The organism is Marinobacter sp. SS13-12 (assembly GCF_030227115.1).
Taxonomy (GTDB): Bacteria; Pseudomonadota; Gammaproteobacteria; order Pseudomonadales; family Oleiphilaceae; genus Marinobacter.
This window is the reverse complement of the sequence record NZ_JASSUA010000001.1, coordinates 1,554,096-1,611,766: the sequence shown is the minus strand read 5'-3', so window position 1 is coordinate 1,611,766 and position 57,671 is coordinate 1,554,096. Positions and strand designations below refer to the sequence as shown.

Annotated in this window: 52 protein-coding genes (2 of these 52 cut by a window edge); 19 read left to right on the top strand and 33 right to left on the bottom strand. The window is 56.3% G+C overall.

Going from position 1 to position 57,671, the window contains the following annotated elements:
- From QPL94_RS07380 to QPL94_RS07370, 3 genes are all read left to right on the top strand, one after another.
- Nucleotides 1–578, top strand: the 3' portion of a protein-coding gene (locus QPL94_RS07380) for an amino acid ABC transporter ATP-binding protein (protein WP_285356525.1). It extends 169 nt beyond the left edge of the window; 578 of the gene's 747 nt are visible here — the last part of the coding sequence; its start codon lies off the left edge, out of view; its stop codon occupies nucleotides 576–578.
- A gap of 141 nt (nucleotides 579–719) precedes the next feature.
- Nucleotides 720–2,291 (top strand): class I SAM-dependent DNA methyltransferase, encoded by a 1,572-nt coding sequence (locus QPL94_RS07375; RefSeq protein WP_285356523.1) that lies wholly within the window; start codon nucleotides 720–722, stop codon nucleotides 2,289–2,291.
- Entirely contained in the window at nucleotides 2,281–3,645 is a 1,365-nt protein-coding gene (locus tag QPL94_RS07370) for a restriction endonuclease subunit S (protein ID WP_285356522.1), read from the top strand. Before QPL94_RS07375 ends, QPL94_RS07370 begins: the two co-directional genes overlap by 11 nt.
- Before the next feature lie 135 nt (nucleotides 3,646–3,780).
- Here the strand turns inward: QPL94_RS07370 and QPL94_RS07365 are convergent, their stop codons facing one another.
- Complete coding sequence (locus QPL94_RS07365; RefSeq protein ID WP_285356521.1) at nucleotides 3,781–4,635, bottom strand: DUF3037 domain-containing protein; 855 nt, start codon at nucleotides 4,633–4,635, stop codon at nucleotides 3,781–3,783.
- On the bottom strand, nucleotides 4,632–5,345 hold the full coding sequence (locus tag QPL94_RS07360; protein ID WP_350310630.1) for a HipA family kinase: 714 nt from the start codon (nucleotides 5,343–5,345) through the stop codon (nucleotides 4,632–4,634). The genes QPL94_RS07365 and QPL94_RS07360 overlap by 4 nt, the downstream gene beginning before the upstream one ends.
- A 290-nt stretch (nucleotides 5,346–5,635) precedes the next feature.
- On the opposite strand from QPL94_RS07360, the gene QPL94_RS07355 reads away from it, so the two are divergent.
- On the top strand, nucleotides 5,636–6,187 hold the full coding sequence (locus QPL94_RS07355; RefSeq protein WP_502881513.1) for a DUF6933 domain-containing protein: 552 nt from the start codon (nucleotides 5,636–5,638) through the stop codon (nucleotides 6,185–6,187).
- A 152-nt stretch (nucleotides 6,188–6,339) separates the two neighbouring features.
- On the opposite strand, the gene QPL94_RS07350 is transcribed toward QPL94_RS07355, so the two are convergent.
- The 6 genes from QPL94_RS07350 to QPL94_RS07325 all read right to left on the bottom strand — a co-directional run bounded on the left by QPL94_RS07350 (nucleotide 6,340) and on the right by QPL94_RS07325 (nucleotide 10,924).
- Complete coding sequence (locus QPL94_RS07350) at nucleotides 6,340–6,654, bottom strand: hypothetical protein (RefSeq protein ID WP_285356518.1); 315 nt, start codon at nucleotides 6,652–6,654, stop codon at nucleotides 6,340–6,342.
- On the bottom strand, nucleotides 6,651–7,283 hold the full coding sequence (locus tag QPL94_RS07345; protein ID WP_285357864.1) for an AzlC family ABC transporter permease: 633 nt from the start codon (nucleotides 7,281–7,283) through the stop codon (nucleotides 6,651–6,653). The genes QPL94_RS07350 and QPL94_RS07345 overlap by 4 nt, the downstream gene beginning before the upstream one ends.
- Before the next feature lie 105 nt (nucleotides 7,284–7,388).
- Entirely contained in the window at nucleotides 7,389–8,126 is a 738-nt protein-coding gene (locus tag QPL94_RS07340; protein ID WP_285356516.1) for a 2OG-Fe dioxygenase family protein, read from the bottom strand.
- A gap of 2 nt (nucleotides 8,127–8,128) precedes the next feature.
- Complete coding sequence (locus QPL94_RS07335) at nucleotides 8,129–9,634, bottom strand: radical SAM/SPASM domain-containing protein (RefSeq protein WP_285356515.1); 1,506 nt, start codon at nucleotides 9,632–9,634, stop codon at nucleotides 8,129–8,131.
- Between the two features lie 78 nt (nucleotides 9,635–9,712).
- Nucleotides 9,713–9,880 (bottom strand): hypothetical protein, encoded by a 168-nt coding sequence (locus QPL94_RS07330; protein ID WP_197025691.1) that lies wholly within the window; start codon nucleotides 9,878–9,880, stop codon nucleotides 9,713–9,715.
- A gap of 237 nt (nucleotides 9,881–10,117) precedes the next feature.
- The gene (locus QPL94_RS07325) at nucleotides 10,118–10,924 is read right to left on the bottom strand and encodes an AraC family transcriptional regulator (protein WP_285356514.1); all 807 of its coding nucleotides are present in this window, start codon (nucleotides 10,922–10,924) and stop codon (nucleotides 10,118–10,120) included.
- A gap of 245 nt (nucleotides 10,925–11,169) precedes the next feature.
- On the opposite strand from QPL94_RS07325, the gene QPL94_RS07320 reads away from it, so the two are divergent.
- Nucleotides 11,170–14,409 carry a type I restriction endonuclease subunit R gene (locus tag QPL94_RS07320; RefSeq protein WP_285356513.1) on the top strand — a complete coding sequence of 1,080 codons (3,240 nt, stop codon included), beginning with the start codon at nucleotides 11,170–11,172 and terminating at the stop codon, nucleotides 14,407–14,409.
- Here QPL94_RS07320 and QPL94_RS07315 read toward each other — a convergent pair.
- The gene (locus QPL94_RS07315) at nucleotides 14,404–14,892 is read right to left on the bottom strand and encodes a DUF2505 domain-containing protein (RefSeq protein ID WP_285356512.1); all 489 of its coding nucleotides are present in this window, start codon (nucleotides 14,890–14,892) and stop codon (nucleotides 14,404–14,406) included. The two genes, QPL94_RS07320 and QPL94_RS07315, sit on opposite strands and share 6 nt — an antisense overlap.
- A 169-nt stretch (nucleotides 14,893–15,061) precedes the next feature.
- On the opposite strand from QPL94_RS07315, the gene QPL94_RS07310 reads away from it, so the two are divergent.
- From QPL94_RS07310 to QPL94_RS07295, 4 genes are all read left to right on the top strand, one after another.
- Entirely contained in the window at nucleotides 15,062–16,414 is a 1,353-nt protein-coding gene (locus QPL94_RS07310; RefSeq protein ID WP_285356511.1) for an adenosylmethionine--8-amino-7-oxononanoate transaminase, read from the top strand.
- Between the two features lie 10 nt (nucleotides 16,415–16,424).
- A complete protein-coding gene (locus tag QPL94_RS07305) occupies nucleotides 16,425–17,159 on the top strand; it encodes a 16S rRNA (uracil(1498)-N(3))-methyltransferase (RefSeq protein ID WP_285356510.1) in 735 nt (244 codons plus the stop codon).
- 282 nt (nucleotides 17,160–17,441) lie between these two features.
- A complete protein-coding gene (locus QPL94_RS07300; protein ID WP_285356509.1) occupies nucleotides 17,442–18,671 on the top strand; it encodes a DUF445 domain-containing protein in 1,230 nt (409 codons plus the stop codon).
- Nucleotides 18,672–18,794: 123 nt separating this feature from the next.
- A complete protein-coding gene (locus QPL94_RS07295; RefSeq protein WP_285356508.1) occupies nucleotides 18,795–19,835 on the top strand; it encodes an HDOD domain-containing protein in 1,041 nt (346 codons plus the stop codon).
- Here QPL94_RS07295 and QPL94_RS07290 read toward each other — a convergent pair.
- Both QPL94_RS07290 and QPL94_RS07285 read right to left on the bottom strand, forming a co-directional pair.
- Entirely contained in the window at nucleotides 19,832–21,154 is a 1,323-nt protein-coding gene (locus QPL94_RS07290; protein WP_285356506.1) for a YihY/virulence factor BrkB family protein, read from the bottom strand. The two genes, QPL94_RS07295 and QPL94_RS07290, sit on opposite strands and share 4 nt — an antisense overlap.
- A gap of 59 nt (nucleotides 21,155–21,213) precedes the next feature.
- Nucleotides 21,214–22,146 carry a D-2-hydroxyacid dehydrogenase gene (locus QPL94_RS07285; RefSeq protein ID WP_285356505.1) on the bottom strand — a complete coding sequence of 311 codons (933 nt, stop codon included), beginning with the start codon at nucleotides 22,144–22,146 and terminating at the stop codon, nucleotides 21,214–21,216.
- Between the two features lie 98 nt (nucleotides 22,147–22,244).
- Here QPL94_RS07285 and tmpT point away from each other — a divergent pair, with 98 nt between their 5' ends.
- The 4 genes from tmpT (at nucleotide 22,245) to QPL94_RS07265 (ending at nucleotide 27,940) form a co-directional block, all read left to right on the top strand.
- Nucleotides 22,245–22,898 carry a thiopurine S-methyltransferase gene (gene tmpT / locus QPL94_RS07280; RefSeq protein WP_285356504.1) on the top strand — a complete coding sequence of 218 codons (654 nt, stop codon included), beginning with the start codon at nucleotides 22,245–22,247 and terminating at the stop codon, nucleotides 22,896–22,898.
- 234 nt (nucleotides 22,899–23,132) lie between these two features.
- Nucleotides 23,133–25,055: a PrkA family serine protein kinase gene (locus QPL94_RS07275; protein ID WP_285356501.1), complete on the top strand. Its 1,923-nt coding sequence runs from the start codon at nucleotides 23,133–23,135 to the stop codon at nucleotides 25,053–25,055.
- A gap of 48 nt (nucleotides 25,056–25,103) precedes the next feature.
- Complete coding sequence (locus QPL94_RS07270) at nucleotides 25,104–26,399, top strand: YeaH/YhbH family protein (RefSeq protein ID WP_137435528.1); 1,296 nt, start codon at nucleotides 25,104–25,106, stop codon at nucleotides 26,397–26,399.
- Nucleotides 26,396–27,940 carry a SpoVR family protein gene (locus QPL94_RS07265; RefSeq protein ID WP_285356499.1) on the top strand — a complete coding sequence of 515 codons (1,545 nt, stop codon included), beginning with the start codon at nucleotides 26,396–26,398 and terminating at the stop codon, nucleotides 27,938–27,940. The genes QPL94_RS07270 and QPL94_RS07265 overlap by 4 nt, the downstream gene beginning before the upstream one ends.
- Before the next feature lie 29 nt (nucleotides 27,941–27,969).
- On the opposite strand, the gene QPL94_RS07260 is transcribed toward QPL94_RS07265, so the two are convergent.
- From QPL94_RS07260 to QPL94_RS07240, 5 genes are read right to left on the bottom strand one after another with little or no spacing between them, the layout of a single operon-like run.
- Entirely contained in the window at nucleotides 27,970–29,328 is a 1,359-nt protein-coding gene (locus tag QPL94_RS07260; RefSeq protein WP_285356496.1) for a TrpB-like pyridoxal phosphate-dependent enzyme, read from the bottom strand.
- 38 nt (nucleotides 29,329–29,366) lie between these two features.
- Nucleotides 29,367–31,427: a TonB-dependent receptor family protein gene (locus QPL94_RS07255; RefSeq protein WP_502881540.1), complete on the bottom strand. Its 2,061-nt coding sequence runs from the start codon at nucleotides 31,425–31,427 to the stop codon at nucleotides 29,367–29,369.
- Between the two features lie 44 nt (nucleotides 31,428–31,471).
- Nucleotides 31,472–32,197, bottom strand: a complete 726-nt coding sequence (locus QPL94_RS07250; RefSeq protein ID WP_285356494.1) for an LrgB family protein — start codon at nucleotides 32,195–32,197, stop codon at nucleotides 31,472–31,474.
- Complete coding sequence (locus tag QPL94_RS07245; RefSeq protein ID WP_285356493.1) at nucleotides 32,190–32,570, bottom strand: CidA/LrgA family protein; 381 nt, start codon at nucleotides 32,568–32,570, stop codon at nucleotides 32,190–32,192. The genes QPL94_RS07250 and QPL94_RS07245 overlap by 8 nt, the downstream gene beginning before the upstream one ends.
- Nucleotides 32,567–33,454, bottom strand: coding sequence for a bile acid:sodium symporter family protein (locus QPL94_RS07240; RefSeq protein ID WP_285356491.1), 888 nt, complete (start codon nucleotides 33,452–33,454; stop codon nucleotides 32,567–32,569). The genes QPL94_RS07245 and QPL94_RS07240 overlap by 4 nt, the downstream gene beginning before the upstream one ends.
- Nucleotides 33,455–33,653: 199 nt before the next feature.
- On the opposite strand from QPL94_RS07240, the gene QPL94_RS07235 reads away from it, so the two are divergent.
- A complete protein-coding gene (locus QPL94_RS07235; RefSeq protein ID WP_285356490.1) occupies nucleotides 33,654–35,135 on the top strand; it encodes a WS/DGAT/MGAT family O-acyltransferase in 1,482 nt (493 codons plus the stop codon).
- Nucleotides 35,136–35,171: 36 nt separating this feature from the next.
- Here the strand turns inward: QPL94_RS07235 and QPL94_RS07230 are convergent, their stop codons facing one another.
- Nucleotides 35,172–35,801 carry a TetR family transcriptional regulator gene (locus QPL94_RS07230; protein WP_285356488.1) on the bottom strand — a complete coding sequence of 210 codons (630 nt, stop codon included), beginning with the start codon at nucleotides 35,799–35,801 and terminating at the stop codon, nucleotides 35,172–35,174.
- Between the two features lie 182 nt (nucleotides 35,802–35,983).
- Here QPL94_RS07230 and QPL94_RS07225 point away from each other — a divergent pair, with 182 nt between their 5' ends.
- Together QPL94_RS07225 and QPL94_RS07220 are read left to right on the top strand one after the other, a co-directional pair.
- Nucleotides 35,984–37,087 carry a ferredoxin reductase gene (locus QPL94_RS07225; RefSeq protein ID WP_285356487.1) on the top strand — a complete coding sequence of 368 codons (1,104 nt, stop codon included), beginning with the start codon at nucleotides 35,984–35,986 and terminating at the stop codon, nucleotides 37,085–37,087.
- A gap of 69 nt (nucleotides 37,088–37,156) precedes the next feature.
- A complete protein-coding gene (locus QPL94_RS07220) occupies nucleotides 37,157–38,254 on the top strand; it encodes a fatty acid desaturase family protein (RefSeq protein WP_285356486.1) in 1,098 nt (365 codons plus the stop codon).
- On the opposite strand, the gene QPL94_RS07215 is transcribed toward QPL94_RS07220, so the two are convergent.
- The 4 genes from QPL94_RS07215 to QPL94_RS07200 all read right to left on the bottom strand — a co-directional run bounded on the left by QPL94_RS07215 (nucleotide 38,245) and on the right by QPL94_RS07200 (nucleotide 41,319).
- A complete protein-coding gene (locus QPL94_RS07215) occupies nucleotides 38,245–40,089 on the bottom strand; it encodes a sensor domain-containing diguanylate cyclase (protein WP_285356484.1) in 1,845 nt (614 codons plus the stop codon). The two genes, QPL94_RS07220 and QPL94_RS07215, sit on opposite strands and share 10 nt — an antisense overlap.
- Before the next feature lie 126 nt (nucleotides 40,090–40,215).
- Nucleotides 40,216–40,653, bottom strand: a complete 438-nt coding sequence (locus tag QPL94_RS07210; protein ID WP_285356482.1) for an RrF2 family transcriptional regulator — start codon at nucleotides 40,651–40,653, stop codon at nucleotides 40,216–40,218.
- Between the two features lie 29 nt (nucleotides 40,654–40,682).
- Nucleotides 40,683–41,057, bottom strand: a complete 375-nt coding sequence (locus tag QPL94_RS07205; RefSeq protein ID WP_350310609.1) for a YbaN family protein — start codon at nucleotides 41,055–41,057, stop codon at nucleotides 40,683–40,685.
- Nucleotides 41,058–41,103: 46 nt separating this feature from the next.
- On the bottom strand, nucleotides 41,104–41,319 hold the full coding sequence (locus QPL94_RS07200; protein WP_285356480.1) for a hypothetical protein: 216 nt from the start codon (nucleotides 41,317–41,319) through the stop codon (nucleotides 41,104–41,106).
- A 216-nt stretch (nucleotides 41,320–41,535) separates the two neighbouring features.
- Here QPL94_RS07200 and QPL94_RS07195 point away from each other — a divergent pair, with 216 nt between their 5' ends.
- The 3 genes from QPL94_RS07195 to moaA all read left to right on the top strand — a co-directional run bounded on the left by QPL94_RS07195 (nucleotide 41,536) and on the right by moaA (nucleotide 45,469).
- Nucleotides 41,536–43,827: a nitric-oxide reductase large subunit gene (locus QPL94_RS07195; protein WP_285356479.1), complete on the top strand. Its 2,292-nt coding sequence runs from the start codon at nucleotides 41,536–41,538 to the stop codon at nucleotides 43,825–43,827.
- 60 nt (nucleotides 43,828–43,887) lie between these two features.
- Nucleotides 43,888–44,370 carry a hemerythrin domain-containing protein gene (locus tag QPL94_RS07190; protein WP_285356478.1) on the top strand — a complete coding sequence of 161 codons (483 nt, stop codon included), beginning with the start codon at nucleotides 43,888–43,890 and terminating at the stop codon, nucleotides 44,368–44,370.
- Between the two features lie 106 nt (nucleotides 44,371–44,476).
- Complete coding sequence (moaA, locus tag QPL94_RS07185) at nucleotides 44,477–45,469, top strand: GTP 3',8-cyclase MoaA (RefSeq protein ID WP_285356477.1); 993 nt, start codon at nucleotides 44,477–44,479, stop codon at nucleotides 45,467–45,469.
- Nucleotides 45,470–45,634: 165 nt separating this feature from the next.
- Here moaA and QPL94_RS07180 read toward each other — a convergent pair whose 3' ends face one another.
- From QPL94_RS07180 to narH, 12 genes are all read right to left on the bottom strand, one after another.
- Entirely contained in the window at nucleotides 45,635–46,198 is a 564-nt protein-coding gene (locus QPL94_RS07180; RefSeq protein ID WP_285356476.1) for a nitrous oxide reductase accessory protein NosL, read from the bottom strand.
- Nucleotides 46,199–46,211: 13 nt separating this feature from the next.
- Nucleotides 46,212–47,042 (bottom strand): ABC transporter permease, encoded by an 831-nt coding sequence (locus QPL94_RS07175; RefSeq protein WP_285356475.1) that lies wholly within the window; start codon nucleotides 47,040–47,042, stop codon nucleotides 46,212–46,214.
- Nucleotides 47,039–47,971 carry an ABC transporter ATP-binding protein gene (locus QPL94_RS07170; RefSeq protein WP_285356474.1) on the bottom strand — a complete coding sequence of 311 codons (933 nt, stop codon included), beginning with the start codon at nucleotides 47,969–47,971 and terminating at the stop codon, nucleotides 47,039–47,041. Before QPL94_RS07170 ends, QPL94_RS07175 begins: the two co-directional genes overlap by 4 nt.
- Entirely contained in the window at nucleotides 47,971–49,236 is a 1,266-nt protein-coding gene (locus QPL94_RS07165; RefSeq protein WP_285356473.1) for a nitrous oxide reductase family maturation protein NosD, read from the bottom strand. Before QPL94_RS07165 ends, QPL94_RS07170 begins: the two co-directional genes overlap by 1 nt.
- A gap of 225 nt (nucleotides 49,237–49,461) precedes the next feature.
- Nucleotides 49,462–51,351 carry a TAT-dependent nitrous-oxide reductase gene (gene nosZ / locus QPL94_RS07160; RefSeq protein ID WP_285356472.1) on the bottom strand — a complete coding sequence of 630 codons (1,890 nt, stop codon included), beginning with the start codon at nucleotides 51,349–51,351 and terminating at the stop codon, nucleotides 49,462–49,464.
- Between the two features lie 56 nt (nucleotides 51,352–51,407).
- The gene (nosR, locus tag QPL94_RS07155) at nucleotides 51,408–53,525 is read right to left on the bottom strand and encodes a transcriptional regulator NosR (protein ID WP_285356471.1); all 2,118 of its coding nucleotides are present in this window, start codon (nucleotides 53,523–53,525) and stop codon (nucleotides 51,408–51,410) included.
- A 125-nt stretch (nucleotides 53,526–53,650) separates the two neighbouring features.
- Complete coding sequence (locus tag QPL94_RS07150; RefSeq protein ID WP_285356470.1) at nucleotides 53,651–54,052, bottom strand: ribonucleotide reductase subunit alpha; 402 nt, start codon at nucleotides 54,050–54,052, stop codon at nucleotides 53,651–53,653.
- A gap of 23 nt (nucleotides 54,053–54,075) precedes the next feature.
- Nucleotides 54,076–54,825, bottom strand: a complete 750-nt coding sequence (locus tag QPL94_RS07145; protein ID WP_285356469.1) for a Crp/Fnr family transcriptional regulator — start codon at nucleotides 54,823–54,825, stop codon at nucleotides 54,076–54,078.
- Between the two features lie 308 nt (nucleotides 54,826–55,133).
- Nucleotides 55,134–55,940, bottom strand: a complete 807-nt coding sequence (locus QPL94_RS07140) for a peptidylprolyl isomerase (RefSeq protein WP_285356468.1) — start codon at nucleotides 55,938–55,940, stop codon at nucleotides 55,134–55,136.
- A 142-nt stretch (nucleotides 55,941–56,082) separates the two neighbouring features.
- Entirely contained in the window at nucleotides 56,083–56,760 is a 678-nt protein-coding gene (gene narI / locus QPL94_RS07135; RefSeq protein ID WP_285357861.1) for a respiratory nitrate reductase subunit gamma, read from the bottom strand.
- A gap of 23 nt (nucleotides 56,761–56,783) precedes the next feature.
- A complete protein-coding gene (narJ, locus tag QPL94_RS07130) occupies nucleotides 56,784–57,524 on the bottom strand; it encodes a nitrate reductase molybdenum cofactor assembly chaperone (RefSeq protein WP_285356467.1) in 741 nt (246 codons plus the stop codon).
- Nucleotides 57,525–57,534: 10 nt separating this feature from the next.
- A protein-coding gene (gene narH, locus QPL94_RS07125) for a nitrate reductase subunit beta (RefSeq protein WP_137435554.1) crosses the window boundary here: on the bottom strand, nucleotides 57,535–57,671 show its 3' portion. 1,432 nt of this gene lie beyond the right edge of the window; 137 of the gene's 1,569 nt are visible here — the last part of the coding sequence; the start codon falls outside the window, past its right edge — the gene reads right to left on this strand; its stop codon occupies nucleotides 57,535–57,537.

Here is a 57,671-nt window from a genome sequence, read left to right as displayed (position 1 = left end):
AATCCGGCAAGCTGATCGTGGACGGCAATGAGCTTGCGCCGAAAAGCGGCAATCCGAAAGCCCTGGCGGAAATCCGCAAGGAAGTGGGCATGGTATTCCAGCAGTTCAATCTCTTCCCGCACCTTACCGTGAAGAAAAACATCATGCTGGCACCCATGAAGGTCAAGGACACTCCCCAGACCATCGCCAACGCGACCGCAGAGCGGTTGCTGAACCGCGTGGACATTGCCAGCCAGGCAGACAAGTACCCCACCCATCTGTCCGGCGGCCAGCAACAACGGGTAGCCATTGCCCGTGCGCTGGCCATGGAACCCAGACTGATGCTGTTCGACGAACCCACCTCGGCGCTGGACCCGGAAATGATCGGCGAAGTGCTGGATGTTATACGGGAACTGGCCAGGGAAGGCATGACCATGATGGTGGTGACCCACGAAATGGGCTTCGCCCGGGAAGTCGCCGACCGCGTGATCTACATCCACGAAGGCCAGATTGTCGAGGAAGGCAAGCCGGCGGATGTGTTCGACAACCCGCAGAATGAACGTACACAATCGTTCCTGAGCCGGGTGCTGTCGCACTGATCTGAGCCTGCCCAACAGAGCCCCCAATCCCGGGGGCTTTTTTCTTGAATGCCTGCCGCCAAACGGCAACAATGCCCTCCAAACAGACCAACCATCCGGCAGCCTTCAATTTCACAGCCGGCACAGGATGCAGTAATTTCGATGGCCAAAACCCAAAGCAAAAAAACCACCAAAAGCTTCGAACAGACCCTCTGGGACACCGCCGACAAACTGCGCGGCACGGTGGAATCCTCCGAGTACAAGCACGTGGTACTCAGCCTGATCTTCCTGAAATTTGTCAGCGACAAGTTCGAGGAACGCAAACAGGCGCTGGTTGATGAAGGCCAGGGCGATTACGTGGACATGGTGGAGTTCTACGCCATGAAAAACGTGTTCTACCTGCCACCGGAAGCCCGCTGGAGCTTTATCCGCAAGCATGCCAAGCAGGACGACATCGCCCTGAAGATCGATACCGCACTGTCGACCATCGAAAAAACCAACAAATCCCTGCGCGGCGCCCTGCCGGACAACTACTTCTCCCGCCTGGGCATCGACGTAAGCAAACTGGCCGCGCTGATCGACTCCATCGACAACATCGACACCGTTGAAGACCGCGAGCAAGACGTGGTCGGCCGGGTGTACGAATACTTCCTCGGCAAGTTCGCCGCCACCGAAGGCAAGGGCGGCGGCGAGTTCTACACGCCCAAATGCGTGGTTAACCTGCTGGCCGAGATGATCGAGCCGTTCCAGGGCAAGATCTACGACCCCTGTTGCGGCTCCGGCGGTATGTTCGTGCAGTCCATCAAGTTTGTGGAAAGCCACCAGGGCAACCAGAAAGACATCTCCATCTACGGCCAGGAATACACCGCCACCACCTACAAACTGGCCAAGATGAACCTGGCCATTCGCGGCATTGCCGGCAACCTGGGGGATGTACCGGCCGACAGCTTCTTCAAGGACCAGCACCCGGACCTGAAGGCGGACTTCATCATGGCCAACCCGCCGTTCAATATGGATCAGTGGCGTGCGTCCGACGAACTCACCGATGACCCCCGCTGGGCCGGCTACGAGGTGCCGCCCACCGGCAACGCCAACTACGCCTGGATACTGCACATGATTGCCAAGCTGTCCGAACACGGTACTGCCGGATTCGTGATGGCCAACGGTTCCATGTCCACCAACACCAAGGGCGAGGGTGCCATCCGCCAGAAAATGGTCGAGAACGACCTGGTGGACTGCATGATCGCCCTGCCCGGCCAGTTGTTCTATACCACCCAGATCCCCGTGTGCCTGTGGTTCCTCACCAAAAACAAAAAGGCCCAGACCATCCCCGGTCACAGCGACAGCAACCACCGCAACCGCGAAGGCGAAACCCTGTTCATCGACGCTCGCAACATGGGCAGTATGATCAGCCGTGTACACAAGGAACTCACCCCCGACGACATCAACCACATCGCCCGCACTTACCACGCCTGGCGGGGTGAGGCGAAGGATGGTGAGTACGAAGACGTACCCGGCTTCTGCAAAGCGGTCACCCTCGACGACATCAAGGCCAATGATTATGTGCTCACCCCCGGCCGTTACGTGGGTGCGGCTGAGATTGAAGACGATGGTGTGCCGTTTGAGGTGAAGATGGCGGAGCTGAGCAAGATGCTGTATCGGCAGATGGATGAGGGGGAGAAGCTGGATGCGGTGATTCGAGGGAGTTTAGAGGGGTTGGGTTATGGGGAGTGAGTGGACAACAATTGGCAAAGTTGCTCAAGTATTTGACGGTCCCCACGCAACGCCCAAAAAAATTACAGAGGGACCTTACTTTCTAAGCATATCTAGCCTTATTGGAGGCCAACTAGACCTTTCTAAATCAGCCCGCATAAGTGAAGAGCAATTTGAAAAATGGACCCGAAGAGTAACTCCTCAGCAAGGAGATATTCTGTTTTCCTACGAGACGAGACTTGGAGACGCCGCCCTGATGCCCTCTGGCATCAAAGCCTGTCTCGGAAGAAGAATGGGGCTACTCAGACCAGATACAAACAAAGTCGATCCCTCATACCTTCTCTTTGCATACCTCGGTCCAGAGTTTCAACGGGAGATTAAAACCAGAACGATTTCAGGGGCGACAGTAGATAGGATCGCCCTGAAAGAACTGCCTTTTTTTCCAATACGAATACCGCCTCTTAAAGAGCAAAAACGAATTTCAGGAGTCCTCAGGGCCCTTGACAAAAAAATTACCCTCAACCAAGAAATCAACATCACCCTCGAATCCATGGCCCAGGCCCTGTTCAAAAGCTGGTTCGTGGACTTCGACCCGGTGATCGACAACGCCCTGGCCGCCGGCAACCCCATCCCCGAAGCCCTGCAAAGCCGCGCCGACGCCAGAGCCGCCCTCGGCGACCGGCGCAAGCCCCTGCCCGACCATATCCGCCAGCAGTTCCCGGATCGGTTTGTGCTGACGGACGAAATGGGATGGGTGCCGGAGGGGTGGCAAGTGACTCCCCTGAGCGAAGCAATCGAGATCAACCCCAAAGTCACGATAAAGAAGGGACAAAAAGCGAAACACGTAGACATGAAAGCCTTGCCAACATCAGGCTACTGTGTCGGCGAAATTTCAGAAAAAGAATATGCGGGTGGTGCAAAGTTTGAACGCGGGGATGTGCTGCTCGCCCGGATCACGCCATGTTTGGAAAATGGGAAGACTGGAGTAGTCGACTTCCTATCATTCGGTGACCCGGGCTTCGGCTCGACAGAATTTATTGTAATGCGACCGAAAAACGCAATTGGCACCCCTTTCGTAGCCGCGCTAGCGAGACAAGAAGCATTTCGCCAGCACTGTATATCCAACATGGTAGGTTCTTCAGGGCGACAGCGAGTCCAAAATTCTTGTTTTGACAATTACTTCATCTGCACCCCGAAAATGCCCGACATTCTCGATCTGTATCGAAATAACTGCGAAGCCTGGTTCGAGAAAATGACGGCTCTGGCGAACGAGTCGCGGTCTCTTGGATTGCTCCGAGACACCCTCCTCCCCAAACTCCTCTCCGGCGAACTCCGAATTCCTGAGGTGGAGAAACAAGTGGAGGAGGCCATCTAGCCTGTCTGCACGCTTATGTTCTGAAGCACCGACAAGGGCGACTCCGGTCGGGGTGCAACCTGTAAGAATTACTTACAAGTTCATCAGGAGGGAAGCCGGCAGGTGCTATCAGACCCGGCGAAGAGCCTGAGATCACTACTGGCCATGCAATCCGGCAAACTCGAGAATTCTGTTTTTATCGGTGTGCAGGGTTATTTCGATACCATCGCCAGCCAGGTTGGCAAGGGTTTCCTCAAACGCCTCTACACGAACGTCGTTAATCTGGCCACGCTCGGGGCCTTTAACCGGAAATAACACGGGGCCTTTCAGCAGATGGCGTTTGCGGAGCTGATCCACTTTCAGCTTCCACTTGCCGCCATGCTCAATGATAGCCGTGGAGTCGGTCTGCCCCAAGAACAGGGGTTTAATCACCCGGATGGCATCATCGCCCTTTTGCTCAACAAAGGGCAAGGTGACTCCGTAAAGCTGATCTTCGATCCGGCGTTTGGTAAAACGGCGGGCCAGATCCCGCTGTTCCAGGAGTTTCTTGATGCCTCTCTCGAGAACCGTCTCCTGATATTCTCTGGTGACGAAGTTCCTGCCAACGTAATACTCGTAGAGCCCAGTCAGTGTTTGCTCTGGATTCTCCGCCAGCACTGCCCGCTGCTCGCTGAACCGCACAATGGTTTCACGGGGTCGGATGAGCTCCTGAAACAGGCCTTTATGAAATCCATACTCCCGGTCGTTGTCACCAAACTCGCCGATCTGGTCTTTCAGCATGCCCTGCACTCTGCACAACTCAGCATCCAGATTCGCCATGGTTTTGAGGTACAACCCCCGGTCCAGTTCTTCAAAAAACTGCGTGATACGGGCATGTTTTTTCCGAAGCAGTTTGAAGCCCAGGTAGCGGGTTCTCGGCGCCCACAGCAAAATACCAACATTGGCAAACTCGCCCGTCTCGATATAAGGCATAAACCGCACGATGGCGTATTGGCACGCTATCCTGGTCATTTTCGGTTCCAAAAGTTGTCGCTACGAAAACGCTGCAAGTGTTTCAGAAATGAATCCGGATCAAAGTCCAGTTTCATCGTCATCTCGGGGTCTATATAAGACCACTCCTCGGGAATGGCCTGGATTATGTTGTCCCACTCCCTCAAAGCCTGTTCCATCCGATCAGTATAGTGCTGACGCTCAATCAAGTCATCGAACGCGACCGGCACGCTGTCCTTGAAGGCGTGGTACCGGAAAAAATGATCTGGATCGAAATCCGGGTCGAAGGCTTGGTTGTGGTCGATGACCACAAGGCGCTGAGTTTCCGCATCCCAGAATAAATTTGCGTTTCCGCCGTTTTTCGTCAATTGACGGTCGACGTTGGATATCCACCAATCGAAAACAAGGAGAGAGCCACGCATTTCAGATGGGACATCAGGAATCTGGGAGAAAGCCAACTCCGTTATCCTCTGTTCCACCGATCCAAAAGCCGGGCCGCAACCCAACGCAAGCGCATCCTCCGCTGACAACACATCGACTAACTCGTCGGGAACATCGACAAGTCTGAATGGGGCTACGGGAATTCCCATGGCCAGAGCGAGGTTGCCAGATATCCATTCGTTAATCTGACTCTGCCTGCCCGCACCGCTGCCTTTGACGAAATAAATCTCTCCATCATTGCCTCTGCAGATGAACGGCAGAGTCATACCGTGTTCCGAGCGGCGCAACACCTCGACGATCTCGACTTCATGGGGAGGCAAACTCGGCACAGGTATGAAATTCCCTTTTACTCAACGATTACTCGGGTACATCTTACTGAAGGTCACGGTGGAACGATTCAACCGTATCCCATATTCTCTTCTTGTAACAGCGCAGGTATTCAGGCAAGTGTATTTCATCACTAATCGTATAGCGACACCCCGAGACACTTAACCGCATGAAACGTTAGATCTTTTACCATTTCATCACAAATCGAAGTTGACGGTGGTGAGACGTCAGCCGAGTGCGAAGCCAGAAACCTATGATCCAACTCCACTGCACAAAGAAACTTTTGGCAAAGCTGCCGCTGGATTCGTCCGGTCGGATAAAGAGGAAGGCATTGCTCCCGCAAGCAGTTAATGATGAAGCTGAGAGCCCTATGAGCGGCTGGCACGCCAACCTGCTCACCATCCAGCGCCGCAACTGTGTGTTGTTCGTTCATGACACCACTCGTTTTCCGGTGCTGGCAACTTGCCTCACGAAACCGGACTTTGCGGAGCTGGACTGGTGGTTTCAGGACGCTCTGATGAACACTCTCATTAAATCCGGTGCTAATGAGACGCAAATGAACACTGCCGGAAATATACTCTCGCAACTGGTTTGCGACTCGGAATGCGACCGCTCAGTGCAGGCCACCATGAACCAGATGAAGCAGGATCTGGAGCATCAGATCTGGTATGACAACCTCTCGATCATCGATCTGGCGCCGTACAGAACAGGCGCCTTTTTAGCCGAACGGCCTTGTTCTGCGAAGGGAGTCAAGGGTTGTATCTGGCCAAAACGGGCGATGCTGGAGTTGTTGGAACAATGCTAGACCACAGATTTTCCTTTCGTGAAAAACTTTCTGTCGACATAGTTCTTGAACAGTTCAAGCAGCTTCTCTTCCAGGCCCTCTGACATTGACCGAATCGGCGGGGTATTACACCAGAGCCTTTGCCTATTTAGTTTAAGCAAGGCTCGTCGTCCTCAAAATGGCATGAAATAGACAAGCGAGTAGTAACTGCCAGCAGCAACCAACGCCGAAATCAACAGTCCCATTGACGTCAGCAAGGCAACAGTAGCTACCAGGGCCAGAGAAATTGTCGCGGCAAGAGGCTCCCGGGCCAATTCGCTGTAGAAAATATAAACAATAAAATTAATGAAAACCGCTGACGGAACCGCCTGCTCCACATAGACCTTCCACGGTGCGGCAAGTTCGAACCGGAGCAGCACAGGTAAAACTCTAACGATCAAACTGGCCGCAAACAGCGCGAGAACGGCCAGCATTGCAGCGCTATTCATAACCTGGCCTTGGCGAGCAGGATTGATGTCACGATAATGCCAGGCACCCAAAAATAGACCGGCCCCAGCGAGTATATCAGCACTAAAGCAACGGTCAGGCCGAGGACGACGGCACCTACCCGGGATACGGTAAACCCATCATCGACAAAAACCCGTAACCTGAGCTGGCTCACCGAAAGGAATACCAGCACTGCGCTGGCTGAAAACCCCAGATTGACATTATCCCCAAGCCAAGGGAGCTGAAGTGACTGCCCCAGGGCCGCACCCACCAACGCTGACAGAACCCATGTAATAAAAATGACGCTCCGGATCAGAAAAATAGTCTGGGGGCCATCCGATGGACTTTCGGTTGCATAGGCTTCGTCTCCCAGCATATGAGCCGTTAGGTATCGGCTCACCTTCCTTTGCGGTAACCGACCAGAGGACACGTAAGCAATTGGGAAGTACCGGCTGTTTATGGAAGCGGTAACAAAGAGCATGGTTAGAAACCCCGAGCCGGACTGGGAGAGCGGAAGAACCGCAAACTGCCCACTCCCCGAGAAACCCAGCACGCTTACAAGAAACACATCCAAAATAGTCCAGTCAGCCTGACAGGCTATAAAACCGAACAGCATGCTAACGGGGGCCACTGCAAGCGCTGGTGGCACTACCCGGGATAGAGCACTGGGAGATGTCAGTGCTCCTTTCGCATCCTCAAAGCTAGCACTCACGCTTTCCACCCAACCTATACTTCCTTAGCATAACTCTAGGCCCCTTGCCCTTTTCTCATGAACCGGTCCATAAGCTCGATTTTCCCATTTATTGATTTCGATAACCCAGATATCCCGATAGCCGGTGCTTCCCTCTTCAGGCTCAATATTTGTCGCGTAATGAACATACCGCTCATCATCAATAATGATGGCTTCGTTCTCCTTTAACTCATACCTGAATACAATATTTCCCGTATTGGGATCGATTACCTGCGTCTCACCCCCTACCACGTTCTCTCTCGCGGCAACACCAATAACGCTAAACTGATGACCATCTCTATGCGGCCCTTCCGGCACCGTGATTCCGCGATACTCCTCATTGGCAATGACGCGAATCTGATTTACATTCAGATGGAAGATATCCCCCGTATCGATGGGTAGCTCCTGCATAATGCAAGACATCAGTGGAAAAGGATCGATAGTTAATTGCTCTCTGTATCTCAGAACCCCACCAGCTTCTTTTAACTTTATATATTCGGGTGACTGAATATACCGCCTTTTTGGGAGCAGCCCGAATATCCACTCGTTATCTTCAAAATATCCGAAATATTGAGACAACCTTATTTTCCTTAACCTGCCCTTGCTGTGACAGTCTCTGGGAAGCTCATCAAAGGAAGCAATAATTTCATGAGACAGCGCAGGCGTTTCTACAACACAAAATCCATTTTCAATATACTGCTCATTAGTAGGCTTCAAGTCAGTCGTGGTTAATGACATATTCATACTTAGGCCTCCTCTGCCCTTTCTTCAAGATCAAAAGTCGCAATCTCATGCGGCTTCAATGACTCGATGTGCTTTCTGGTGATTCCTCTATAAAACTCACAGGCAGCAGGTTCAACCACATCGACCGCGTCGTACTTCTTTTCCAGAGGCCCCAAGCAAAGCCCACCGCAGAACCCTTCAATTTCACAGCCTTTACAAAACTCGGGATTGTTACGCCGCAACCGTGCGTGGCTAAGATACTCTTCCGAATCCAGAATTCGCTCTTCATCAGATATATTACCTAGAAGAGTGGAACCCGCCTTACATGAAAAAACTGATCCATTTGGCTCAATGCTAAATTGAGCACCCTTTGCTGAGCAGTTTTTGAATCCTCTGTCGGCAACCACGTCAAAGCCCAGCATCACCTGGAAGATCTGGTGCCAATATCCTGTAAGAACGACGCCACGAGTTCTTCCGTACTCAACTACCCGCCAAAGGCGGTCTACAATATTTTGCGTACCGAACTCGGAATAGAATGTGGGATCAAAGTCTACAACGACTCCAATTTCACGTGCCCCAACGTCAACCGCCAGATCCACGATTGATTCGTCGAAGTCATTCCACGTGTCTGAAGTCAAGGCCGAATTGATAGCTACACGGTTGTTGTATTTTCTCAACATTTTGAACCCGTCCATTACAACAGGGGTACTGTCGTCTCCGTTTTTTAGAGGACGGTTTGGGCTTGTTGGGGAATCGAAACTCACGCAAACAGCGACATTATATTTCGAGAATGTCTCCGAAACTTCTTTTGTTATTAGAGAGCCATTAGTAACCGTAGAATAATTTATTATTATGTCGTGATTTTCGCCATTACCAAAGTGCTCAAGGACTGCCTTGACAGTTCTCCAGTTCAACAGCGGCTCGCCACCAAAAAACTGAACCATCACCTCTTTTACGCCAGCAGATCTCGCTACTGCCAGTGAAGACTCCACATAGGAAACACCATCTTCAGGCTTCATTGCTCGATTCTTAGGATCATACTGGTGTTCAAAGCGCTCTTTAGAGGCATAAATTGAATCTTCAATATTAACCTTTATGCCTTCCCTCGCAATTATCCTCGATTCGTCGACTCTATTGAAATCGTCCTCTGCGGAGAGTTCTTTTCCCTGGACACCTTCAAAACAATAGGTGCAACCAAAATTGCACGCATTAGCGAGTATTAACTGGATCACGTTTATTTTCTTTTCAACGGCAGGCCACACATCTTCTTTAGATTCAGCCTCTTCCTCTTTATTCACAATCAACCGCCGTGCAATCAATTGCTGTATCAACTCCTCAGAACGGTCACTTGCTTCCACTTCCATCACATCATTCGATAAAAATCTTGGAGTCGAGAAGCTTTCAAGTAGGCTCTTACTATTGCCATCCAAAAAGCATAACCCACCGAGCTGTCTGTGATAGGCAGCAAAGCGATCACCTACCTGGTTTAAGATCAGATCACTTGAAAGCACGTAGCGACTATCAGCCATATCAACACCTAACCAATTTCTAACTTTTAAATGACGAGGTAGCGCACTCGCACACGCCACCTCGAATATCAATGGGGATTACTTGGTCAATTTTGTTTTCAACTTGGTTGAGCCAAGGGAAGCCCCAACTGTTCCGCCAACAGTTCCACCAACGGTACCTCCTACCGTTCCGCCAACCGTGCCACCCACTGTTCCTCCAACAGTGCCGCCGACAGTTCCACCGATAGTTGAAATATTCTGGTTCATAGTTACTTTCCTTTTCATTATGGATTTGCACTAAGCACAGAGTTATCTCCGTGCTCTTATTTGCGCTCTGATCGAGCACAAATCCTTGTGCCAGGCCAAAAATATGCATTTTTAGACAGTTAAAGGCATCCGGCTATTTGAATAGCAGCATAGAGGTGAGTGGGCATCGTGATCTTGAAAGATCGTGCAGGAAAAGGACTTTTAAACGAGAAGGGGGTCACAGAATTGCGCCTAGGTTCAGCGAAGCATTCTGAGCCATCGGGCCGGGGTTATACCGTAGGCCCGTGTGAAGTGGTTGGTAAGATGACTCTGATCACTGAAGCCGACCATCACGGCAACCTCTGCAAGCGATGAACCACACTGCATCAGTTCGCGGGCTCTATCGAGCCTGCGCATCGTTAGGTAGCGATAGGGACTTGTGCCAAAAAGGCTGCGGAAATCCCTGGAAAGCCCCCATCGATCTCGGCCAGTAACAGCCTCGAGTTCATCCATTGTGATCATTGCGTCTAATGAGGCGTGCATAAACTCTCGAGCCCGTTGAGCAGCGAGAACGTCCAGCTTCTTGCGTTTCGTTGGATTACCGGCGGCTGCAGCCAACGCTTGCGCCAGGTCGTATATTGAGTCTGCCTCCTCCAGGTGATCCAAGGGCTGATCCATATCCTGAAGAAGCGCTCTGGATGCGGCCATTAAACGGGGGTCCTGAGAAAGCCCACCAGGGATATAAGGTAATGGCCTGCCGCCCAGAACCTCGTGAAGCAAGGCCGGTTCAACGTACATTATTCTGTATCGGAAGCCTTCATCCGTACCCGCCTCTCCGTCGTGCAACTCGTCGGGATAGATGGCAATCGTTCCGCCCGGAAGACTATTACGCAGACTTCCGCGATAACGGAAATTGTGAACGCCGGAGAGTGTATGGCCGATGGCATAAGTGTCGTGGCGATGGGGGGTATAACCATTGCCAGTGAAATAGGCTTCGAGGCGATCCAGCGAGGCTGATTTCCTACCGCGTTTTACCCAATCGCCGCTTCGGGTTTGTGATGACATATCTGACGTCCTTGTCTATAACTGCGCTATTCGCGCTAAACCATTTGCAATGCACTATCAGAAGCATCCCAACTCCTAAAAGGCTTGAACGTATCTTATACGCAAGCTATTCGTTGGCCAAATTACCCGATTTCACAATGTGACACCGTCAGGTGGGCAAAAAATGGCTACAATCAGGTAACATGCTAATAAACCCTACGGATAAACCACTCCCCGGACACCAGATCGCGCAGTAAGGATAGGGAATGCCCAAGTTCACCGAGGACAAACTGGAACAGGCGATCATCGCCCTGCTGGGTGAGCAGGGATTTCCTCACACCCCCGGCCCCTCCCTTTCCAGGTCGCCAGACGACGTTCTGATCCGGGATGATCTAAAGACGTTCCTGGCGCGGCGGTATGCCAATGACAACATTACCGCTCATGAAGTTGACACGATCATCAATCGACTGGACACCCTTTCCGCCTCCGATCTATACGCCTCCAACAAGACCGTCCACAAATGGGTAGCTGATGGTTTTCTTCTGAAACGAGAGGACCACTCCCAAAAGGACCTTTACATCCAACTGTTGGACTATTCCGGGCTTCCAGAGCTACGGGAGCCCGAATCGGGAGAAGTGGATACCGTCATCGCCGATGATGGAGAGGACTACCATACTGGCGGCAATATCTACCGGGTGGTCAATCAGTTGGAGATCGAGGGACTCGAAAAGCGGATTCCCGATTCGATTCTCTACATCAATGGCCTGCCGTTGGTGGTTTTCGAGTTCAAAAGCGCCACTCGTGAGAACGCCACCATTTACGATGCCTGGAAGCAACTCACCATTCGCTACGCTCGTGATATTCCAGAACTGATGAAGTACAACGCCCTGTGCGTGATTAGTGATGGTGTGAATTCCCGTTTGGGCTCACTGTTTGCGCCTTACGAATACTTTTATACCTGGCGCAAGGTCACCGGTGACGAGACCATCGAACAGGATGGCATCAACGCCCTGCACACGATGATTCAGGGGTTGTTCGACCACAACCGACTGCGGGAAGTCATCCGACATTTCATCTATTTCCCCGACAAGTCCCATCGGGAAGAGAAAATTGTTTGCCGATACCCACAGTTCTACGCCGCCGGCAAGCTGTTCAAAAACATTCTGAAACACCGAAGGCCCAAAGGCGACGGTAAAGGTGGCACCTACTTCGGGGCGACCGGCTGCGGCAAGAGTTTCACCATGCTGTTTCTCACCCGCCTGCTCATGAAAAGCGTGGATTTTGAAAGCCCCACGATTGTTTTGATTACGGACAGAACAGATCTTGACGACCAGCTCTCCGGCCAGTTCACCAATGCCAAGGAGTACATTGGCGACCAAACGGTAATCAGCGTGGAGAGCCGTAGTCATTTGCGTGAACTACTAAAGGGGCGAACCAGCGGCGGGGTCTTTTTAACCACCATCCACAAGTTCACCGAAGACACCGAACTCCTGACGGATCGCTCCAACGTGATCTGCATCTCTGATGAAGCACATCGAAGCCAGGTGAACCTGGACCAGAAAATCCGGGTTACTGAAAGCGGCGTGAAGCGCAGCTTCGGTTTTGCGAAATACCTACACGATTCACTGCCCAATGCCACGTATGTCGGTTTCACAGGTACCCCCATAGACGCCACCTTGGATGTTTTCGGTAAGGTGGTGGACAGCTACACCATGACAGAATCGGTGAAGGACGAGATTACTGTACCTATCGTTTACGAAGGCCGGGCCGCCAAGGTGATCCTGGACAACGAAAAGCTCCAGGAAATAGAGGCTTACTACGAGCAGTGCGCTGAGGACGGAGCCAGCGAGTACCAGATTGAGGAGAGCAAAAAAGCCAGCGCCAACATGAGCGTGATCCTGGGCGATCCGGATCGGCTACGTACGCTGGCAAAGGACTTTGTTCATCACTACGAACAGCGGGTAGAGGAAGGGGCTACCGTCAAAGGTAAAGCAATGTTCGTGTGCAGCAATCGTAATATAGCTTACAACTTATGGCAGGAACTGATCGCGCTTCGACCACAGTGGAACGAAGTTCTGGTCTGCGAACCCGGTGCCGATCTGTCAGACAAGGACCGGAAAGAAATCAAGCCCATGGAAAGGGTCAAATTGATCATGACCCGGGGCAAAGATGATCCCAAGACACTCTGGAACTTGCTAGGCACTCAGGACGATCGCAAGGAGCTGGACCGCCAGTTCAAAAGTTCAAAATCCAACTTCAAGATCGCTATTGTGGTGGATATGTGGCTCACCGGCTTTGATGTGCCTTTTCTGGACACCCTCTACATTGATAAACCCATTCAGCGCCATAACCTGATTCAGACCATCTCCCGGGTCAACCGAAAATTTGAAGGCAAGCGCAAAGGCCTGGTGGTGGACTACATCGGCATCAAGAAGCAGATGAACCTGGCACTGGCCCACTACAACAAAGCCGACCAGCAAAACATCGAGGAAATCGAGCAGTCGATCATTGTAGTCAAAGACCACCTGGATCTACTCGGCAAACTGTTTCACAAGTTTGATGACCGCCTTTATTTCCAGGGCAGCCCGGTACACCAGCTGAATTGTCTGAACCGGGCCGCCGAGTACGCCCAACTCACGGACAAGATCGAGAAACGGTTTATGGCGTTGGTAAAACGCCTGAAAGCGGCTTATGACATTTGCAGTGGTTCAGAGGGTGTGACCCAGATCGAGCGGGACCAGATTCACTTTTATCTGGCCGTTCGCTCCATCGTTTTCAAACTGACTCGCGGCCATGCCCCGGACACCGCCCAGATGAACGCTCGGGTGCGGGAGATGATGACGGAGGCCCTGAACGCCGACGGCGTGGAGGAAATTTTCAAGCTTGGCGAAGATGGTGCCGAAGCACGAAACATTTTCGACGATGACTATCTGGCCAAAATCGAGAAAATCAAACTTCCCAATACCAAGATCAAACTTCTCCAACAGCTTCTCGCCAAAGCGATCGAGGACTTCAAAAGGGTCAACAAAGCCCGTGGTGTAGACTTCTCGAAGCAGCTTCAGGCGCTGGTAGAAAAATACAATGAACGAAAGGAAGCGGATGTTCTGCGAGGCGAAGTAGTTGAAGATTTCACCGACGAGATTATCGACCGCTACATGGGAATGATCCAGTCACTGAAACATGAAGTTGGCTCCTTTGAGGAGCTGGGAATCGATCTGGAAGTCAAAGCCTTTTACGACATCCTGAAAGACCTGGCGACCAAGTATGACTTCACTTATCCCGAAAAGAAGCTCCTCCCGCTTTCCGAGGCAGTGAAAGCCGTGGTGGATGATAAGGTGAAGTATACCGACTGGAACCGACGCGAGGATATCAAGGCAGAACTGAAGGTGGACCTCATCCTGCTGTTGGGGAAGCATGGCTACCCACCCATTGACCGGGATGAGGTCTACAAAGAAATTTTCGAACAGGCAGAAAATTTCAAGAAGTACCGGCCCACCGCCTCATAACAACTGGCGGGTAATCCTGTATTCCTTCTCGATCTTGGTATGGGAATCATCCGCCAGAAACCGGGCAATCTTTTTGCCCAGCAGTGGCACTTCGCACAAGACATTCAGCGTGACGTAGTTGATGCAGGCCTGGTCTGTGCCCTGAAGTCGCATGTTGCCCTTGATTTTTGCCGGCACGCCCTCGATCCGTACCCGGAATTCGCAATGCCATTCGCCGTCGTCCTTGCGGAACCAGTGCTCTTCCTGTCGCACCCGGTTCCACTCCCGGTGAAAGCTGGAGAGAATACCGGGCACCTCGGTTGAGGCCATCATTTCCCGTTCCACCACAACCTTTGCCGATAGCTCATCGCGGCTCAGTTCCGGTACCCGCACGTTACGGGAACCCAGTCGCTGGTTTTTCTCGTGGATGTGGGCTTCGTCGAAGAAGGCGCCCAGCACCCGCTCCAGGCCAGCATCGTATGAATGTCTCAGTTCCAGTTCCATAACGGCCTCCGTGAATGAATGACCCGATTGTGGGCAAGGCGTGCTGCAGGCACATTGGCCCGCCGGTCATTGGTGGTTGGCACAGTGGTCAGCGGCCGCTGTTAACTGTAATATCCGCACAGGTTAACCGCCGAGAATTCATAACCTGAGCGTCTGACGGAGATTTATCATGCGTAATGCTGACCTCGTCGCCCGCGGCCTTAAATCCGTATGGCATCCCTGCACCCAGATGAAAGATCACGAAGGAACCCTGCCACTGGTCCCCATCAAACGGGGAGAAGGCGTCTGGCTTGAGGATTTCGAGCACAACCGGTACATCGACGCTGTGAGCTCCTGGTGGGTTAACCTCTTCGGCCATGCCAATCCGCGAATCAACGCCGCGATTCAGGAACAGATCGGCCAGCTGGAGCATGTGATCCTGGCCGGATTTACCCACGAGCCTGTGGTAAACCTGTCAGAACGGCTTATTGAAGCGACCCCGGAAGGCCTCAACAAGTGCTTTTACGCGGACAACGGCTCTTCCGCAATTGAAGCGGCGCTCAAGATGAGCTTCCATTACTGGAAAAACCACGGCAAGCCGGGCAAGAAAAACTTCGTGAATCTGAGCAACAGTTATCACGGAGAAACCCTGGGCGCCTTGGCCCTGGGCGATGTTTCCCTCTACAAGGACACCTATCAGCCGTTATTGATGGAAGTGCTGACGGCGCCCTCCCCGGACGCCTTCAACAAGGAGCCGGGTGAAACTGACGAGGAATACGCCCTGCGGCAGTTCGAGGCCATGGAAGCGCTGCTGGCAGAAAAGCACGACGAAATCTGCGCCGTGGTGGTGGAGCCCCTGATCCAGTGCGCCGGTGGCATGCGCATGCACCACCCCATTTACCACACCAGATTGCGTGAAGCCTGTGACAGGTATGACGTGCACCTGATCGCCGACGAGATTGCCGTGGGATTCGGCCGCACCGGCACCCTGTTTGCGTGCGAGCAGTCCGGCATTACTCCGGACTTCATGTGCCTGTCCAAAGGCCTGACTGCCGGCTACCTGCCATTGTCCGTGGTGCTCACCACCGATAAGGTCTATAACGCTTTCTACGACGACTACGAAACCCTGAAGGCGTTCCTGCACAGCCACAGCTACACCGGCAACCCCATCGGCTGCGCCGTTGCCCTGGCGACCCTGGACATCTTCCGCGACGACAATGTGATCGAGAACAACAAGCGCCTGAGCACCTGCATGGCCGACTCCGTGGCCCACCTGGCGGACCATCCCAACGTTGGCGACATCCGCCAGCACGGCATGACCCTGGCGGTGGAAATGGTCAAGAACAAGGCCACCAAGGAGCCTTTCCCCTGGCAGGAGCGCCGCGGCATCCGCGTCTACCAGCACGCCCTCACCCGACAATCACTGTTGCGGCCGCTGGGCAATGTGGTCTACTTTATGCCCCCTTATGTGATCACCGAAGAACAGATCCGCCACCTGGCCCAGGTGGCCACTGAAGGCATCGAAATCGCAGTACGGGACTGACCAACACACCATGCGCATCCCTCGTATCTACACCGACTCTCCTCTGAACGAGGGAGCCACGGCTGAGCTGGACGACAACGCGGCACAGCATGTTGGCCGCGTGCTGCGCATGCAGCCGGGCCAGGAATTGCTGCTGTTCAACGGCGACGGCAACGACTACCCTGCCACCATCACCGAGTCGGGCAAAAAACGGGTGGAAGTCCGGGTTGCCAGCCCGATGGAAAACGCCACCGACTCTCCCCTGGAGATCGTCCTCGGACAGACACTCTCCAAGGGTGACCGGATGGATTACGCCGTTCAGAAAGCCGTGGAAATGGGCGTCACCCGCATCGTGCCCCTGACCACCGAACGCTGCGACGTGAAACTCAAGGGCGACCGCGAAGACAAACGCCTGCGCCACTGGCAATCCGTCGCCACCAGCGCCGCCGAACAATGCGGCCGCGCCCGGGTACCCGAGATATTACCCGTGATGACCCTGGCGGACTGGTTCGAACACACCAGTGACTGCGACCTGCGCCTGGTCCTCCACCACCGCACCGAACAGTCCCTGAACACCATGACCAAACCCGCCCGGGTCGCCCTGATGATCGGCCCCGAAGGCGGCCTCAGCGCGGACGAAATCACCGCCGCCGAAACCGCCGGCTTCCTCCCCGTCGCCCTCGGCCCGCGTGTCCTCAGAACCGAAACCGCTCCGGTCGCCGCCATGGCCCTGTGCCAGTGGCTGTGGGGAGACATCGGAAGCTGACACTTTCCGACCGTGCCGCCGTCGCATGCTGGCAGGCAAGTCATTGACAGAAGCGGCGACTGACAACATGATCCCTTTCGAGTCGAAAAAGGCTCAAAACTGTTGAAGACATCTCCGTGGTTTGGGCTGGCTTACGGGGAGGGTTCTCCAAAACTGTGCGGAGCCATGGATGGCGGAGCCCAAGCGTCACATGGATGTGCCGCAGGAGCGTGTTTTGGAGAACCCTCCCCGTAAGCCAGTAGGCACCAGACCACCAATAACCAGCAAAAAAGCGAACACCGGATGACAAGCCTGCTAAGCAACCCAGAATTCTGGCAATACCTCAGTATCCCGGTCATTGCCGCCCTGATTGGCTGGACCACCAACTGGCTCGCCATCAAGATGACCTTCTACCCGCTGGAATTCGTCGGCAAACCCCCGTTGCTGGGCTGGCAGGGCATCATCCCCTCCAAGGCGCGAAAAATGGCCGCCATCAGCGTCGACGCCACCATCTCCAAAATTGGCACAGTGCGGGAAATCTTCCAGCAGATCGACCCCCAGGTACTCGCCGCCCACATCATCTATACCGTCGAACCCCGCACCGAAGAATACGTCGACGAACTGATGCTCAAGGAATACCCCACCTTCTGGGAAAACCTGCCTGCCTCCGCCAGAAACATGGTCTACGACCGGGTGCGGAAATCCACGCCGCAACTGGTGGACAACCTGGTGGGCGACGTATCCGACAACATCGAAGACCTGCTGGACATCAAAAGTATGGTCATCGAACGGCTGGCTAAAGACAAACGCCTGCTGAACCGGATATTCATCGAATGCGGCGAAGCGGAATTCCGCTTTATCATCAACTCCGGCTTCTACTTCGGCTTCCTGTTCGGACTGGTCCAGATGACCGTCTGGTACTTCTACCAGAGCTGGTGGGTACTGCCTTTCTTCGGCTTGCTGGTGGGCTGGGCCACCAACTGGATCGCGCTGAACGTAATCTTTCGCCCACTGCACGAGAAAAGGATCGGGTTTCTGCGGCTGCAGGGCCTGTTCCTCAAGCGTCAGCAGGAAGTGGCCGAGTCGTTTTGCCACATCGTGACCCATGAAATCCTCACCGTCGGTAATATCATCAACGCCATACTCGAAGGCCCGAAAGGCGACCGTGCACGCAACATGGTCAAGAAGCACATCAAGCCACTGGTGGATGAAACTGCGGGCATGGGCAAGGCCCTGACCCAGGTGGCCTTTGGGCCAACAGGGTTCGCGACCCTGAAGAACCAGGTAGGACAGAAAGCCATCGATATTTCCCGAAGCTCGTTCAACAACCCGGTGTTCGAAACGGACCGGGCCAGAGCCGTGGAAACCATCATGGTTGAACGCATGATTGCCCTGTCCTCGGAAGAATTCCAGGACCTGCTGCGCCCCTGCTTCCAGGAAGACGAGATCAAACTGATTCTGGTGGGAGCCTTCCTGGGCTTTGCAGCCGGTATCTGCCAACTGGTCTTTGTGTTCGGCGGCTCGATTCTCTGATTTTTAGCGCCGGAAAACGGACAGTTATGTCGGTTTATGCTGGGCATAACGGCTGCCGGGATCTATACTCCGGGAGTACGGGTATGTATTTCCCGGCGACTATTCTTTTCCCGGAGGCATCGGATGCCAGGCTTTTTTTCCTGGATTTCAGGACTATTCAATTCCGACGAGCCAGTCATCGCATCAGCCCCTGAATCCCGCCTGCTTAATCCATCTGCGCCGGTGGATGACAATTCGGCCGCAGATCCCGCGCTGATTGACCATCTGGAAGAAAATCTGTTCTGTTGGCTGCTGGATTCGCCCCCCGCGACGTTGCGCTCAGAGCCCGGGCAATGGGAGCACATTCTGGACAATCTGCGCGGGCGAATTGCCAATCAGGAACTGGACGAATTACCACGCCAACCAATGACCCTGCCCATGTTGATGCGGGCGCTCTCCGATGAGAAATCGGACCGCCATCAACTGACCGAGATCATCCTCAACGATCCGGCACTGACCGACCAGTTGTTACAGGTTGCCAACAGCCCCTATTTCCGGCCCGGCGACCAGTCCATAGACTCCGTGGATCAGGCCGTTTTCTTGCTGGGACTGGACGGTATTCGCAACGTGATTTCGGCCGCTATCATGCGCCCGATGATGGCGGCCCGAAACAGCCGCGAAGCCCTTTTTGCCCAGAGGGTCTGGCGCTGGGGGCTTACCTGCGCCCGAAGTGCGGAACTGATTGCCAGGATTCAGGGCCAGGATACCAGCGTCTTTTTTGTGACGGGGTTGCTGCCGGCGCTCTCCTATATCACCTTGCGGAGAGAGCTGCAGCGAATCTGCCGTGCGGAACCGGGGATGACCGAGGCGCCGCCCTCACTGATACACAGCGCCCTCTCCCGCTATCAGTGGGCCACGTCACAGTTGCTGGCCAACGAGTGGAATCTTCCACCCAAGTACCATGCGCAACTGCTGGCGGCAGAGCGCCCTGCTCCGAATCAGAAGCAATCCCCGCTTAATGACGGCATCATTGTCGGAACCCGGGAGGTGCTGCGGCATGCACACCAGCGCAACATGCCTGAGGGAGACGTGCTGCGTATCATCCATATCTCCGGTGAGCAGTTTACCCGGGTGCGCAAAACCATCCTCGATGTTCTTGAGGCAGGCGCCAAAACCCGCGCCTAGGCTTCTTTCCGGCCTTCCACTTCCTGTCTCAGCAATTCGGCGAAAGTGACTGATTCGTCCTCTGGAGCCCTGGCCCTGAGTCTTTCGGGTATCCGGTAAGGCAGACGGTCAACCACACGATCCTCATCGTGGCGAATAGCTTCAAGAACGCCTCCGATGGTAATCCGGTCCAGCGACTGGCCCGGAACCAGGCAGTCACCATTACGACCCGCCAGCGCCAGCAGTCGTGCACGAATGAGCTTGTCGCTGATTCCGCGGGTTACCTCACCGGGCACTCGCAGGGTATGTTCAAGATCTTCCTGCTGGGGGGCCGGCCGGCCTTCACTGAATGGTTTTGCCACCAGCCACATCAGTGCCAGGCCAGTATTCTCCTGCAGTTCCGGGGATAACCTTACCTGGCTGCGCTTGGCGACTGCGCCGGGATTCTGCAGATAAAATGCGATGCTGGAGCCCAGCAAAAGGATGATCCAGTTCAGGTAGAGCCAGATAAGCAGGATGATACCGATGGCGAAGCTGGAATAGATGGCGGCGTATTTCGCCGAGCCTGCCACAAATGAGGCAAACAGCATGCCTGCAGCCTGCCAGGAAATGCCTGCAATCAGACCACCGATAAAAGCGTAACGCAGCTTCACTCTGGTATTGGGAATAAACACATATACAAAGGTGAATGCCCCGACCACCAGCAGGAACGGGGTAAAGCGGGTGGCAAAGATAATTACTGAACCCAGGGGTTCCACCGCCATCAACGCCTGGACAAACGCCGACGAGAAGATGGTGGCACTGATGCCGATGGCCGACACCATCAACAACGGGCCGATCATGATCACGCTGAGGTAGTTGCTGAAGCGCTGGGCCATGGAACGCATATCCGGCACCCGCCAGATCATATTGAAGGAACGCTCGATTTTCTGCACCAGCGAAATCACGGTATAGACCAGCAGAGCCAGGCCCACGGAGCCCAGCACACCTACCTTCATATTATCCACGAACCCCAGAATCTGTTCGGCAATCTCGATGCCCTGTGGGCCCATGGGCTCAAAGAACTGGTAAAGGAAGGGCTCCATACGCTGGTGCACGCCCAGCGCCTTGAGTACCGAAAAGCTCAGCGCCAGCAGAGGCACGATACTCAACAGGGTGGTATAGACCAGACTCATGGCGTGCAGGGTCAGGTTGCCGGCAATGATATCCCGCACCAGGGCATAGGCCGTGCGCCCGGTTTTATACAACCAGGTCCACGGCCATCTGTGCGGTGGATTGGGATTGGCCAGAATCCAGGTTTCAGCTTCCTGGAGCCGGTCTTTAAATTGGATAGAAGCCACACGACGTCCCGTTTAACAGTGTATTGTGCGAATTATAGGCTAGGAGAGTAACCGTAAAATCAGACAGATAACAGATTACGCGCGGTAATCTCCACAATCCTCTGCCTCGCCTCCCGGCTCGCCCAGGCCGAATGGGGTGTCACTATCAGGTTGGGAATATCGTCCGCCAGCAGCGGGTTGCCATTGCGGGGGGGCTCTTCCGTCAAGACGTCAAAGCCTGCACCGCCAATAGTTCCGGCGCGCAGGGCATCGGCCAGTGCCTGCTCATCCACCAGGCCACCGCGGCTGGTGTTGATCACCAGCGCCTCCGGTTTCATCATCTTCAGCTCGCGGGCACCGATCATGTTCCGGGTTTCGTCCGTCAACAGGCAATGCAGGGATAGCACGTCTACCCTGGGCAGCAATTCATGCATGGGAATGCGAGAGTAACCATCCACCTCGCCAGCGGCCTGGCCCGGCCTGGCACCCAGCAGGATGTTCATTCCGAACGCCTTCGCCCGCTCAACAACGCCCTGTCCCAGATCGCCATAACCGACAATCCCCAGCGTACGCCCTTCCAGCTCCATGATGGGGTGATCCATCAAACAGAACATCGGGCTCTGCCCCCAACGACCGGCGCGCACATCCCGGTCGTAATCCAGCAACCGCGTGGCCAGCGCCAGCATTAGCGCCATGGTGTGCTGGGCCACGGTGGAGCGGCCGTAGTTGGTCACGTTCATCACCCTGATGCCGTGTGCCTTCGCAGCCTCCTGGTCTATGTTATTCAACCCTGTGGCCACCACCGAAATCGTCTTCAGCTCCGGGCACGCCTCAAAATGCGCCTGCTTCAGCACCACCTTGTTCACCAGCACCGTATCGAAGCCCCGGATACGCTCCAGCACCTGCTCCGGTGACGTGCGCGGGTGCTTCACCATCTCTCCGGTTACGGCTTCGATCGGCGACAGGTCCACATCATGACCCAGTGTGTCTGCATCCAGAAATACGGCTTTCATCCATCGATCCTCATTCGTGATGTTTTCGATCAACCAACAGTCTCCAAGATTAAGTTAGACTGATTAAAACCTCCAACCAGTGAACAAGGGGAACACACATGGAACACGAATTCTGGCACGAACGCTGGGCCAAGAAAGAAATCGGCTTCCACGAAGGCACCGTGAACCAGTACCTCCACGACCACTGGCCCGAACTTGCCGGCAGCGGCACGGGTGCTGTCCTCGTGCCCCTGTGCGGGAAAGCCCATGACATGTGGTGGCTTCACGACCGCGGCCATCCCATCATCGGGGTGGAGCTCAGCGACGTTGCCTGCAAGGACTTTTTCGAAGAGGGCGGCGAGAAAGCCAGGGTCCACCCCGGCGAGCCCTTTACCACCTTCAAGCACGACGACCTGGAACTCTGGTGTGGCGACTTCTTCCAGTTGGTGCCGGAGGATCTGCGACACGTGAGGCTGGTCTACGACCGTGCCGCACTGATCGCCCTGCCCCCGCATATGCGCAAGGACTACGTTGACCACCTGACTGCGGTCATCCCGGACGGCACGCGAATCTTGCTGATTACCCTGGATTACGACACTGACATCAAGGGTCCTCCCTTTAACGTCAGCGATACAGAAGTCCGGGAACTGTACGCCGGCGATTACGAAATCGAACACATCCTCACCAATACCCTGGCGAAAGATCACCCCTTTACCAAGCGCAAAGGCCTTGCTGGAGCCACCGAAAGCGTGTTTCGGCTGCAGAAACGCTGATACACAATTTAATGAACCTTAACGCTTCTCCCCCTGTCCAAGTCCCGAAGCTTGAACTAAGCTCAAAATAACCGGACCGAAATGAGCGCACCAGCGTAATTCGGTTCGGTACTTCCTATACTTTCACTCATAACCATAACCACCGTCCGGGGCGACGGATCCAACAGCAACGGGGAAATTGCGTGAACTAAAAGCTGTCTTTCAAACAGTTAGAGAGCAAGCGAGGGGCCATCTATGAGCATCGTGCAGCACTTCAAAAACCGGTATGAAGCAACTCAGGAGGAAGAATACACCCTTGAGGAATACCTGGAGATCTGCAAAAAGGACCCAACGGCGTATGCCACCGCCGCAGAGAGAATGTTGCTGGCAATCGGTGAGCCGGAACATATCGACACATCCCGTGATTCCAGGATGTCTCGGATTTTTTCCAACAAAGTCATCAAACGCTATCCGGAATTCTCCGAGTTCTACGGCATGGAAGAGGCCGTAGAAAATATTGTTTCCTTCTTCCGCCATGCCGCCCAGGGCCTGGAAGAGAAGAAACAGATCCTTTACCTGCTCGGCCCCGTTGGTGGTGGTAAATCCTCGCTGGCTGAAAAGCTCAAGTCATTGATGCAGAAAGTGCCCTTCTACGCCATTAAAGACTCACCGGTGAACGAGTCCCCGCTGGGCCTGTTCGATCCGGCAGAGGATGCCGGCATCCTGCAAGAGGAATACGGCATTCCGCCGCGCTATCTCAAATCCATCATGTCGCCATGGGCTGTAAAGCGCCTGCATGAATACGGCGGCGATATCAGCCAGTTCCGGGTGGTGAAAATGTACCCTTCGGTTCTGGACCAGATCGGTGTTTCCAAGACCGAGCCGGGGGACGACAACAACCAGGATATTTCCGCACTGGTGGGCAAGGTCAACATCCGTATGCTGGAAGATTATTCCCAGGATGACCCGGACGCCTACAGCTTCAGCGGCGGCCTGTGCAAGGCCAACCAGGGCCTGATGGAATTCGTGGAGATGTTCAAGGCGCCGATCAAAGTGCTGCATCCGCTGCTGACCGCCACCCAGGAAGGCAACTACAACACCACAGAAGGCATGGGTTCCGTGCCGTTCGACGGCATCATTCTTGCCCACTCCAACGAGTCTGAATGGCAGACGTTCCGTAACAACAAGCACAACGAGGCCTTCCTTGACCGGGTCTACATCGTCAAGGTGCCCTACTGCGTGCGTGTTACCGAAGAGATTGATATCTATCGCAAACTGCTGCGGGACAGCTCCCTGGCGGGCGCGCCCTGTGCTCCGGACACCCTGGATATGCTGGCGCAGTTCTCCATCCTGTCACGCATCAAGGAGCCGGAAAACTCCAGCATTTTCTCCAAGATGCGGGTCTACGACGGCCAGAACATCAAGGATACCGATCCCAAGGCCAAGTCGATGCAGGAATACCGGGATGCCGCCGGCGTGAACGAAGGCATGGACGGACTATCTACCCGTTTCGCCTTCAAGATCCTGTCCAAGGTATTCAACTTCGATACCACAGAAGTGGCTGCCAACCCGGTTCACCTGCTCTATGTGCTGGAAAAACAGATAGAACAGGAGCAGTTCCAGCCAGAAACCCAGGACCGCTACCTGCGCTTCATCAAGGAGTTCCTGGCGCCCCATTATGTGGAGTTCATCGGCAAGGAAATCCAGACCGCTTACCTGGAAAGCTACAGCGAGTACGGCCAGAACCTGTTCGACCGCTACGTGACCTACGCCGATTTCTGGATACAGGACCAGGAGTACCGCGACCCGGAAACCGGGGAAATTCTCGACCGTTCGTCCATCAACGACGAGCTGGAGAAAATCGAGAAACCCGCCGGCATCAGCAACCCGAAAGATTTCCGCAACGAGGTGGTGAACTTCGTGCTGCGGGCACGGGCGAACAACCAGGGTCGCAATCCGTCCTGGCTCAGCTATGAAAAGCTGCGCAGCGTGATCGAGAAGAAAATGTTCTCCAATACCGAGGACCTGCTGCCGGTTATTTCCTTCAATCCGAAGGCAAGCCAGGAAGACCAGAACAAACACAAGCAGTTCGTCGAGCGTATGGTCGATCGAGGCTACACGGAAAAACAGGTACGCCTCCTTGCGGAATGGTACCTGCGGGTTCGTAAGTCTCAATAAGTCAGCCTCTATCTGTGCTGAGAAAGTGCGCTGAACTGGAGTGAAACTATGGGTATGACCCACGTAGTCGACCGGCGACTGAACGGTAAAAACAAGAGCGCGGTGAACCGGGAGCGGTTCCTGCGCCGTTACCGCCACCATATCAAGAAGGCGGTGGCGGATGCGGTGCACCGTCGTTCCATCACGGATATTGAGCGCGGCGAGAACGTCAGCATTCCCTCCCGGGATACCGACGAGCCGATATTCCATCACGGTCAGGGTGGCAAACGGGAGGTCATCCACCCCGGCAACAAGGAGTTTGTGACCGGTGATACCGTGCCCAAGCCTCCGGGAGGAGGCGGTAAAGGCCAGGGGCAGGGTCAGGCCAGCCCCGATGGCGAGGGCATGGACGAGTTTGCCTTCCAGATCACCCAGGAAGAGTTCCTGGATTTCCTCTTCGATGATCTGGAATTACCCAATCTTGCCCGCAAGAAGCTGAAAGATACCGAGGCGTTCAAGTACGTTCGTTCCGGTTTCTCCACCCAGGGCGTTCCGGCCAAGCTGGATGTAGTGCGTTCATTGAGAGGTGCCCATGCGCGGCGGCTCGGCCTCGGCGGCGCCCGCAAGAAGAAGATCCGTGAGATGGAGGCGCAGTTGGCGGCACTCAAGAGTGCGCCGCAAGATCTGGACCCGGCCTTCAGCCATGAGGACCAGATCAAGGCATTGGAAGATGAAATCGCCGAACTGAAGGCCAATGTCCGTCGCATCCCGTTTATCGACGAGATTGACCTGCGTTACCGCCAGCACCTCAAAAAGCCACAACCGGCCACCAGTGCCGTGATGTTCTGCCTGATGGATGTCTCCGGGTCCATGACCCAGATGCACAAGGACATCGCCAAACGCTTCTTTATCCTGCTGTACCTGTTCCTGAAGAAGAACTACAAGAAAATCGAAGTGGTGTTTATCCGGCATCACACCAGCGCCAAGGAAGTGGACGAGGAAGAGTTCTTCTATTCCCGCGAAACCGGCGGCACCATCGTCTCCAGCGCTCTGAAGCTGATGCACAAGATCATCGAGTCCCGCTACTCCCCCGCCGAGTGGAATATCTACGCAGCCCAGGCCTCGGACGGCGACAACTGGAACGATGACTCGCCCATCTGCAGCAAGTTGCTGGCCGACAGCATCCTGCCGCTGGTGCAGTACTACGCCTATGTGGAGATCACGCCCCAGGATCACCAGATGCTGTGGTACGAGTACGAGAAGATCCAGGAGCGATTCCCCCAGAGCTTCGCCCTGCAGCAGATCGCCGACCCCGGTGAAATCTATCCGGTCTTCCGTCAGTTGTTCGAGAGGAAAGCCGCATGACCGACACCATGGACAGACCCAACGAGCCGAGAACCCGGGAGCCGATTTCCACCAGTTCCGAGTGGACCTTCCCGCTGCTTGAAAAGTATGACGAAGAGATCGCCAAGTGCGCGGCAGAATTCGGGTTGGACACCTACCCCAACCAGGTGGAAGTGATCAGTGCCGAGCAGATGATGGACGCCTACAGTTCCGTAGGTATGCCGGTGGGCTATCATCACTGGTCCTTTGGCAAGCAGTTCCTGTCGACCTCCAAGGGGTACCAGCGCGGCCAGATGGGGCTGGCGTATGAGATTGTCATCAACTCCAACCCCTGCATCGCCTACCTGATGGAAGAGAACACCCTGCCCATGCAGGCCCTGGTGATTGCCCATGCCTCCTATGGCCACAACTCTTTCTTCAAAGGCAACTACCTGTTCCGTACCTGGACAGACGCCAGCGCCATTATCGACTACCTGGTCTTCGCCCGGGATTACGTGGCCGAATGCGAGGAGCGCCACGGCGTAGACGCCGTGGAGCAGATCCTCGACTCCTGTCACGCGCTGATGAACTACGGAGTGGACCGTTACAAGCGCCCTGCGCCTATTTCCGCGTCTGAGGAGGCACGCCGACAAAAAGAGCGGGAGGAATATCAGCAGCGCAGGCTCAACGACCTCTGGCGAACCATTCCGAAACTGGGCGACGATGAAGACCCAGTCAGGCGCAAGCAGCGTTATCCAGAAGAGCCCCAGGAAAATATTCTCTACTTCATTGAAAAAAATGCGCCACTACTGGAAACCTGGCAACGGGAACTGATTCGCATCGTGCGCAAGCTGGCGCAGTATTTCTACCCCCAGCGCCAGACCCAGGTGATGAACGAAGGCTGGGCCACCTTCTGGCACTACACCCTGTTGCACCGCATGTATGACAAGGGCCTGGTCAACGACGGCTTCATGCTGGAGTTCCTGCAGAGCCATTCCGCGGTGGTGTACCAGCCGCCGTTCGACAGCCCCTGGTACTCCGGTATCAACCCGTACACCCTGGGTTTCTCGATGTTCACCGACCTGCGGCGTATCTGCGAAAACCCGACCGCTGAGGACCGGGAGTGGTTCCCGGATATTGCCGGTACCGACTGGGTGGAAACCCTGCATTTCGCGATGAAGAACTTCAAGGATGAAAGCTTCATCCAGCAGTTCCTGTCGCCCAAGGTGATGCGGGACATGAAGTTCTTTGCCATCCAGAACGATGATGAAGAAGACGTGTACCGCATTACCGCGATTCATGACGATCCGGGCTACCGGATCCTCAGGGAAAAGCTGGCACGTCAGTACAACCTGAGCTACCGCGAGCCCAACATCCAGGTGTGGAACGTGGATGTGCGCGGTGACCGCTCCCTGACGCTGCGGCACATCCCCGTGGACCGGGTGCCCCTGGGTGACGATACCGAAGAGGTGCTGCGTCATGTACACCGGCTGTGGGGCTTCGACGTGCATCTGGAAAGTGTGGATGATGGCCAGGTGGTCGACGAGGCCCACTGCCCGCCAAAGGATCTTGACGAGGAGTAACCGTAAGGTCACTCCCCATCAGGATTCATTTACGCCGAGACTGACGGCAATCCCGACAGGGCCATTGCCATCTCCTGCTCACTGTATTCGTGGTCGCTCAGATCACCGGCGAAATACGAGGTGTAGGCCGCCATATCAAAGTGACCATGCCCACACAGGTTGAACAGGATCACTTCTTCCTTGCCTTCCCGCTTGCAGCGCAGGGCTTCGTCGATGGCTCCCTTGACCGCGTGGTTGGCTTCCGGTGCCGGCACAATGCCCTCGTTGCGGGCGAACAGTACGCCGGCCTCGAAGCATTCACGCTGGGTATAGGACACCGCCTCAAACAGGCCCAGCTCCTTGGCGTGGGATACCATCGGTGCCATACCATGGTAACGCAGACCGCCGGCGTGGAAACCCGGAGGGGTAAAGTCAGAACCCAGAGTGTGCATCTTGGTGAGCGGCGTCATATGCGCGGTATCGCCGTAATCGTAAGCGTACTTGCCACGGGTCAGGGTCGGACAGGCTGAAGGTTCCACTGCAACGATCCGGGATTTCTGGCCGCCCCGCAGGGCATGGCCCATAAACGGGAACGCAATGCCGGCGAAGTTGGAACCACCACCGGTGCAGCCGACGATGACATCCGGCCAGCAATCCGCCATTTCCATCTGCTGCATGCATTCCAGGCCAATGATGCTCTGGTGCAGCAACACATGGTTCAGCACCGAACCCAGGGCGTACTTGGTGTTCGGGTCCTTCACTGCGAGTTCCACCGCCTCGGAAATGGCAACACCGAGACTGCCGGTGTGGTCCGGGTTCTCCGCCAGCACCTTACGCCCGAATTCTGTCAGCTCTGATGGTGAAGCCACACATTTCGCGCCGTAAGTTTCCATCACCGCCCGGCGATAGGGCTTCTGGTCGTAAGAAACCCGAACCTGGAACACGGTCACGTCCATATCGAACAGGGACCCGGCAAACGACAGCGACGTGCCCCACTGGCCAGCGCCGGTTTCCGTGGTCAGAGTGCGAATGCCGGCTTCGCGGTTATAGAATGCCTGAGGAATAGCGGTGTTGGGCTTGTGGCTGCCCGCAGGACTCACGCCCTCGTACTTGTAGAAGATTTTGGCTGGGGTACCAAGGGCTTTCTCGAGACGATGAGCCCGGTACAGGGGCGCCGGGCGCCAGAGTTTATAGACATCCTGTACCGGCTCGGGAATCTCGACCTCCCGTTCTGTCGTTACTTCCTGTTCAATCAGCGACATGGGAAACAGCGGTTCAAGATCCGAGGGCCCGACTGGTTGCTGCGTCACCGGGTGGAGCACCGCTGGCAGCGGCTCCGGAAAATCCGCCTGCAGGTTGTACCAGTACTTCGGCATCTGGCTTTCTTCGAGAAGAAACTTGGTTTGCATGGTTATGAACACCCTGAGGTTCGTGTTGTTGTCAGCCCTCAGAATACCCATTCCACGCCGGCATAAAAAGTTCTTCCTGGCGCAGGCTCGTAATAGGCTCCCCTGTTGGCGTTGATGCGGATATTGCTGAAATAGTCCTCGTCCAGCAGATTGCGGACACCACCGTACAGATTCAGGCTCTGGCTTCCGAAACGGACCGTGTCGCCCGCCCGTATCCCGAACAGCCAGTAATCAGGAACCTTGGTCTGGTTGCTGTTTTCGGCGTACAGATCACCAATGTATTGCCATTCCAGGGCAGCGAAGCGCTGGCCGCTGCCTTTCCATTCCACTTCAGTAACCCATTGCTCACGGGGCAATCCGGGCAGGCGGTTGCCGTCTGCGTCGTTGCCCTGCTCATCCTCGAAGTCCCTGAGCGTGTAATCCGCCAGGGTAAGGGCACTGGTTATCCGCCAGGCATAGGAAATATCCCAACTCACGCCCAGCTCAACACCGTTGCGCTCGGTGCGGCCGGCATTCTCATAGAAGGTACGGCTGTTGCCGTCGATTTCGTAGGGCAGGATTTCGTCATCCACCCGAATGGAAAACAGTGCCAGGTCATAGCTGAGCCCCTCGCCGAAGCCTCCGCGCACGCCTACTTCCCGGTTAAGGGCCTGCTGCGGTTCGATGTCCGGATTGAAACCGCCGCTGCCGTCGGGATTGGCAAATTCGGTGAAGGTGGGTGCCTCGAAGGCGGTACCAATGGTCGCGTAAACCTGCTGGCGCGGAGCAGTGCGGTAACTGGCACCCGCAAAGCCGCTGAACTCGTCGTAAGTCCGGCTGCCGGAATCGTCGCCATCGACCAGCCAATGGTCATCCACCGACAGCCGCAGGCGATCAAACCGGGTTCCCAGTGACAGGGTAAAGCGCTCCGTCACCGCCAGGTCACCCTGGGCAAACACGGCGGCGGTGGTGCCGTTCTGGGTTTCCTCCTGGGTCTGCCCGGTAACGCCACTGAAGGACACCTGGTAGCGGCGTCGTTCATCAACCTGGCGATGGAGGTCGGCGCCCAGCATCCAGGTCAAGGGCAGTCCCGCGACATCACTGCCCTGCTGATAATCCGAACTGATGCCGTAAAACTGGCGGTCATAGGCGATCCGGCTGGGGCCGGGAAACGGTAGCTGCTGGGTAAAGTCGCGGCGGGTAAAGAAGGTGCTAACGGTGAGGTCACCGGCACCGATGGCGGGGGTTTCGTAAAGCAGTCCTAGCGTCTGCTGGTCAACCTCCTGCCCTGCGTCCAGCCTCTCGGCATTCGACGTAGCCTGGGACCGGTCGTCTTCTACCTGCGCCGCGGTCAGGCCGGCCGGGTCTTCCGCCTTTGGCGTGTACAGAGCATTAAACGTGGCTGTCAGTCGCTGGCCTTCATCCCACTGATGGGAAAGGCGACCATTGAACAGACCTTTCTCCACTTCACTCTGATCCCGGTAGCCGTTGTAGTTCAGCCACGACATCGTTGCGATACCGCTGGTAGGCCCCCGGCTTCCATTGGCCTGAGCCGTGGTTTTGTAATAGTCGTCGCTTCCTACATCCTGGCGTAACCGCGTGCCTGGCGGCTGATCATCGCCCCTGGATGTGGTGATATCGATAACACCGCCAGAAGCGTTACCGTACTGGACCGACGATGGCCCGCGAATGACCTCAATACGCTGGGCCGAATCCAGATCCACGGCGTCAATCTGGGACTGGCCATCCGGCAGGGTGTAAGGAATACCGTCCACCTGGATACGGATACCGCGAATGCCAAATGGCGCCCGGGCGCCAAAGCCGCGGGTGGACAGGCGCAGGTTCTGGGCAAAGTTGTAGCGATTCTGGAAAAACAGGCCTGGGACGGTGTCCAGGGATTCGTCCAGCTGCAGACGCTGCTGGCCCTCCCGGATATCCGGCGTATCTATGACGGAAACGGCAGCGGGGGTCTCGTAAAGATCACGCACCAATCGGGGCGATGTCACCTCGATGACCGTTTCAGAAGCGCCCGTCTCGCTCTGGGCATTTGCTGTAGAAAAGGCACAGGTAGCCGCCAACCCTGAAAACACCACTTTCCATGCTTTTGAGAACACCACCATGCCTCCCCTGTCTCCGATTGCAGATACCAGCATTGGATACGTGACTATATCCCGATCAGGTCCACCAACCAGGGCACGATCAACGCCGTCGCAAAAGCCGACAACGCCATCGCCAGTCCGGAAAAAGCCCCCATCTGCGAACTTACCTGAAACGCCCGGGCAGTGCCGATACCGTGGGCTGCCACGCCCATGGCAATGCCTTTCACGCTGTCATCGGTAATACGCATCCATTCAAACAGTTTGGTGCCCAGCACAGCGCCCACAATACCCGTTGCCACTACCAGAACAGCGGTCAGGGAGGGAATGCCACCAATGGTTTCTGAAATACCCATGGCGACAGGCGCCGTTGCAGATTTTGGCGCCAGTGACATCTGGATTTCCGTGGAGCCTCCAAGCAGCCAGGCCAGACCGATGGAGCTTCCTGCGGCAATCACCACGCCACAAACCAGGGAAATGGTCACCGGCAACCAGAGCTGCCGTAGCCGGGAAAACTGTTGGTACAAAGGCACCGCCAATGCCACGGTGGCCGGCCCCAACAGGAAGTGAACAAACTGGCCGCCCTCAAAATATTCGCTGTAGGAGGTGCCGGTAATCATCAAAAGCGCGATCAGCATCGCCACGGACGTGACCACCGGGTTGGCAAGCGGGCTGGAATTGGATTTCAGGTACAAGCGATAGGCCAGGCCATAGGCCACCAGCGTTATGGTCAGCCCCAGCAGTGGCGAGGCGGACAGGTAAACCCAGATATCACGGATGGCTGGTTCATTCATGCCCTTGCCCTCCCCCGCTCTCGGACCGGGCAAACCACCGCGTGGTTAGCTGCATGATGCCGGCGGTGGCGACCATGGTAATGATGGTGGATAAAAACAGGGCCAGGGTGATCGGCAGCCACTCATCCGCGATACGGTCAAAATGCGCCATCATGCCGACGCCAGCCGGCACAAACAGCAGGGACAAATGGCTGAGCAAGGCGGTTGAGGCATTCTGCAGCGGCTCCGGCGTGTGTCCTCTGATCATCAGGGTCAGGAACAGCATCACCATGCCCAGCACCGGCCCGGGAATGGGCACCGCCAGCAGGCGAACGGTGACTTCCCCCACCAACTGATAGACCAGCAGCAGCGTCATTCCATTGAGAAAATTCATGGCGACTGCTTCGCGATGATGGAGGCGGGAATGATTTTCCGGCCGTAGGCGGCCAGCAGAAAGCCGATGGGGAACATCAGCACACCGTAAACGGCCGCAGGAATCGACATGGCACTGGATTCCAGCAGCGTCAGGGTCACCAGCAGGGCAATGGTACTGTTCTTGATGCCGAGCTCGACCGCAACGGCGATGGATTCGCGCTGTGTTAATCCGGTCGCCCGCCCGGCCAAAAGCCCCACGAAGATCCCCGCCAGGTTCAGCAGCAGGGTTGCAGGGCCGGCCTGACGGAGCAGGTCCCAGATCTGGTCGCGTACGCCCCACACCAGTCCCACCACCAGTAGCGCCAGAACCACGCCACCGAACACGCTCACCGCACTCTCAGCGCGACGGGACAGCTCGGGTGCACGGGTACGGAAAACCATGCCGACAGCAACCGGGAACAACACGATGCCAACCAGCATACCTACGGTTCGCCCTACCGGCAGGGTGATGGATTCTTCCGTTCCGGCGTAAAGCTGCAGGGCGTAATTGGTCAGTATAGGAAGGGTGATAATGGTAATGAGGCTGGCTGTCACCGTCAGCACAATCGACAGGGCAATATTACCCCGTGCCAGCAATACAAACAGATTGGAAGTGGTGCCTCCAGGGCAGGCTGCGATAATCACCAGGCCGACGGCAATCGCAGGGGCCAGGTCAAGCATGGCGGCAAGCGCAAAGGCAATCAGCGGCATCAGCAGGATCTGGGCAACGGTTCCCACAATCATGCCTCTGGGATAGACCGCCACCTGGCGAAAGTCCCTGATCGACAGCGTCATTCCGATACCGATCATGATAATAAAAAGGGCGATCGGTAACCCCGCAGAGATCAGTGGACTCGATTCCACAATGCCTCCAGATTTTTGTTTTGATGAAGTTAATCAGCTATAGAAAATAGCACAGGCAAACCAAAAAAAGTGAAACCTTTCCCTTCGTTCGTCGTGTGATTATTCCTGTTGTTGCGTATACTTGCGAACAACAACTATGTAAATCCAAACGCACAGGACGACATGCAGTTTGGTAGAACAATCATGAAGAGGACGATCAATGAAACGCCTGGGAACACTGGATGCATCCTGGCTGGCAGTAGAGTCGGAAGATACGCCAATGCACGTTGGCAACCTGCAGATTTTTTCGTTGCCGGAAGACGCCCCGGAAACCTTTCTGAGGGACATGCTTACCCGCATGAAAGAGGACGCCGATATTGCACCGCCCTGGTGTTACAAGCTGGCCTTTTCCGGATTTCTCGGCCGTGTGGTAGCCCCTTCCTGGAAAGTGGACAAGAAGCTGGACCTGGATTACCACGTGCGCCACTCAGCCCTGCCCCGCCCCGGCAGTGAACGCGAGCTGGGCATCCTGGTGTCACGACTCCACTCCAACCCGCTGGATTTTGCCCGGCCCCTGTGGGAATGCCACATTATTGAAGGCCTGGAGAATAATCGCTTTGCCCTTTACACCAAGATGCACCACTCGATGATCGACGGCATCAGCGGTGTTCGGCTGATGCAGCGTGTACTGAGCGAGGACCCCGGCGAAACGAATATGCAGCCCCCCTGGGCAGTGCGCCCGGAGCGCACCCGCGGTAACAAAACCGACGCCGAAGCCAGTGTAACCGGAGCCTTCTCTCAAGCAATGGATGCATTGAAGCTGCAGGCCGACATGGCGCCGCGTCTGTGGGACGCCATGAACCGCCTGATCCATTCGGCACGACACCCGGAAGATGGTCTCACTGCCCCGTTTGCCGGCCCGTTATCAGCCCTCAACCACCGGGTAACCGGCCAGCGTCGTCTGGCTACCCAACACTACCAGCTGGAACGTATCAAGAAGGTGTCGCAAGCCACCAACGCCTCCCTCAATGATATCGTGCTTTACCTGTGCGGCACCGCCCTGCGGCGCTTCCTTCTGGAACAGGACGGCTTACCGGACATACCACTGACAGCAGGTATTCCGGTTAATATCCGGCCGTCTGATGACCAGGGCACCGGCACCCAGATCAGTTTCATGATTGCTTCACTGGCCACGGATGAAGCCGACCCTCTTACCCGGCTACAGAGCATCAAGCAGTCCACCCGACGTGCCAAGCAACATCTGCAGAAACTGCCCCGCAAGGCATTGACGCAATACACCATGCTGCTGATGTCACCCTACATTCTGCAACTGATGTCGGGGATGGGCGGGCGTATGCGGCCGGTTTTTAACGTCACCATCTCCAATGTGCCGGGCCCGGAAGAGACTCTGTATTATGAGGGAGCGCGACTGGAGGCCATGTACCCGGTATCGCTGATTGCTCACGGCGGTGCACTTAACATCACCTGCCTGAGTTACGCGGGATCACTGAATTTCGGATTTACCGGGTGCCGGGACACCTTGCCCAGCATGCAGAAACTTGCCGTCTATACCGGTGAAGCCCTTGATGAACTGGAAAGCCTTGTAGTGGCCCCGCCAGCCAAATCCGGCACCACCAGCCAGGGCAAACCTGCTGCCCGGGTTCGCCGGGCAGCCCGCAAAAAAGCGTCACCAAAAACCTGATCGCCCGCCATTCCGCGACTGAAAAGCCACCCCGGGTTAATCGGGGTGGCTTTTCCAGTGGGCGGCGCCTACGAAAATAAGTTGCAGGAAACGGGCCGTGCGTTTTCTGACCTGCTCTTCCTGATAATCGTCCTCGGGCGAGATACCCAGGATGTCCGTAAGACTGAAGGCCACACTGCGCACCACCAGGTCACAGGTCAGGTCCAGATCGGCGTCGCTGAGATGATCGGCCAGTTTTAGCCGCCGCAGGTCGTTGGCCAGCTCGCTGGCGAAATAGCGCATCTCACTGCGGATACCTTCCTGAATCGCCCGGCTCTCCCCGGCCAGCCCCTGGGCCATGAACATGAAGAAGCTGCGATTGTTCTGGGCATGGGTAATAAAGATGCCTACCGACTCGTCAATCAGCTTGTCCGCCTGAAACACATTGGCGCGGGCCTCCCGCATCATTCGTCGCAGTACCAGCCCCAGCTCGTCCACCAGTTGCAGTCCGAGATCGTCCATATTGCGGAAATGCCGGTAGAACGAGGTGGGCACCACCCCCGCCTGCCGGGTTACCTCCCGTATCCCTAAACTGGCAAAGTGCCTGCCCTTGCCCACCAGGGCCAGTGCCGCGTTCATCAGTTTCTCACGGGTTTCACCCGGCTTGCGTCGTTGTTTGTCTGCCATAGACCCGGTACAGCTCGTCTGTCACTCACATGTCAACAAGTGTACACATCCGCGCACCAAAAATAACCCGAACTTGTCATTATAGGACAATGTTATGCGCCTGATTGCTGCCCTGACCTTCGATGTGTACAGTCGTACACATTAGTGAACACTTGTACACATCAGTACATAGGAGAACGATCATGATATCTGTACTGGAGAAGTCACCCACCCTGCACTGGCTCGGCAGGCAGCTTTTTAACCGGGACGACCCGGCTGCCTTTTTCGACCCCCTGCTGGAGCGCATCAATCCCATGTGGGTCCAGCAATACACTCCGGCCATGGTGACAGCCATCTACAACGAAACTGCCGACACCAAGACCTTTGTGCTGGCGCCCGCGAAACGCTGGCAGGGGTTTGAAGCCGGCCAGCACGTCAATATCGGAATTGATATAGACGGCATTCGCCGCAGCCGGACCTTCAGCCTGTCCAGTTCGCCGCTCCAATGGCGCAGCGACGGGGCTGTCACCCTGACTATCAAACGCCTTCCGGGCGGGCTGGTGACAAACTGGATGCACGACCATCTGGAAACCGACACGGTGATCGGCCTGGGCGATGCATTCGGGGATTTCCGGATCCCCGATCCCCAGGAGCCGGCCCTGTACATTGCCGGTGGCAGTGGTATTACACCGGTACTGAGCCAGCTCGAAACCATGGCGGCCTCAGACTACCGGGCGCCGGTTACCCTGCTGTATTTTGTGCGCACCCAGGCAGATGTGATCGCCGCGGAAAAACTGCATGCGCTGGCCGGTCGCTGGCCGGCCTTCACATTGAATATCTTCGCCACCAGCGAGACAGAAACCCCGCAGTTTCTCAGCGATCAACACCTGGACGAGGTTCCCGGGCTGACGGCACGGCGCTGTTACCTCTGTGGACCGAAGGGGCTTATGGACCTGGCAAATGACCTGCTTTATCGCCGGGGCATTTCCGAAGACCGTATTCACAGCACTTTCTTCTCGGTACCGGCAGCCCATCTGGATACCGACACCCTGGGCGGCGCTGTCCGCTTTGAGCGCAGCAACCTGGATGTCTCGTCCGAAGGCGATGCCGTTCTGCTGGAAATTGCAGAGGCGGCGAAGTTGTCCCCCCGTCATGGCTGCCGCATGGGTATCTGCCACCAGTGCAGTTGCCGCAAGACCAGCGGGACTGTCGTCAATCGCCTGACCGGGAAAGCGTCCGGGCCAGGCGAGGAAACCATTCAGCTTTGTGTGTCTGTTCCCAGCGGGCCGGTGTCCATTGATATCTGACCGACCCTGCCACAACGCCTGAACCCATTATTCGCAGTGCCGGACCAAGGGTGCTGCTAGGAGAACACCATGAATAAGATGAACGAAACACAGTTGAAAGAACTGGAACAGGACCTGGATACCATCCGTGACCAGGTGATTGCCGACCTGGGTGAACGGGACGCCCGTTACATCCGCAAGATAGTCCGCCTGCACCGCTCCCTGGAAGTGGGCGGCCGTGTGCTGATGCCTTTCGGGTTTATCCCGCCGGTGTTCATCGCTGCCACCGCAGCGCTGGGCATCTCCAAGATCATCGAGAACATGGAAATCGGCCATAACGTGATGCACGGCCAGTACGACTGGATGAATGACCCGTCTCTCCACTCCCAGACCTACGAGTGGGACACGGTGTGCACCGGCGATTCCTGGCGACGCACTCACAACTACGAACACCACACCTACACCAACATCATTGGCAAGGACCGGGACTACGGCTATGCGCTGTTGAGGCTGAGCGACGATGACAAGTGGAAGCCGGCCCACAGCCTGCAGTTCATCAACTATGTCCTGCTGAGCGTATTCTTCCAGTGGGGCGTAGGGCTGCATGAGCTGGAATCCGAGCGGATCCGCCGCCGGGAAATTTCGGTGCGTGAGAAGATCCCGTTCCTGAAGGACTTCTTTCGCAAGGGTGGACGCCAGGCGTTCAAGGATTACGTGTTCTTTCCCCTGGTCACTTTTCCGGTAGCACCGGTGGTGCTGGCCGGCAATGTCGGCGCCAACCTGATCCGCAACCTGTGGTCATCCACGGTCATTTTCTGTGGCCACTTTACCCAGGATGCGGAAACCTTTTCCGAGGAGGAGTGCGAAGGTGAGAGCAAAGGCCACTGGTACCTGCGCCAGCTGACCGGCTCGAGCAACTTTACCGGCGGCAAGTGGATGCACGTGATGAGTGGCCACCTGAGCTACCAGGTGGAGCATCACATCTTCCCGGACCTGCCAGCACACCGGTACCCGGAGATCTCGGAGCAGGTGCAGGCAGTGTGTAAAAAGCACGGCATCCCCTACAACACCGGAACCTTCGCCAGGCAGTACTCTACGGTACTGAAGCGTATTCTGGGGTATTCCCTGCCCGATCGCATGCGCAACCGGATGCTGCCTGAATTCAGTAATGCCGACGCTCAGTCCTGATGTGTCGGGAATTGCACGCCGGCATGACTGCTGGCGCAGTCCCTGTACCTGACCGTATTGCGCCCGCCCTGCTTGGCTTCGTACAGGGCCGCGTCTGCGGCGCCGATCAGCTCATCGGGTTCGACCCGCTGCCTGGCCGGTGCCGTAGCCACACCGACACTGACAGACACTGGAACGGCCCGGTCGTTCCAGGTAAAGCCCAGCTTGCCGCAGATCTTCTTACGGATTTGATCTGCCATTAACCGTGCCCCTGCCGAATCGGTATCGGGCAGAATCACCACGAATTCCTCTCCGCCATACCGGGCAACAACATCCGCCCGACGGTTAACCGTCGCTGAGATGGCACTGGCTAGCGCCTTGAGACAGGCGTCACCAGCCTGGTGACCCAGCGAGTCATTGAGTGGTTTGAACAGGTCGACATCAATCATCAGCAACGACAGCGGGCCACTGCGACTGCATCGCACACTTTCCTCGGACAGCCGCTCATCGAAATAACGTCGATTGAAAACCCCCGTCAGTCCATCGGTTGAGCTGAGTGCCTCCAGTTGCCGGTTCGCCACTTCCAGTTCCGATGTCCTTTCTGAAACCCGTTGCTCGAGGCGATGCGTCATTTCTTCCTGGATCTGCTGGTTTTCCAGCATCAGCAGCCTCATGCGGTCGGCCAGCGCCAGCGACAGCAGGATCACTTCAAAAGCAGAACCAATCTGGATGCCGTAGTCGGTAATGAAGTTGGCAGGCGCCAAACCAAAGGTTTTCAGGGTATACAGAATCATCCCCGCAAGCAGTGCAGACCAGGCGATCATGAAATAGCGCGCAGGCTTGAAGTTCCGGTACAGGCAAATCCCGCCACCGGCCAGGATAAAGAGCACTGACACCGACGCCATGAACGTGGTTACCCGAATAACAGGCCCATACGCTGGCCAGAACAGAGAGGCCAGTGCCATCAGTGGGAAGAACACCATGAAGCCAACGAATATCCGCTCCAGCCGCGGAGCATTTTCCTTCAGGGCAAGAAACGACTTGGAAAAGCCAAGAATGCTGAACATACCCATGGCAATCAGGAAGGAGACGGCCCGGTTGTTCCACCAGGTGCTCTCCGGCCACAGGTGCTCAAAGGCAAGCCCATTCAGCGTAAACTGGAGGAGCCCGTAGAAGGCGATATAGGACACATACCAGAGATAGTTCTTGTCGCGTATGGATATGAAAATCAACAGGTTGAACGCCGCCATACAGAAAAGCAGGCCGTAGTAGATCCCCAGGACAAACCGCTCCTGGTGATCGGCTTCGCTGAACGCTTCGTTCTCCCACAACATCAACTGCATCTGGACTGCGCCAGAGGTACGAACACGGAAGAAGACATCGGTGGACTCACCCGCCCCGAGATCAAACGAAAAGTTGATATTGTGATGGGTCCGGCCGCGGGTCGCGAAGGGTACGGAGTCGCCAGCCAGATGGCGCTCAATGCGGCCATCTTCGCGGAGAAAGAAGACATCCATCCGGTCAATGATCGGATAAAGCCCTTCTATGACCCAGCGATCACTGGGGTTGCCGCGATTCTCAATTCGGGTATGAAACCAGTAGGTGGAGTCGGTGAAACCAAAATTGTAGGCGTCATCCGGCTTTTCGACCGAGGCAATCAATGGCCAGTCAGCCAGAATGTCCTCGATACCGTAGGCGCCAGAGGCATCCTCGTAGTAGGACAGGTGACGGGAGATATTCAGGCGCTCGCTGTCCTCGTCCAGAATCACCGGACGAGGGTCTGTTATCCCGGTACTAGCGAGCGCTGTCCCCTGAACCAGGCACAGGAGCAGCACCAGAAACATGGATAGCTGCAAAACCCGCCCTCTTGCTTGATATTGTTGTGATAGGTTTGCTTATCACCATTCTATCGAACCGGGAGGGCAGACTTTGATTAAAGATGTCTCGATACGGTAAGTTTTTGTTCCCACCGCAGGCAGGTGTCACGCAATCTGTAACAGCCTGAGAAGCTGGGGGCGGTGTTGATCCTGAATGATATCTGCCAGAGTGTACTTGTCCAGGGTTTCGAGAAAGGCGGTCAGAGCTTCCCCAAGCATGGATTTCAAGCCACAGACCGGCGTGATCCGACAGGCGTTCTTTGATGAGAAACATTCAACAATATTGAGGTCCTGTTCAGTTTCCCGCACAAGAATGCCAACGTTGATGTCCGCAGGCGCCATCTGCAACCGCATACCGCCTTTCTTACCCCTGACAGTCTCGATGTAGCCCTTTTTGTTGAGCTGATGAACCACCTTCATCAAGTGATTCTTGGAGATGTCGTAGCTGTCTGCGATTTCCTGAATCGTTGCCAGTTCGTCACCCTGCACCGCCAGGTAGATCAGAACACGCAGGGAATAATCGGTGTAACGGGTGATATGCATTTACCAACTCCAATACTTCAGATGCATCGTTAGTACGAGGCACGTGTTAAGAGATAACAGGCGAGGCCAAAAAAAATCAGACCTGTCGCTACCAGCACCGCAGGTGCCGAGCCACTAATAAACAGCACGGACCAACTTACACACAGCATCACACAGGCAAGCCATTTTCCCTTGCGGGGAATGGCGCCCCTGCTGCGCCAGTTTTCTATCGCCGGACCAAAAGCCTGGTGATTCTCCAGCCATTCAGCAAAAGCAGGCGAGCCCTTACTTGCAGACCAGGCAGCAAGCAGAACAAACGGTGTGGTCGGCAACAGTGGCAACACAACACCGATAGCAGCCAATGCGATACTTGTATACGCAAGGATCTGGAAACCGGTTCTTCCGGACAATGGAATCATCAGCATCCTCTCTCGAGAACGACAGCAAGATATGTCGTCATTCTACCTTTAATCAGTGTACGGGTCTCCCCAGTTGTTTCAGTGACACCAGCCTGGTGACGTATGAAATCTTGATGCTGGTGGCAAACAACAGGGTTCCGATGTGGGCGATGATCTGTCCGGCCATGGGCAAAGAACCGGCAAACGGATAGGCGAGCAGAATAGTGGCCAGCAGCCCAACGGTCGACGCAAGCATGGCGCCATTTGCGAACCCGAGTAGCTTCTCCATCCCCTTCCCCCCATTAAATTATATTGAATACATCTTTAATATAGACCTAACTGATCACATTTTCAACAACCAGTGCAAACCCTGTACTTCGCTCTCTGCCACCACTATCAAAGAATACCACCCCGTGGTTACCTCTCAGAAAATGGCGCAAACCAGTTACTTTTTATTTTTATAGATGTATTATTAGTACATCTTTAAACCAGAGAGGAGATGACCATGGCCAAATACCGCCGCCTATGGTTTCTGTTGATTGCCATCGTGGGGGTTACCTTCACGTTACTGGGCTATTTCGGGGCGGAAGTTTACCGCGCCGCGCCGCCCATTCCTGATCAGGTCGTGTCTGCCAACGGCGACACCCTGATGACCGAGGAAAGCATTCTCGACGGCCAGACCGCGTGGCAGTCCGTTGGTGGTATGCAGCTTGGGTCTATCTGGGGTCACGGGGCCTATCAGGCGCCGGACTGGACCGCAGACTGGTTGCACCGGGAACTGGAAACCTGGCTGGAAATTGCCGCTCAGGAGGAATACGGGCAGGACTGGCACAGCCTCACCGGGCAGCAGCAGAACGCCCTGCAGTACGACCTGAAGACCGAGTACCGCACCAATACCTACGATGACGCCACCAGTACCCTGCATCTGTCTGAACGCAGGACAGCTGCCATCAACGAGACCGCCGACTACTACAGCCGGCTGTTCAGCGATGCGCCGGAGTTGCAGTCGACGCGCTCAAACTACGCCATGAAGGAAAACACCCTGCCCAGCGCCGAGCGCCGCGAGCGGATGACCGAGTTCTTCTTCTGGACAGCCTGGGCTGCTGCCACCGAGCGCCCGGACAGCGATGTCACCTACACCAACAACTGGCCTCACGAGCCACTGATTGACAACACCCCGAGCGCGGAGAACGTGGTCTGGTCATTAATCAGTGTGGTTCTGCTGATTGCCGGCGTCGGCGGTCTGATCTGGGCCTGGGCCTTCCTGCGCAAAGAAGATGAGGAGCCGCAAGCCCCGCTCAAGGATCCGTTGAGCGCCGTTGGGCTCACCCCTTCCCAGAAGTCATTGGGCAAATACCTGGTACTGGTGGTTGGCCTGTTCACCTTCCAGGTGATGCTCGGCGGCTTTACCGCGCATTACACGGTGGAAGGGCAGAGCTTCTACGGCATCAACACCTCCGAATGGTTCCCCTACTCGCTGTTACGTACCTGGCATATCCAGGCCGCCATGTTCTGGATCGCCACCGGCTTCCTGGCCGCCGGCCTGTTCCTCGCCCCCATCATCAATGGCGGCAAGGATCCGAAATTCCAGAAGCTGGGTGTCGACGTGCTGTTCTGGGCTCTGGTGGCCGTGGTTGCCGGCTCGTTTATCGGCAACTTCCTGGCTATTGCCCAAATCATGCCCGCCAACCTCAGCTTCATGCTGGGCCACCAGGGTTACGAGTACGTGGACCTTGGGCGTCTCTGGCAGATTGGCAAATTCCTCGGCATCGTGTTCTGGCTGGTGCTGATGCTGCGCGGCATTGTTCCCGCCCTGCGCCAGCCCGGTGACAAGAACCTGCTGGCCCTGCTGACCGCCTCGGTCGTTGCCATCGGCCTCTTCTATGGTGCGGGCTTCTTCTACGGTGAACGCACTCACATCTCCATCATGGAATACTGGCGCTGGTGGATTGTCCACCTGTGGGTTGAAGGCTTCTTTGAAGTGTTCGCCACCGCTGCGCTGGCTTTCATTTTCTGCAGCATGGGTCTGGTGTCCCGCACTGTGGCTACGTCCGCCAGCCTGGCTTCTGCCAGCCTGTTCATGCTCGGTGGTGTACCGGGAACCTTCCACCACCTGTACTTCTCCGGCACCACCACACCGGTGATGGCGGTAGGCGCCACCTTCAGTGCCCTTGAAGTAGTGCCACTGGTCGTACTCGGCTACGAGGCATGGGAGAACTGGCGTTTGAAGTCCCGCGCACCCTGGATGGAAAACATCCGCTGGCCGCTGACCTTTTTCGTGGCGGTTGCCTTCTGGAACATGCTGGGTGCAGGCGTACTCGGGTTCATGATCAACCCACCGATCGCGCTGTATTACATCCAGGGCCTGAACACAACGCCCACCCACGCCCACGCAGCTCTCTTTGGCGTCTACGGATTCCTGGCCCTGGGCTTCGCCCTTCTGATCCTGCGCTACATCCGCCCACGCATCGTCTTTGACGAGCGGCTGATGAAAGTCGGCTTCTGGTGGCTGAACATTGGCCTGGTATTGATGCTGTTCACCAGCCTGCTGCCCGTCGGCATCATCCAGTTCGTGGCCAGCGCCAGCGAAGGGCTGTGGTACGCGCGTAGTGAAGCCTTCATGCAGAGCGATATCCTGCAGACCCTGCGCTGGGTCAGAACCATCGGCGACGTGGTCTTCATTGTCGGCGCCCTGGCAGTGACCTGGCAGGTAGTGAAGGGGGTCTTCTTCCCGGATCTGGAGCCGGTCACCCTCGAAACTGACGAGCAAGGTGCTGCCAGCGAGCTGAGCGCCTGATTCAGCAGAGCCCCGGCCAGGGAAGGCCGCTCTGCGTAACCCAAACCAAGGAGTGTTGTCATGACAATTGCTGAAACTATGACCCAGGCATCCAACGAAGAACTGATCGAACATATCCTGACCCGTTACCACGACACCCACCGGGAGCAGTTACCGGAACTGATCCAGCTCTCCGAGAGAGTAGAAAGGGTTCACGGCGGCCATACCGCCTGCCCTGCCGGCCTCTCGGCCCACCTCGGGCAGATGGCTGAAGAGCTCGAGGCCCATATGGCCAAGGAAGAGCAGATTCTGTTTCCCATGATCACACGTGGGATGGTCGCCATGGCCGGCGGCCCTGTATCTGTGATGCGGCACGAGCACGAGGATCACGGCTCCGCGCTGGAAGAACTGGAGCGGCTCACCAATGGTCTGACCTTGCCGGACGGTGCGTGCGGAAGCTGGCAGCGTCTCTACCAGGGACTCGCGACCTTCCGCGACGACCTGAAAGCCCACATACAGACTGAGAATGACCTGCTGTTCAGCCGCATTGATGGTGGCAACTGAGAGGGGAATACTCCCGCGGGGGTATCGGATTCAACAGGCTGTTTTGCCATAATTGAGCTACACTCTCGAATGAGAGCTCATACAGCGAAGGACAGGAACGATTCCCATGCCCCAAGCCAAGCTGACCGACCGATTTGGCCGCACCGTCAACTACGTGCGTCTGTCTGTCACTGACCGCTGCGATTTTCGCTGTGTATACTGCATGGCGGAGGAAATGACCTTCCTGCCCCGCCAACAGGTACTGACCCTGGAAGAGATTGCCCGCGTGGCCAGAACCTTTGTTTCCCTCGGCACGGAAAAAATCCGGCTGACCGGGGGCGAGCCCCTGGTGCGCAAGGACATTCTGGAGCTGGTAAAGGAAATTGGCAGCTACGGCCTGCGGGATTTTGCCATGACCACCAATGGCAGCCAGCTGCCGACCATGGCGGAACCGCTGCGCAAGGCCGGGCTCAAGCGGCTGAACATCAGCCTGGATTCACTGGATGCCGACAAATTTCACCGGATCACCCGTACCGGTCGGCTAAGCCAGGTGCTGGATGGCATTGATGCTGCCAAGGACGCTGGTTTTGAGGGCATCAAGCTCAACACGGTGGTGATGAAAGGCGGTAATGACCAGGAAGTGCCGGAGCTGGTGGAGTTTGCCCGCAAGAAAAAGGTGGACATTACCTTTATCGAGGAAATGCCGCTGGGTGAGATTTCTGACCATGACCGCGGTCAGGTGTTGTGCACCAGCGATGAAGTTCGCGACATTATCAGCCAGCGACATGAGCTGATACCCACGCCTGAAGACTCCGGCGGTCCTGCCCGCTATTACCGGATGCGGGGCAGCGATTCCCGTGTCGGTTTTATTTCACCTCATTCCCACAATTTCTGTTCAACCTGCAACCGCGTTCGCGTGACGGTAGAGGGTCGCCTGCTGCTTTGCCTTGGCAATGAACATTCGGTGGACTTGCGCCGTGTTCTGCGCGGCCATCCGGTGACCAATGACAAGCTGCGTGAAACCATCATAAATGCCATGGATCTGAAGCCTGAGCGGCATCACTTCTCCAGTGAGGGGGATGTGCAGATTCTTCGGTTTATGAATATGACTGGCGGTTGAGACTCTGGCTCTGAGTTAACGCCCGGAGCTTCTGGCTCGGAGTGAACGCCCGGAAGTGGGTGGGCCCTCCGGGATACGCTGTGAATACGTCCATGTACGCTCGACAAAAACATCCATGTTTTTGACGATCCCGGAGGGCCCACCCACTTCCGGGCTTATGCGAATTCAGTGATTGCCGTCGTGACTGCTCATTTCCATGTTGTGGTCTGACACAGTCTGGCTCATGTCCCGGGTCAGGTGTTGCATGGTCACATCCTGGAACTTGACTACCTCTCCGCCAAATTCGTTGGCGAACTCCAGCGCCGAATTTTCCGATGCGAACGAAGCCAGGGTTGGCCCCATGGCTCCGGTGCGCTCCGACCCCACCACAAAGAAAGCCTCCCGGGCGTCGATCAATGCAGTGTCGTCCGGGTGTTCCCAGTCGGTCTGAGCCATGTCGTGTACGTAGAGGGTGTGGTCGCGTTTGGCATTTTCGGGCTGCAGTACCCAGGAGAACATGTCGCGGGTTGAACAGAATTTGTTCACTTTCTGCTCCCGGGCGGTTATGGCTTCACCTTTCGGGCCGGGGAAACGGGTGATGGCCATGCCGCAGACATGGCATTCGTCGCCGGATTCGATGTGGACCGGGTCGGGCTTTTCGGTGACCTGTTCTTCCGTTTCGGAGCAGCCGGCCAGGAAAATGGCAAACATCACCGCTACCGACAAAGTTTTAACGTTAATAGTACGCATGGCAATCTCCGGATCAGATTCGGCGGCGACGGAACAGGGCCCAGGCACCGGTAAGGGGGATAACAAACCACAGCACCAGGGCGAACCACATTCCTGCCGGACCAATGGGCAGGTCTGCACCGAGGCTCAGCACACCGCTTAACTGTGCGCCCTCGCCGAAGGCAACGATGTTGAGCAGTCGGTAGATGTCGGTGGGGTTGAGCATCAGCAGCCAGGGCAGCAGCTCCGGGCTGAGTTTGCCCTCGCTGGCGACCAGGATGCCCAGCAGCATCAGGTCGAAAACCAGTACGAAGAAGAACCAGATACCCAGGGCCATGCCGGCGGCTACTGGCTTTTCGCTGACCCGCACACTGATCAGGTAGGCCAGCGCAATGAAGCCCCAGCCCAGCAGGATGGTGGAAACAATAAACCGGAACATGGCGGCGGCCAGGGCGCCAACGGCCACGTCATCCACCAGCAGGGCAATGGCGATGCCGGCGACGCCGAAGCCGATCAGAGTGGCAAACGCCAGGGTCAGGCCATGGCCGAGGAACTTGCCAAATAGCAGCTGGCCACGGCTCAGTGGATACGTCATCAACAGCAGTAGCGTGCCGCCTTCTTCCTCGCCGACGATGGCGTCGTAGGCCAGTAATAGCGCGATCAGGGGGATGAGGAAAATACCCAGGCTGGCCAGGCTGGCAATGGTTGCGGGTGTGGAGGCGTAACCCACCTGCCCCGAGGCCGCTGCGCCAAACCAGGCGATGCCCAGGGCCAGCACGGCAAACACCAGGGCGATGGCGATGAGCCAGCGGTTACGCAGGCTGTCACTGAGTTCCTTGCGGGCGATGGTCCAGATGCTGTTCACTGGGCACCTCCGCGGTGAGCCAGGCCACCGGAGCCGATAAAGTGCACGTACACGTCCTCCAGCGTGGGCTGGTAAATGCCCAGGTCCCGAACCTCTCCGGAATCCAGCAGGGCCTGAATCAGCGCCATTTTCTCTGTGGGACGAACGTCTACCTGCAGGCGCCCGTTGTCTTTTTTGATCATCAGGCCATTAGCCGCTGAAGCACCCGTGATAGCTTTCTCCAATGCAGCCGTGCCGTTGGCCGGTTCGATGGACAGGGTCACCGACATGTTCGCCTGCCGACGCAGGGAGGCGAGGTCGCCTACAGCCTTCACGGCACCGTCGGTAAGAATCGCTGCGCGATCGATGTAGGGCTCCACCCCCGGCAGCACATGGGAGCACAGCACAATACCCGTGCCTTCATCCCGCAGTTTGCGCAACAACCGATACAGGTCCGCCGTTGCCACCGGGTCCAACCCCACCGTTGGCTCATCCAGCATCAGCAATTTCGGTTTGCCCAGAAGCGCCTGGGAAAGCCCCAGGCGCTGGCGCATGCCTTTGGAGTAGGTCTTCACCCGCGCATTCATGGCATCACTGAGCCCCACCTGCTCCAGCAGCTCCGGCACCTGCTTCAGGGGCGCGCCTTTGAGGCGGGCAAAGTGATTCAGAATCTCCCGCCCGGTCAGTTGCGGGTAGAACATCACGTTCTCCGGCAGGTAACCAATGTGCTGACTGACATGAGGGTCACCCGCCTCGCCATCAAGCACCGACACCTTTCCCTGGTTCGGCGTCATCAGCCCCAGGATCAGCTTGATGCTGGTGGTTTTGCCAGCGCCGTTGTGGCCAAACAGCCCGAGAATCTCTCCGGGCTCCAGTCGCAGGTCAACACCATTCAGCACAAGGGCCTTATCGTAGCGGTAACTCACATTCTCAAGACGGAAACAGCTCATTACGACTCCGGTTGTAACGGTTCTGGCTGGCGCATCAGCGGGTGGGAATCACTCACACCAGCAGCTTTGACGACGGGAAACGCATCCTGCACCCAACGCAAGGTATCCACCGCCGGGCTGAACATCAGCACCTTGGCCTCCGGGTAGGTCCACAGCAGGCGGTCCACATTGTCATTGGGCTCATAGGCCACATCGCCAATACCATCCTGATTGCGATCCCACCCCAGATAATCACTCCAGTAGTTGCCCCGCCCCTCCTTCGACCACTCCTGGGTGCGGGTAGCCACATATTTCACCTGACGCTGGTTATTCACAAACGCGTTGTTGAACACCTCGTTCTCCTCCGAACCCGCAGTCAGATGAATCCCGATATTGCTTTCCCGGAACACATTGTCCTCGAAGGTGTTGTAAAGCGAGTTATAAATGAACACCGCTTTACCCTCTGCGCCCGAAATCGAAACCCCCGCTGTCTGGCCCTGAGATACCCCGGTCACCACGTTGCCCCGCAACTCGGAGTTGGTGATGAAATTCATCAGAATGCCGTAATTCTCATCGTTCTCGGACCGATTGTTGACCACCGTCAGATACTTACTCTGCATTAACGCATACCCGGTGCGCGTCCCGCGGGTGATATTACCCTCCAGCAGATTGTGCATCGAATACATGTAATGAATGCCATAACGCAGATCTGTCATCAGGTTGCCGCGGAGCTCGTTATTGTTGGCCGTCTCGATATAGATACCGTCCCGGGTCTGACTGATGTCATTGCCTTCGATCAACGCGCCGGTGGTGTTGAACATATGAATTCCGTTGCCCCGATCCTGGGAACGGATCGACGGCTTCCCTCGTACTTTGTTATTACGGACGGTCACATTCTTCGTCGCATCCAGCCAGATCCCGAACGCCGGCCCCTGCAAACGATTATTCTCGACAATCGCTCCCCGAGCCTCCCGCGCCACAAAAATGCCCGCATCCAGCTCATTGAGATCGCCACCCCAGTTGCGCACCTCACAACCGGAAAACGTCACCTCCTCCGCCATAATATCGATGGCGTTCCCCTCACCACCGCCGTCGATGACCGTATCGGCATGGCAGGACACCGTCACACCGGCCACGCGGAGATCCAGCGACGAAAGTTTCTCGGGGGGAAGCTCAAAGACAGCACCTGGCTCCAGTGCATCAAGCTGTTGTTGCAGGTCCGCATGGGCGGTCAGCGATAACAGAGCGACTGTCAGGGCCACTCCGTAACGCAAAATTTGAATCATCAACTTCTCTCTAGGAAAAAACATTAAGAGGCCAGCACCGAAGTGCGGCAATCCAAGTGGAGAGACCTTTCCAAAACTGTGCGGAGCCATGGATGGCGTAGCTCAAGCGTCACATGGATGTGCCGCAAGGAGCGTGTTTTGGAAAGGTCTCTCCACTTGGGTTGCTACTCCAAAGCCTGATGGCCGGAACTCCCGCAAGAGTCCCGGCTCAGAACCAAGCCTAAATCAGGCTTTCTCGACCAACATGCGACCCCCCATCTCCATGTGCAGCGCATGGCAGAACCAGCTGCAGTAGTACCAGTAAACCCCAGGCTTACCCGCCGTAAAGGTCACCGACGACGTCTGCTGCGGACTGATCTCCATACTCACACCATGGTTCACCATAACGAACCCGTGAGACACATCCTCGATGGAGTCCAGATTGGTCACATACACCGTAACCTCATCACCCTCCTTGACCCTGAACTCCGTAGTCCCGAACTGCGGCGCCACAGAGGTCATGTAAACACGTACCTTGTTGCCGTCACGGATAATCTCGTTGGCAGCCTCCAGAGTAATGCCATCCTTCTCAGCCTGCGCACGGGCGCTTGCAAAGAACGGATCGTCACGGCTGTAGATCTTCTTGGTCTTGATCTGATCACGACGAACCAGGATACAGTCGTGTGGCTCAGCAAACGCAGGGCCATCGTGAACCAGCTTCATCTCCTCGCCGGAAATATCGATCAGCTGATCATTCTCCGGATGCAGCGGACCTACCGGCAGGAAGCGGTCCTTGGAGAACTTCGACAGCACCACCAGCCATTTGCCGTCCGCATCGCGGGATTCGGTCAGGGACGCATGGTTGTGGCCAGGCTGGTAGTGCACATCCAGCTTCTGACGGATGTAATTGGTCTTCTCACCGTTGTAATCCTTGATCGCATCGGCAATGTTCCACTTACACACCTGACTGTCGATGAACAGGGTGGTGTAGGCGTTGCCACGACCATCATAGGTGGTGTGCAGGGGCCCGAGGCCCAGCTCCGGCTCGGCGACGATGGCGTCGCGCAGCTCGATATTGTCATCGAAGAGATCGTCCAGCTTGTCGATCTGGATAATGGAACAGGTCGGTGACAGCTTGCCGTTGGCAATGAAGTACTTGCCGTCCGGCGACGTATTCAGACCGTGCGGGTTCTTCGGAACCGGAATGTAACGGGTCAGTTTCGAGCCTTCACGCCCGTCCACCACCGGCACATCGGAGTCACCAACGGTCTTGAAGTCGCCGCTCTTGACGGCCGCTTCAATACGCTCGACATTGAACACGACAACCCAGTCGCGGTCATTGCGCATGGTGCCAGCGAGATCTGCCGCTTTTTCCGAGTTGTAACAGGTGGAAGCGGCATATTTGCCGGTGTAGTCGGCGTCGGTGTTATCCAGGTTGCCGTCCACAATCACCTGCCAGGCCACTTCCATGGTGTCTGCATCAACAGCACTGAACATGGTGTAGCTGTTTTCCAGGCTGAAATCACTGCCGTCATTCGGGTGTGGAATCACAAATTCCGCGTTACAGAACACGTACTTGGTGCGCGGCACTTTTTGCAGCCGCAGGCCGTGAATCGCCTGGACGTTTGGAATGTGTGTGATCTTGTCCGTCTTCATGATATCCAGGCGGATACGTGCAATACGGCTGTTGGCCTTGTCGTTGATGAACAGGTATTTGCCATCGTAACGCCCGTCTTCCATGGAGATGTGCGGGTGGTGACAGTCACCATTCAGATACTGCCGATCGCCGCCAAGTATCTCCTTGCTCTCATTGGTGATGCCCCAGCCGGTGGCGGAGTCCACGTTGAAAACCGGAATACGCATCAGCTCACGCATGGACGGCACGCCAAGGACACGCACCTCGCCCTGGTGACCACCGCTCCAGAAGCCGTAGTATTCGTCCAGCTCGCCGGGGGCAACGCTATACTTGTTCTGGGCGTCCTTGACTGCGGCAGCCCAGGAGTCCCGGGTCATCACGGCGCCACCCAGGCCCGTCGCGCCTACGGCACCTGCCAGTGCGGTTGCACCCAGGAATTTCCGGCGGCTAAGGCCGCTCTCTTCCGGTGCATCGTTACCGAGTTCTTCTCTTTTCTTCATAGCGTCCAACTCCGTTGTTGGTAATGGCGGTATTGCATTTGGATTTACTGCTTTTCTTATGTCACCTGGGTGACCGGTATTTGTTCCGGATGGCCCGGTGCGTTATGGCCACGGCGCTTGCCACGGCGTTTGACAATCAATGGCGGGCACTTCTTGTCGTCGAAATAGGTCATCTGGCAGTCGAGGCAGTAATGGCACTCCTGGTAATTGATGGTGCCGTCAGGATGGATTGCCTGCACTTCGCACTCGTGCTCACACAGCCGGCATGGGTGGCCGCACTCTTTGCGACGTTTCAGCCAATCGAAAACCCTCAACTTGGTGGGTAGCGCCAGCGCTGCGCCCAGAGGGCACATGTACCGGCAGAAGACTTTGCGGGTGAACAGATTCACCCCGATCAGCAGCACGGCATAGGTAACGAATGGCCAGCTGCGATCAAAGCGCAAGGTGATGGCAGTCTTGAACGGCTCTATTTCAGCCATTTTTTCGGCGGTAGCCAGGGAGTCCAGGGAGACGCCGAACAGCACCAGCAGAACGATGTACTTGATGGCCCAGAGGCGCTCATGGATGGCAAACGGTACCGTGTATTGGGGCACTTTTAGCTTGCGGGCAATTTCGTTCACCAGCTCCTGAAGCGCACCAAACGGACAGAGCCAGCCACAGTAAACCGCCCGCCCCCACAACAGAACGATACCGGCGACCGTTGCCCAGAGAATGAATATCACCGGGTCCACGAGGAAGGTCTCCCAACGGAACCCGCTGATCAGGCTGTTGACGAACGTCAGCACGTTGACGATCGACAGTTGCCCCAGGGCATACCAGCCAATAAAGAACAGGGTATAGGTCAGAAAGGCGTGGCGTATCCAGCGGGTTATCTTGGGCTTCTTGACCAGCCAGTCCTGGAAAAACAGGATGAACATCAGAACGCCAAGTCCGATACCCAGAACAATGATCTGGAACTGGCGCTGATACCAGACCTGCACCCACATGGGTTGTGCTTCCAGCCACTCTTCTTCGGTCAACTCCACTTCTGGCCGGGTGTAGTACTGTTCCGGCAGCTGATATTCCATCGGGAATACTGCAAACTCGCTGTCCAGGGGACCGGTCTGGCGTTTGACGGACAGCTCCAGCGACCAGGGTGTGCCCGGGTCGAAGTTGTACTGCTGGCGAATAATGAAGATCGCCATTTCAGGCAGGCGTGGCATGTCGCCCAGGTACACATCACTCAGGCGATAGTAATCAAGGTCACGGAAATTGAAGGTGTCCCCGAACTGGCGGATCTGAATGCGATCGAAGATTCCTCCACGAACATAACCGGACCCCTTGAAGGAATACTCACCCCTGGCCATCACGGCAATGGCATGCTCACCTTCCTTCAATTCCGAGGTCAGCCATTCATACTGCTTGCCACCCAGCAGGTTTCGGCCAATGGTGGGAACATTCAGGTAGGCTACGTAGAGATCAATCAGAGGATCGTCGCGCTCTCCCGGGGCGGCGGTTTCAACACCTTCGGCCGGGCCACCAACAAAGGCATCGTCTGCCTGACCGCGAGTTACCAACATCCGACGGATGGAGCCGTCACCGGTCAGTTCCGTCCAGGATCTTTTACGGAAGCTGTCTGTATCGACCTCTGCCATGGGAGGGCGTTCACCAACACCGGTACTTTCGACCAGGCCCAGCTCCCCCGCTATCCGGTGAGCGGTCCTCATGATGACCTCATTGATCACCATCACCGTCACCGTAGCACCCGACAGGCCATCAACGGCCATGCGGCGTTCGGTTGACTTACCGCCCACCGTGACTCTCTGGTCTGCTTTGAGGCCGGTGTACTGGTCAGTAAATTCGTGCATCTTGATTTCGGGGATGCCGATCAGAAGAATCGGCTCATCATGGTGTATCACCCGCGCGCGCTTGATCTCGCCCTCGGTGTCGAGCACTACCATGGCGTTCAGGGGTTTGCCGGAATAGGCCGGGGTCTGCACGAAATCGAGTGTCTGGTAGGCGTAGCCCACCAGTTCATCTCCAGCATAGAGCTCCTGAATGGCACGGTTATCTTCGCGCGGCTGGAAGTCGGTCACGGACGGGATGGCAATCTGAATCACCTGGCGCCCTGCCGCGGGCTCATACTCGCTCAGCGGCTGGGCATTGGCAGTCATGGCCAGAATCATCAGCGCCATAAAAACTAAGCGGATTCCGTTAGACACTCAAACCCCCGGTTCAATTGGATACAACAAGGATGGACCGTCATTGATGAAAATCAAATACCTCTATCTGGATAGGCCGATGGGAAGTCCGGCCCGCATCATCCCAGGCTAACGGATTGGCCCGTTCGGTCCAGAGGCAGGTAATTTCCCACGTGGCCAAGGCGGATGGACTCCACCATCATGGTGAGGGGTTGCTGTGCTTCATCGGAGGACGGCTTCATGCCGCCGCGGCCAGACATGGCAGCGACGAATACCACATCCCAGGACTGTCCGGTCTGGCGGGATTCCTCTACCAGTGCATCAAAGTCACTGACTTCTTCGGGCGCTTTGTCAACACATACCACCGGCGTCAGGGCGCCGCCCTCGCCGTTGGCAAAGGCGGCCTTTTCGGCGTCTGATGCATCGTCCGGCAACTCGGCACGGCAGAATACGAACAACAGGCGCTGGGGCTCGGGTTCGGCATCAGCGGCTTTGAGCAAATCGGTGTAGCTTGAGATCATTTGAGCGTTCCTGCCTTGACTATTTACTGGCTGATCTGGATAAGTCGGGACGGGTCGGTGATGAACAACCGGCTGCGGTTGACCCGAACCAAGCCATTCGCTTTGAGATCTGCCAGGATCCGCGAGAAGGTTTCCGGCTGCATGGCGAGGCGGGACGCGACCAGGCACTTGGGCAGCGGCAGTTCCACTTCCCCCCCCTCTTCACCGCCATTGGGCAGCAGGTCAATCAGGTAGCGGATCAGGCGGTCACGGGCGTTCTGTACGGTCATGATTTCCAGATCATGAAAGCGGGCCACATTGCGTCTGGCGTAATGGCGCAAGGCCGCCTGGGTGTATTCAGGCTTCCTTTCCAGCAGGTCCTGATAAACCTTGACGGGTATCATCAGCACTTCGCTGGATTTGAGTGCTTCGGCGTAACAGGCGTACCTTGCCGGGTCTGCATAGATCATGACTTCTGCGAAGCAGTCACCGGGAGCAATACTGTCGAGTGTGCGGTCGATGCCAGAGGCGTCGAGGCGGTACAGGCGCAGCCGTCCGGAAACCACGAAGAAGAAGTGGTGAGCAGGCATGTCCTGGCGGTAGAGCAGTTGGTGATGACCCAGGCGCAGGCGTCTGGACTGTTGCATCAATGCGTTGAGGTCGTCGTCGCTCAGCGAGGAAAAGAGGGCATGCTGGCGCATTGGAGCCAGGCTGTCGTCCTCTTCTATCGGCTTGTTGACGGCAACCAGTACCGGTTTGCTGTAGCGTGTTTCGGCGGTTTGTAATAGTGCCATTTTGTTTGCCCCCTGCATTAATAATGCATTTCAAATCTGGTTTTATAATAGTGGGGCTTGGGAGGAAAATCGCTCCCCCTATGGGGGTAGTTGGGCGGTTATTACTGAGTAATTGACTTAGCTCAAAGAGGGGCCTTGCTGCCAGGATGCTGGCTCTCTTGTTTACTCGGGGGCACGGACCAATGGGCCCCTTCTTCCCAAAACACGCTCAAGCACATCCATGTGGCGCTTGAGCTCCGCCATCCATGGCTCCGCACAGTTTTGGAAAGAGGTTCCCCGCCAGTCTCCATGGTTTTCGGGCACACGCATTACTGCATCAGGGGTGAGTCGGGTATTTCCATGTCCACACCTTCCACACCGGTTTCCGCAGCGAGAACCTGGAGGTACTGGCGGAACGCTCGTCTGGTCACGCTTTCGCTCAGGTACTGACGGATCTGGGGCTTTACGTAGTCGTAGGGCAGCTGTTCGCCGTCGATGCGTTGGTCGACGCGGACGAGGTGCCAGCCGTAGCGGGTTTCGATCAACTCCGGGTTGAGGCCTTCCTGCAGGGACAGAACCGGGCGTTCGAACTCGTCGACGGTCTGGCCTTTGCTGATCTGGCCCAGGCTGCCGCTCTGGTGGCGGGATTCGCAGGCGGAGTACTGTTTGGCCAGTTCGGCGAACTGGGCACGGCCGTCGAGTAAGGACGATAGTAGTTGACGCCCTGCTTCTTCCTGGCGAATGCGTTCCTGGACGTCGTCCGGGGCGGCGGCGAGGAGTATGTGGCTGACGGCCATCAGGGTCGGGCTGCAGAAGCGGCCGGGGTTGGCGGCGTAGAAGCGTTCGCAGTCCTGCTCGCTGGGGTCGGGGACGTTGAGTTCCAGTTCCAGTACGCGGGCGATGCGGTCTTCTTCGTCAGCGATGTCGTCCAGGTTCAGGCGGCTGGCCTGTTGCAGGAGGAGTTCGCGGATGACGAGGCTTTTGGCAGCTTCGTGCCAGGCTTCGGCGACTTCTTCGGCCGGGTGGTGTTGCATTTCCCGGGCGATGTCGTCTTCGCCGATGAGGGTGTCACCCACATACACCGGCGGAAACTGGTTTCTGGGTTTTTCGGCTTCGCCGACGGGGATGAGTTGCATGGTTGCTTCACCTTTGGTCTGATTGTCGGATTACGCTTCGCTAATCCGACCTACGTTTCTGCTTTCGGGCCCGGGTAGGTCGGATTAGCGTGGCCCCGCCACGCGTAATCCGACACTGTTAACGATCCCCTTGATCATCCGATCACGCCCGCTTGCGCACCACCTGGTACTTGCGCCCGAAATACTCCACCGGCACGCTGAGCATGTGCACCAGTCGGGTGAACGGGAACAGCACGAAGATGGTCAGGCCCAGGAAGATATGGGTCTTGTAGATCCAGTGCACGTCGGCAATGTAGCCGGCCACCCCGCCCTGAAGGGTGACAACACCCTGGGCCCAGGCAGAGAACTTGAGCATGGTGCTACCGTCCAGGTGCCCCAGCGTGGGCAGGATGGTGAGCATGCCCAGGACCAGCTGGACCACCAGTATGATGATGATCATGTTGTCCGCGAAGGTACTGTTGGCTTTTACGCGGGGGTCGGTCAGCCGGCGCCAGGCCAGCATTCCACCACCGACGATTGCCATCGCACCGGCAATGCCACCCACCACGATCGCCATAACCTGTTTTGTCCCCGGCGTCATGAACGGCTCGTAGAGCGCGTGGGGCGTCAGCAGGCCCACCAGGTGGCCGAAGAAGATCACCAGCACACCCACATGGAAAAGCACGCTGGCCATGACCATGTTTTTCTTGCGTAGCATCTGGCTGGAATGGGCTTTCCAGGTGAACTGGCCGTGGTCATAACGTGCCCAGGTACCAATCACCAGGATAGCGATAGCAATGTAGGGGTAGACCCCGAATAACAGTGTATTGAGATAGGACATCATTTCAGTTTCCTCCCGCGCCCTCAGGCGCCTCCTGCCTGACGGGGCGTTACGTCCGTCATCAGCTGATCGCTCAGGTGAATGGTCTGGGTCTGCTCCAGTTCGCGGCGGCGCTGGCCTACAACGCCTCCGGTACTGCAGGAGCTTCCCTGATCGTCCACAAACTTGACCATTTCCTCTTCCCAGACCTTGTCCAGCGCTTCCGGCGTGTCGTCACGCTCTTCGGAGGCGACAATCTGTGCCAGCTCCTGACGATTCGCCTCGCGCCCGGACAGCACCAGCAGCGAATCCATCAACACGTGGTACAGGCTCTCGCGCTGGTACAGCCTTTCGCCCAGAAGCCCCAGAATATGGTGGATGTCTTCCAGCCAGTTCCGGATCTCTTCCCATGGCCGGGTGGAGAGATACTCCAGGAACAGCGGCAGGTAGTCCGGCAGTTCCTTGGCATCGATTTCCAGGCCGTTGGCGCGGTACTGCTCCATCAGGTCCACCATGGCCTGGCCACGGTCACGGGATTCGCCGTGAACGTGCTCGAACAGCAGCAGGGACGTCGCCCTGCCCTTGTCGAAGGTGCCCACGTAGTTTTCCTGCATATCCAGCAGATCACCGTCGCACACCAGGTCGATGCATCTCAGCAGCTGCTCCTTGTTCTGCCGCGGCAGCCGGTTGTCTTCCAGAACGGCTGCTGTCAGGGCGTCTTTGGAGGCCTGGAGTTCATCGGTGGGGTACTCGAGCACCCGCGCTATTACTTTTAAAAGTTGCATCCTGGTCTCCTTATTCCTGCAGCTGTTTCGGGTCAACCTGCTTCACGGTGGACAGCTTCTGCACCATGCTGGTGGTCTGTTTGCGGCCACCAAACATGTTGAACTCGCTGTCGCCGTTACAGCCGTCGCCGAAGCTGAATCCGCAAC

Coding starts and splice junctions, on each gene's coding strand:
- QPL94_RS07310 (WP_285356511.1), top strand. CDS start 15,062: ATGCGTAATGCTGACCTCGTCGCCCGCGGCCTTAAATCCGTATGGCAT.
- tmpT (WP_285356504.1), top strand. CDS start 22,245: ATGGAACACGAATTCTGGCACGAACGCTGGGCCAAGAAAGAAATCGGC.
- QPL94_RS07370 (WP_285356522.1), top strand. CDS start 2,281: ATGGGGAGTGAGTGGACAACAATTGGCAAAGTTGCTCAAGTATTTGAC.
- QPL94_RS07200 (WP_285356480.1), bottom strand. CDS start 41,319: ATGGAGAAGCTACTCGGGTTCGCAAATGGCGCCATGCTTGCGTCGACC.
- QPL94_RS07235 (WP_285356490.1), top strand. CDS start 33,654: ATGAAACGCCTGGGAACACTGGATGCATCCTGGCTGGCAGTAGAGTCG.
- QPL94_RS07150 (WP_285356470.1), bottom strand. CDS start 54,052: ATGATCTCAAGCTACACCGATTTGCTCAAAGCCGCTGATGCCGAACCC.
- QPL94_RS07295 (WP_285356508.1), top strand. CDS start 18,795: ATGCCAGGCTTTTTTTCCTGGATTTCAGGACTATTCAATTCCGACGAG.
- QPL94_RS07145 (WP_285356469.1), bottom strand. CDS start 54,825: ATGGCACTATTACAAACCGCCGAAACACGCTACAGCAAACCGGTACTG.
- QPL94_RS07225 (WP_285356487.1), top strand. CDS start 35,984: ATGATATCTGTACTGGAGAAGTCACCCACCCTGCACTGGCTCGGCAGG.
- QPL94_RS07375 (WP_285356523.1), top strand. CDS start 720: ATGGCCAAAACCCAAAGCAAAAAAACCACCAAAAGCTTCGAACAGACC.
- QPL94_RS07210 (WP_285356482.1), bottom strand. CDS start 40,653: ATGCATATCACCCGTTACACCGATTATTCCCTGCGTGTTCTGATCTAC.
- QPL94_RS07285 (WP_285356505.1), bottom strand. CDS start 22,146: ATGAAAGCCGTATTTCTGGATGCAGACACACTGGGTCATGATGTGGAC.
- QPL94_RS07325 (WP_285356514.1), bottom strand. CDS start 10,924: ATGTCATCACAAACCCGAAGCGGCGATTGGGTAAAACGCGGTAGGAAA.
- QPL94_RS07340 (WP_285356516.1), bottom strand. CDS start 8,126: ATGAATATGTCATTAACCACGACTGACTTGAAGCCTACTAATGAGCAG.
- QPL94_RS07350 (WP_285356518.1), bottom strand. CDS start 6,654: ATGAATAGCGCTGCAATGCTGGCCGTTCTCGCGCTGTTTGCGGCCAGT.
- QPL94_RS07205 (WP_350310609.1), bottom strand. CDS start 41,057: ATGCTGATGATTCCATTGTCCGGAAGAACCGGTTTCCAGATCCTTGCG.
- QPL94_RS07270 (WP_137435528.1), top strand. CDS start 25,104: ATGGGTATGACCCACGTAGTCGACCGGCGACTGAACGGTAAAAACAAG.
- QPL94_RS07250 (WP_285356494.1), bottom strand. CDS start 32,197: ATGAATGAACCAGCCATCCGTGATATCTGGGTTTACCTGTCCGCCTCG.
- nosR (WP_285356471.1), bottom strand. CDS start 53,525: ATGGCGCTGATGATTCTGGCCATGACTGCCAATGCCCAGCCGCTGAGC.
- QPL94_RS07355 (WP_502881513.1), top strand. CDS start 5,636: ATGATCCAACTCCACTGCACAAAGAAACTTTTGGCAAAGCTGCCGCTG.
- QPL94_RS07140 (WP_285356468.1), bottom strand. CDS start 55,940: ATGCAACTCATCCCCGTCGGCGAAGCCGAAAAACCCAGAAACCAGTTT.
- QPL94_RS07365 (WP_285356521.1), bottom strand. CDS start 4,635: ATGACCAGGATAGCGTGCCAATACGCCATCGTGCGGTTTATGCCTTAT.
- QPL94_RS07165 (WP_285356473.1), bottom strand. CDS start 49,236: ATGATTCAAATTTTGCGTTACGGAGTGGCCCTGACAGTCGCTCTGTTA.
- QPL94_RS07245 (WP_285356493.1), bottom strand. CDS start 32,570: ATGAATTTTCTCAATGGAATGACGCTGCTGCTGGTCTATCAGTTGGTG.
- QPL94_RS07315 (WP_285356512.1), bottom strand. CDS start 14,892: ATGGAACTGGAACTGAGACATTCATACGATGCTGGCCTGGAGCGGGTG.
- QPL94_RS07255 (WP_502881540.1), bottom strand. CDS start 31,427: ATGGTGGTGTTCTCAAAAGCATGGAAAGTGGTGTTTTCAGGGTTGGCG.
- narJ (WP_285356467.1), bottom strand. CDS start 57,524: ATGCAACTTTTAAAAGTAATAGCGCGGGTGCTCGAGTACCCCACCGAT.
- QPL94_RS07265 (WP_285356499.1), top strand. CDS start 26,396: ATGACCGACACCATGGACAGACCCAACGAGCCGAGAACCCGGGAGCCG.
- nosZ (WP_285356472.1), bottom strand. CDS start 51,351: ATGAAGAAAAGAGAAGAACTCGGTAACGATGCACCGGAAGAGAGCGGC.
- QPL94_RS07335 (WP_285356515.1), bottom strand. CDS start 9,634: ATGGCTGATAGTCGCTACGTGCTTTCAAGTGATCTGATCTTAAACCAG.
- QPL94_RS07190 (WP_285356478.1), top strand. CDS start 43,888: ATGACAATTGCTGAAACTATGACCCAGGCATCCAACGAAGAACTGATC.
- QPL94_RS07180 (WP_285356476.1), bottom strand. CDS start 46,198: ATGCGTACTATTAACGTTAAAACTTTGTCGGTAGCGGTGATGTTTGCC.
- QPL94_RS07300 (WP_285356509.1), top strand. CDS start 17,442: ATGACAAGCCTGCTAAGCAACCCAGAATTCTGGCAATACCTCAGTATC.
- QPL94_RS07305 (WP_285356510.1), top strand. CDS start 16,425: ATGCGCATCCCTCGTATCTACACCGACTCTCCTCTGAACGAGGGAGCC.
- QPL94_RS07320 (WP_285356513.1), top strand. CDS start 11,170: ATGCCCAAGTTCACCGAGGACAAACTGGAACAGGCGATCATCGCCCTG.
- QPL94_RS07260 (WP_285356496.1), bottom strand. CDS start 29,328: ATGCAAACCAAGTTTCTTCTCGAAGAAAGCCAGATGCCGAAGTACTGG.
- QPL94_RS07230 (WP_285356488.1), bottom strand. CDS start 35,801: ATGGCAGACAAACAACGACGCAAGCCGGGTGAAACCCGTGAGAAACTG.
- QPL94_RS07275 (WP_285356501.1), top strand. CDS start 23,133: ATGAGCATCGTGCAGCACTTCAAAAACCGGTATGAAGCAACTCAGGAG.
- QPL94_RS07220 (WP_285356486.1), top strand. CDS start 37,157: ATGAATAAGATGAACGAAACACAGTTGAAAGAACTGGAACAGGACCTG.
- QPL94_RS07195 (WP_285356479.1), top strand. CDS start 41,536: ATGGCCAAATACCGCCGCCTATGGTTTCTGTTGATTGCCATCGTGGGG.
- moaA (WP_285356477.1), top strand. CDS start 44,477: ATGCCCCAAGCCAAGCTGACCGACCGATTTGGCCGCACCGTCAACTAC.
- narI (WP_285357861.1), bottom strand. CDS start 56,760: ATGTCCTATCTCAATACACTGTTATTCGGGGTCTACCCCTACATTGCT.
- QPL94_RS07170 (WP_285356474.1), bottom strand. CDS start 47,971: ATGAGCTGTTTCCGTCTTGAGAATGTGAGTTACCGCTACGATAAGGCC.
- QPL94_RS07330 (WP_197025691.1), bottom strand. CDS start 9,880: ATGAACCAGAATATTTCAACTATCGGTGGAACTGTCGGCGGCACTGTT.